We start from the raw sequence: 45,332 nt of genomic DNA, 5'->3' as shown, positions 1-45,332 counted from the left end.
CCGCGTGTCCAGCTTTCGCGAATTACGCAGCGCCCAACGCCGGAGCCGCCCCAAAAGCGTTTGACCCCGTATGAACCAGGCGTCAGGCGGAATCGCTCCGACCGGCGCAAGGACGCCCACCGGTAGTCCTAATTGGGGGGTTGCTACCCTTCCACCCGCGCGCTACATGGTTAAGGTCGACGTAGAAGCCCTGCCGGATCCAAAGCCGAGCGTTGCCCGAGCGGCCACGCTCGGCTGCGACGCCTACGAGCGATCCCGACGATTCCACGCTCGGGTCGATTTTTGGACAGGTGAAGAATGCTCGCCGCGTGTGGGCGTCGCAGGGCGCCGCCCCTATCCCATTCGCGCCTCGACCTACGCGAAGCCGTAAAGCTTGGTTGGGTTCGTGACAAAAATCATCTCTTGCCAATCGGATCGTCCGATCCAACCCGCGATGACCTCGACAAGGCTCGCGTCGTCCGGTTTTTTTGTCTTTTGCGTGGGATGGGGCCAGTCTGTTCCCCATAACATGCGTTCGGGCGCCATATTGACGAACGCCTTGGCAACCGGTGCAACATCCAGGTAGGCTGGCTCGCCCGCTTTGCTGTCCACGTAGGGACCCGACAACGTCACCCACGTATTTCCCTTCTCGACCAATCGCTGAGCCGTTCTGAATGCCTCGGACGACAAGCCGTCTGGTTGTGGCACATGAGCAATGTGGTCAATGACCAAGGGACACGGAAGCGCCGACAGAGTGCGCTCTATACCGGCAAGTCGTTCACCTTGAACAACAAGTTCGATATGCCATCCAAGGGGCGCAATGCGGGCCGCCAGGGGTTGAATCATCTCGGCGGTCGCTGCCCCGGGGTAGCTCAGGTTAAAACGAATGGCGCGGATCCCCCCAGCATGCAGCCTGTGCAGTTCATCATCGCTTACCGATGAGTCGACAACTGCGACGCCTCTTGCGTCATCTCCGAAGTGCTTCAGTGCGTCGAGCGTCACGCTGTTGTCTGTCCCATAGGTGGACGGCGTGACGATCACGTTCCTCGTAATCCCAAGCCGCTTTTGTAAGAGTCGGTACTGCTCAATCGTCGCGTTCGGCGGACGCAGCGTGGTCCCTGGCGCGGCAGGAAACCGATCATCGTAAATATGCATATGGCAGTCGACGGTGCCCTTTGGCAGCTTGAACGCAGGACGCCCGGAGCCGCTCGACCACGTTTCTTGTGCAAAGGCTGCATTCGGTAGCGCGCACGCTGTCAGAAGAGCCCCGGCGTAGTGAAGGAATTTACGTCTGGTCGTGGATCGCATTTCAGACGGTCTCCGTCTTAGCAGCGAGTTGACGCGTCTCCCCATTGCGCGTCAGCAACAGCAGGGTAGTGACGCTAATGAGCGTGAGAACGCCAAGCGGCATCAATGCCAGCGCGTAACTGCCGGTCGCGCTTGCAACCCAGGCGTAAACGTTCACCATTAGACCACCGCCAAGGAGGTTGGCAATCGCGTTAATCGTCGCGAGACCCGCGGCCGCAGCACTTCCGGACAGCATGTCACCCGCGAGTGCCCAGAAGGGGCCCTTGAAGGCGTAGGCTCCTACCAACACGGCGCAAAGCAAGCAGACTGTCGGCACAATTGCGCCGCTCAACGATGTGCCGAACAGTCCCAAGCCGATCAGCAGCATCGGTACGACAGTGTGCCAACGGCGCTCTTGCACCCGGTCCGAACGTCGGCCCCAATAGACCATCAAAACGCATGCCAAAGCATAAGGAACCGAGTTGATCAGGCCCGTCTGCATGACAGTCAGACCATACGACTTGAGTAATTGCGGCTGCCACACATTGAGCGTGCTGCCGGCAGCCGATGCGCAGGTGTCGATGAGTGCAAGGCACAGCACGTAGCGGTTGCGAAACAGCTTGGTCAGCGGCATATCCAGGACCTTTTTAGGCGTCTTGGTCTCGTTGGCGAGCGCATTGGTAAGCCATTCGCGTTCGCCCGGTTTGAGCCAGCTCGCCTCGTCCGGTTTGTTTGTCAGGAAGAACAGACAAGCGAAACCCAGCAGAACCGTTGGCAGTCCCTCGAGAATAAAGAGCCAGTGCCAACCCCGAAGTCCTCCAATGCCGTCCATCTGAAGGAGCAACGCCGAGAGGGGTGAGCCCAAGAAGCTTCCGAGCGGAATTGCCACCATGAACACCGCGACGATCCGCGCACGATACGACGCGGGGATCCAGTACGACAGGTATAGCAAGACGCCAGGAAAGAACCCGGCCTCTGCCGCGCCAAGCAGGAAACGCAGGATGTAAAAGGTCGTGGCGTTCTGAACAAGCGCGGTCGCCGCCGAGACGATGCCCCACGTGAGCATGATGCGAGCAATCCAGACGCGCGCACCGTACTTCTGCAGTGCCAGATTGCTCGGAACTTCGCACAAGAAATAGGAGACGAAGAACAGGCTGCTTCCGAAGCCAAAGACTTTCGCCGACATTGCGAGGTCATGGTTCATCTGAAGCGACGCCATTCCGACGTTGCCCCGATCGATGTACGCGAGCAGGTAACAGACCATCAAGAATGGTATGAGCCTCCACACGACCTTCCGTATGGTCCTTTCTTCAATTTCGGATTTCGCTGTCACACTTTGGGCATGCATACCTTGTCTCCCGTTCATTTCGCGCTTTCGCGCTGTTCTCTGAGCTTTTGCAGTGCAATGATGGAAATGACGCCTGCTGCGAGCACGATCGCCATTGCCGCGAATGTATGGCGCACCCCGAGCGCCTCTGACACCGTTCCAACAAGCAGATAGCCAAACGGCATCGTGCCGTTGTAGGCCATCCCGTACATACCGACGAGTCCCCCTCGCACGTGCTCGGGGCACTGACGCTGAATGGTCGCGTTGGTCGACGTCGCCGCAAACGTGAGGCTGAAACCCAAAGCGAAGAAAGCGGGAATGGTTGCGCCTGCTGAGTCGGTAGTCGCCAGCACCATCAGCGCGGCCATGGCGCACCAGGGCGCCCACGCAATGAACCTTGCCGATGCACGCGGGCCAAGCGCCGACGACAAAAGGACTGCTGAGCTCAAAGAGCCCGCACCTGCGCACGCGAAAAACACACCGGTAAACCGGGCGGCATCGTGGAACGCTTTGTCGGCCAATAGCGGCACGAGCGTCTGATAACTCGCTGCGAATAACCCGACGCAAGCGAGGATCGGCAGATAGCGTGCAGAAAAGGCATCCGACATGACGTATCCCACTGCGTCGCGCAGGCCGCTGTCCGCGCGAGACGGTCGGGTTGCAGACGTCAGTCGAATCGAGCGCACACAGAGCGCCATAATGCAAAGCGCCAGCACGTAGATCGAAAACGACGCTATGGGCCCCAGCGTCGGATAGACGAAACCGGCAATCGTGGGCCCGACCATGCGGCCGACGTTGTAGACCATCGTATTCATTGCCACGGCGTTGGACGTGAGGCTCACGTCGCGCAGGCTTGTTAGCAGCAGAACCTGTCGCGCCGGCACTTCAATCGCGCTGGAGATGCCAATCGCGAGCGCGTGGGCGAGAATCAGCTTTACGCCAAGAATGCCCAGCAGACTTAGCGAAATCAGGCTTAACGTCAGCAAAAGTGACGTCGCAAGCACGCAGAGCGTCACGCGTCTCGCGTTCTCCGAGCGGATTCGCGATCCTGCAATTGGCGCCACAATAAGCTGCGGCCCATAGAGCAGGAAGTTGAGCAGCGCGAGAATCGCTGCAGAACCGGACAGGTGGTAGACGAGCAGGTTCAGCGTGACATTCTGCGTCCAGCTCCCTAGGACCGAGGCGACCTGGCCGCCCAGATAGCGGCGCAGCGAAGCCTCAGACAGCGCTGGGAATAACCTGCTAATGAAGCGCGGTGGCTGCATGGCCGTGGTCACGACAAAGCCTTTCCGCGCGTTTCCGGTGCGAAGAGGACGACCACCGCAGCCGCGACGAAAGCGACGATCGTGGTGGACAAGCCGAGCACGAATCCACCCGAGGTTGATGCCAAGCCGCCGATAACCAGCGGTGCAATGAACCCGCCGAGTCGTCCACCGTTGTAGGCGAGACCCATCAGGAAACCCCTCGACGCGGTGTTGCCGATAATTTCCGCGAGGAATGGCCCCGCACCTGCAAATATCCCGTTCACGCTGAAGCCGGTGAAGAATATTGTCACCAGTAGCACCAGCGGACTGGAAGAATAGATGTAGCCGAAGACGGCAGCGGCCCCTACCAGGAGGTAGGCGATGAACATCGGTCGACGCCCAAGCCGGTCAACGAAGGCCGAGAACAACAGAAAACCCGCAATCGCGCCAAATTGCAGTGAAAGAACGAACTTGAGACTGTGCACGAAATCGAGATGCTTGACCGCGATGAGGAAAGTCGGCGTCCAGGTGAACACGCCCCAGTAGAGGTACTGCAGGAAGAAGATGAAGGTGAACGCCGTCAGAAGGCCGCGAACGTTGAGCTTTTCGTCGTGCGTAGTCTTCCGGGCCGTCGGTTGCGCTTTCGCGTGCTTGCGCTCGAGCCAGATGGGCGACTCGGGCGTCTTGCGTGCGACAAAGAAAAGGATGAAGAACGGCAGCGCGCCAATCAGAAAAAGCAAGCGCCATCCGTTTCCGCCAAGGCCGTCATTGACGCCACTGACGATTCCCGAGATCGTGATCGCGAGAATTGCGCCGATGGGTAGCCCCATCTGCATGAGCGCCCCGCCCTTGCCGCGCCGGCTAGCGTGCCAGGTCTCAGCAATCAGGGCCGCGCCTGCCGTCCACGTTCCGCCCATACCTAACGCGCCGAAAAAGCGGATCACCGCGAACCAGTGTTCGTTGGGTGCGAACGCAAGTAAGCCAGAGAACAGCGAGTAGATGCCGATGCAGAGCAGTGCAGTGCGCACCCGTCCCAGCCTGTCTGAAACATATCCGAACAGAATGCCGCCGATGATCTGACCGGCAGCCGTGATGCTGGTGAAGACGCCAAGCTGAGCCTTGCTCAAGCCGAACTGAAATGCCAACGTCGGAAGAAGGAGGGAGAGCAAGAAGGAGTCATAGCTCTCGAACATCCATCCCAAACCGGCGAGTGAAAGTGAACGCCATTCGACGCCGGTGACGGCCTTATAACCTTTTCCCTCCGCCTTGCTTCCTGACGGAGACTCTGAAAGGCTAGCACTTGTCTTCATGACATGTCTCCGTGAAACTGCAGGCGGTACGTCGACGCCGCGGTCCGGTAAAACAGTGCTGCCTTCTCATCCGTGGTCATCGAGCTCGCGAGTCTCTTGAAGGCGTTCCACAAAACGCTATAACTGAACATTCCCTTGTCGACTGGGAAATTGCTTTCAAACATGCATCGGTCCGGACCAAAAAGCTCAATGCAGGTTTCAAAATACGGCCGCCAGGCCGCCGCAAGCTGTTCGGATGAGGGCGGCAATTCTTGCGATGCGAATTCGTAACCGAAGACGCTCATTCCTGCGCCACCCAACTTGATTCGTGTGTTCGGGAGGCTTGCAAGATGCGAGAGTCCTTCCTTCCACGCTGTTCGCACCTGCTCACGCTCGTGTGCGTGGGGTCCAACGCCGACCGGGCCGCCGAAGTGGTCAATGACGACCGTCACGTCCGGAGTCACGCGAGCGAGCTCATACAGATCGGCTAGTTGCGTGTGATAAACCCACGCATCCAGCGATAAACCGAAGCCAGCCAGCGCTTTCGCGCCCTGTTGAAAGCTCGGGTCAAGCATCAATCCACGTGGCGGCGTGACCGGGCTCGAACTCACTTCCGGACTTTCATGCCATGCCAGGGGATTGCGGATACCGCGCAAACGCCCCCCCGAAACATGCAGCATCGCTTCAAGCACAGACCCCAGCTCGTTTCCGAGCGTCAGGTCCGCCCCACCAACGATGGCTTCACAACACCGGGTCGGTCCATACGCCCCACTCGCGAACATGGCTGCAATGCCGTTCGCGAATTCCACTTCGCCGACGGGTTTCATCGCCTCGGGACCGTCCTGTCGCAGCATTGAACGACATTGGAGATAGACCGTCGACACGATGCGATGTCCGCTCCCCACATCCTTGCCGAACTGATCGATCAGATATCGCCCGGACTGACGGTCCCACAGGTGGTGATGAGCGTCAACGATGGGCAGATCCGGTTCAAGAACGGGCTCCTCGCCCAATGCGAGCCAGTCTTCACGAACGGGCAAATGAGGTGCATGGACAATTTGCACGGCCGTTTCCTGTCAGAACTTTTGGCGCAAGCCAACCGTTACGCCGGTCTGGTTATGACCCGGTGCAACCGTGCCGTAACCGTTCACACCAAGAGCAGAGTTGTCCTTGTTGTGCGCATAAGCAACGCTCGCGTATAGGTCGGTTCGCTTAGACAGGAAATAATCGGCGTTCAGCACAGCCATCCACGGATCTGCGCCTGTCGAGTGCACGTCGTGGTAGTAACCGACGGCCGTCAACTGGAAAGCCGGCGTAATCAGGTACTGGGCACCGAGCCAGTACAGGTTGGCGGCATTCGCCTGCGAGCCGTTGGCCACGGCGATGGGGTTCGTGGGTAGGAACGTGTTGGATGCGCGAAGATAGCGGTAACCTGCAGAGGCCGTCACCGGACCGAAGTTGTAATTGGCTGCAGCCAGTACACGACGTTCGGTGCTCGTGTTGGTGGCGACCGTATTGCTGTTGCGTTGTTCATATACGGCGGTCGCCCCGATCGGGCCGTTCGCATAGGTGAGTGCGCCGCTGAAAAACCGGCCGGTGATAAGCGCGCCCGGGACTTCCGCGCCATAGCCCGTGTCATACCGCGTGCTGTACATCGCCTGGGCGGTCACCGGGCCGAACTTCCCCGTGTACTTCGCTGAATTGTCAATGCGGGCAGCCAATGCATAGTCCAGCGACAGCGCCGAATATCTCGAGGAGACACCCATCGGGTCGAACGTGACCGATTGTTCGTAGATCAACGCTTGCTGCCGGCCGAAGGTCAGTTGTTGACCCTTGTAGCTGAGGCCAACCCAGGCCTGACGACCAAACAGACGGGTCGTTGTCGTCGGATTCGTGCCGAGGCCGCGCGTCGACTGCGCACTTGTGCCGTCGTTGATATTGAAGCCGCTTTCAAGCTGAAAGATGGCCTTTATTCCGCCGCCCAGATCCTCAACACCCTTCAACCCCCAACGAGAACCGGACATGTTTCCCGAGACCTCTCGAACTTGAGAGCCGCCGGTACTGGTGTTGTTCAGATACTCGACGCCAACGTCAGCGATGCCGTACAGCGTGACGCTGCTCTGCGCGTGAGCGGCACTTGACGCGAATGCCATGCTCGCGACTGCGACGGTTCCGAGCATGAAGGTGGGGTATGGGTTGGCTTTCTTACGAGCCTTCGTCAAAGACATGTTGTCTCCAAACAGTGGTTATAAATTTGGATATGGACCGCACAATTACGGGTTACGTGCGGAGGGTGCTTCGCCAGCATCTGCGCCCGGATCGCCAAGCCATGCGATCGTTAATGCGCCCAAAAGCAGCACGACAGAAACGGCGACTAGCGGCACGGTGAAACCGCCGGACATTTGCTTAAGTGCGCCAATCATCGAGGGACCGACAAAGCCACCCAGGTTTCCGACTGAGACGATGAGTGCCAGCCCGCCTGCGGCGGCTCTTCCAGTGAGGAAGCTTGATGGGATGGCCCAATACGTTGCTTGAAAGGCGAGAATGCCGCTGACGGTAAAACACAGCGCAGCGAGCTTGAGCACCGGGACCTGGGTGAATGCGCTGCAGCCCAATGCGATGGCGGCTACCACCAACGCACCGGCGACATAGGGAATGCGCTTCTGAGCCCGACTGGCCACACGTGCCCACCAAAGCATGACGACCGCGCCGATGGCATAAGGGATGGCAGTCAACCATCCGACCACCGAATGATCGACGCCGAACTGCTTGATGATCTGCGGCATCCACAGTCCGACGCCCACGGAACCGACGATGCCGCAGAAATTGATGAATGCCAGAACGAACACTCGCCAGTTCGTCAAAGCGTCGCGCAGGTTTTTGCCGTGCTTATTGCCGATGTCGCTCTGTTCCGCTGCGAGGCGGCGAGCCAGGGAGGACTTTTCTCCTTCAGTCAGCCACTTCGCTTTCTCGGGACGGTCGGCGAGTATGAACAGGCACGCGATCCCGAGAAGGACGGCGGGCAGGCCTTCAATAAGCAAGAGCCACTGCCAGCTACGGAGCCCGTGAAGGCCCCCGAGTTCGAGCAATGCTCCTGACATTGGCGAACCGATCATGTTGGCGACAGGAATGCCGACGAGAAAAGCCGCGGTCACTTTGGCGCGCCACTTGCCCGGGAACCAGTGAGTGAAGTACAGGTAAATGCCCGGCGTGAATCCAGCCTCAGCAATTCCCAGCAAAAAGCGGGCAGCCGCAAAACTTTTCGGCCCGACAACGAATGCCGTAGCCATCGAAAGAATGCCCCAGGTAATCATGATGCGCGCGATCCAGATGCGCGCGCCCACCTTCTGCATGATCAGATTGCTCGGGATTTCGAAGATGAAGTACCCGATAAAGAACAGTCCCGCGCCGAGCCCGAATTGCTCTGCTGTCAATCCAAGGTCTTTGTTCATCGTCAACGCTGCGAAACCGACATTGGTTCGGTCGAGATAGCTGATGACGTAGCAGATAAAGATGAAAGGAAGAATGCGACGGAACGCTTTGGCCAGCGTGCGTTCGCTTGCAGCGTAGTCTTCGCTGGTGACGCTGAGTTTGCCTTGCGCGCTGGCCTTGCCTGTGCCGCCGCTGGCTTTCAAGGAGTGCGATGTGTTCATGTCTGCTCTCCATCGCACTCTCATGGCGCAATGAATCTGTGTGGAAGTTGGAGCCGCGCGAGGCGGCTTACCAGCTGATGGACCTCAGTTTTTCTTTGCTCGTCTTGGTAGAGGCCCAGCGATAGTCATCTCGGCTTTCAGGACGGTTCCGTTCGTCGACTCAGTCATGAAGACTGTCTTCATCTCCGGCCCGCCGAAGCAAAGATTGGTGAGCGAGGTGCCTTCCGGTCCCGTCAAAATCTCGACGGGCTCCGCGCGGCGGTTGAGCACCCACACACGACCGAGACCCGGGTTGGCTACGAAGAGGCGCCCTTCGTTGTCGACCGTCATGCCGTCGGGACCGCTCGGACCGTAGGAAGTAAAGAATTGCCCAACTTTGCTGACTGAACCATCGGATTGCAGCGGCACGCGCCAGACACAGTTGCCGCGGGTCATGCCGACGAACAGCAGCTTCTCGTCGGGTGACAACACCAGACCGTTCGGGCTGGGACAGTTTCCGAGCAGCATGTCGAGTCGGCCGTCCGGCGATAGCCGATACACACGGCCCGTGGGATCGTGCAGACCGGTCTGTCCTTGGTCCGTGAAATAAAGATTGCCTTTCGAGTCGAACGTAAGGTCGTTGACGCCTTTGAAGCCCTCGGAATTGCGACGTTCGAGATACGGCCTTACTTCGCCCCGTTCGATGTCGACCAACATCAAGCCATTGCGGTAATCGGTGATGAGCAAATGAGAATCATCGAAAAGCTTCATCCCATTGGGCTCACCCTCGTACTGCGCAACGAGGTCCCACTCGCCCGACGGCGCAATCCGGAAGATGCGACCGTATGGAATATCCGTGACATACAGGTAACCGCGCGGATCCCAGACAGGTCCCTCGAGAAACGAGTCGGTCACCAAGCCACCGCGGTTGGCTCGTGCCCAATCACTGTGAGCGTCGGGCTTGCGGAATTTTTCCGGCATGCGCGTGAACACTTCGGTTTCGCGCACTTCGGGCGATGTGAGATAGAACATGCTTAACTCTTTCGTTCGGATCAAGCCGCGTTGCGGGCGTTTTCCTCGATGACCGCGAGGACGTTTGCTGCCGCCCCCTGCCCCATCTTCACGTAGGCCGCATCGCTTACGCCGCCGCTATGCGGAGTAAGGATGAGATTGGGAACGTTCTGGAACGGATGAGGATGGGCCATCGGCTCGACTGCAAAGCTGTCGACGGCTGCCGAGCGAAGCTTGCCGCTCGCGAGCGCGTCAATCAGTGCCGCTTCATCGATGAGTCCGCCGCGCGCGGTGTTGACCAGGATCGCGCCAGTCTTTAGGCGCGCCAGCGTTTGCGCGTTCACCATGTTGCGGTTATCTTCGGTGAGCGGACAGTGCAGTGAAAGCACGTCAGCAGCCGCGTAGACCTCGTCGAGCGACGCGAGCTTGATGCCCTCGGGGGCTTCTTTCGCAAACGGATCATACGCGATCACGTTCATGCCGAACGCGATACCGACAGCGGCAACCCGACGGCCGATGGCGCCCAGCCCCACAAGCCCGAGCGTACGTCCGTCGAGTTCGAATGACTTGTGCGTCGCCTTATCCCAATGGCCTGCGCGCATGCGCTGGTCCAGATGGGGAATGCTCTTGGCGCATGCGAGGATCAGGGCCCACGCATGCTCGGAGACCGCAGCAGCATTTGCACCGACCGCCGCGCGCACTGCAATGCCGCGCTCCGATGCGGCTGCCTTGTCGATCGTGTCCGTGCCGCTGCCGTGCTTCGAGATAACCTTCAGCTTCTCGGCCGCATCCATCATGCGCGCCGTCACCTTGCCGTAGCGAACGATGATGGCGGTCGGCTTGTGCTTTGCGCAGAGCGCGGTCAGATCTTCTTCCGTGGGTTGCTTGCCTGCGAAGACGACCTCGAACTCCTTCAGCATGTCGAGCGCTTGTGGTGCAAGGTCGGCTGCCGTCACGAGGAGAACAGGCTTTTGCGACGAGGTAGTCATTAAAGTGCCTCGCCTTCGCCAAGCATGCCGGCATCTTGCAGCGCCTTCTCGAGCCACTTAGCACGACCGTCGCCCTTCTTGATTGCTGCGATACGCGCCGCTTCGGAATCGACCTTCTGCTGTGCCAGCGGGACGATGCGCTCGACGTCTTCCTTCGCGATGATCACCACGCCATCGGCATCGCCGACCACCAGGTCGCCCGGGCGCACCGTCGTGCCGCCCAAACTAATCGGCATGTTCACCGTGCCAGCGACGCTCTTGGTCGGGCCGCACGGATTGAGACCTGCCGAGAAGACCGGGTAGTCGCCTGCAGCCAGCTCGTGCGAATCGCGAACGGCCGCATCGATGATGATGCCGGCAATGCCGCTTGCCTGTGCTTGTGTTGCCATGATTTCGCCGATCAGAGCGCAGGACACGTCGCCCTTGCCGTCGACCACGATAACGTCACCCGGCTTGGCGACGGCCAACGCAGCGTGAATCGCCAGGTTGTCGCCTTGGCGCACTTCGACCGTGACCGCCGGACCCGCAACCTTCATCTTAGGATTCAGCGGTTTCACGCGGCCATGCACGGCGCCGCGACGGCCGTTCACGTCGGCAAGGATGGCGGCTTGAAACTTGCCTGCCGCTTGCACCAATTCGGGAGAGACGCGCTCGATGTCGCGAACGATGGAGGAACTGCCTGCTGAAGTCGTGCTCATGGATTCCACTCCGGAGATCGTTGTACGGTGTACATTGAAGCTGTACGACGTGAAATAATCATAGCCACCCTACCGTGTCGAGACCACTATCGTTAACCCTTTTATCCTGTACATGACGCGTGTACGATGTACAATCTTTGTTATTGTATGAGGAGGCGACGATGGGAAACGACGGAGTGGCGGCAGTTGAAAAAGCGCTGGCGCTGCTGGATTGTTTTAAGCCTGGCACCGAGTCGATGAGTCTTGCAGCGCTCGCGCAAGCGTCGGGGATGCACAAAACGACGGTCTACCGGCTGATGAATTCATTGGAGAGAATGGGGTACGCGGTGCGCTCCCAAGCAGGAAATTACTCGCTCGGACACCGGGTGCTCTACCTCGGCAAGCTGTTTGAGCAGACGTTCCAGTTGTCGTCCGTCGTCCATCCAACGCTGCAGGCGCTCGCGACACTTACCAAGGAAAGCGCGTCGTACTATGTGCTTGGCAACGGTGAACGGCTATGCCTGTTCAGGGTCGAGCCATCCGAGGGACTGAGAGAAACGCGACTTCCGGGAACCGCATTGCCGCTTGATGAAACGGCGATCAGTCACGTCATTCGCTATTGGGGATTGGGCGAACCTCTATACGAGACCCCACCGAAGATCCCGCTTTTTACGGCGGGTTCGCGCGATATTCACACTGCAGCGTTCGCTACGCCAATCTTCGGCGCGGGCGACAAATTTATGGCAGCCCTGACGCTATCTGGGCCTGCGTCGCGGATGTGCGCCGCGCACGAGGCCGGCGAATGGATTGCTCCGCAGTTGAACGCCGCTGCCGACCTGTCCAGGCGACTCGGCGCTAGCGTCATGTTTTGCGAGAGCTTATACGGACGTGAACGCTAGGAAGGCGAGGAGAGCGAGGTTGGCGCCTCTCAGCGAGGGCTGAGCGAGTTCATGCAACGTATTCCCGTTCGCACAGTGCCTGGCTGGCGCCGAGCTGGCGGGACAACTTCGAAGCCACGTCTAACTGCCGCGCGGCCATATCGCCCGCGGCATAAGCTTCTTCCAGTGTGGTCGCTGCGCCGGAAAGCGTCATGGAAGCCACGAATTTGTCTTCAGCGCCGAATATTGGTACGGACATCGCTGCGGTGTGCGCATCGCGCGCTCGAGACTTGAATACGGGCAGTTTGGGCGGACTATCAAAGGCGGCCTCCCCAAGCCCCCAGAAGCGCAACACGTCGCTTGTTGCGCTGTTGTCGAACGGATGCTTATCGCCCGGAAGCCGAGTAATGCGCAGCCCTTCGGCCGGCTCCGCCCGGAACAAGACCAGCGCCTCAGAATCCTCGATGACCGTGTAAGACGCACTAGCGCTTGTCGCAGCCGCCAACTCGCGCAAGGCCGGTTGTACGATTCCGGAAAATTGAGTCGCCGAATGCTCGTACAGGTTGCCCAAGAACTGGAGGCGATGGCCGAGGGAATAGTCGCCTGTTCCCGCGCGGACCACGTACCTCATACGCTCCAGCGAGTTCATGAGTCGGTAAACTGTCGTAACGTGAATGCCGGACGCTTTCGAAAGCGCTGCTAGCGATAGTGACTCCTTGCCGGGCTGGAAACAGTCGAGCAGCGACAACGCCTTTTCTACCGCCGCCACACCATCATTGCTCACTCGTTTATCTCCCAGGCAAATAGCGCTTGCGCATCAAGCTGTGGCCAATCATAACGGAGGAGCCGGACCGACAGAAGAAGCACTTCTCGCAACGAGGCCTCTCGCGCCGACGCCGCTCCGAGCGTAATAGCGTTCATATCTCTTTGTCCGCGGTGTCGTCAGACTTGCGTTCAAACATTCTGAGGGCGTGGAACACGGCGCACATGCAACACGCGCTCGAGGCGCGCTACGGGCTCTCGTAGATACAGCGCTCGGAGCGGAGCAAATCAGAAGGTCTGCGCCCGACGCATCCTCTCTTCCAAGCGTGGTTCAAGGTACGGCGGCGCCGCCCGCTGGCCAGCGCTCGAATAGATACGTTGGGAACGCGTGTATGGGTAGACAGCAAGCCTCTCAGTTTCTGATTTGCTGGGAAAATATCTCAGTGCCGGAAGGCAACGCCTTGTCGGAGCTGACTCGCGCTAACCGAGGATAGCGGGGAACGTTCATGGCATGCGGGGGAATGACCGGGAGCAGGTTGAGCGAATGATGGTACGTTCGTCCCTACCCCGAGCAAACGAAGCGTTTCCCCGATGCTATGCGCGCTTTCCGAAAAAACTATTGCAGTCGAAAGACTATGCAGGTCGTCTTGGGAGAGTTGACTCCGCGAGAGCGATCCGTCGGCTTTTGAATCGCGCTGCGCTGCCGAGCAACTAAGCTTGCCCCCTTTCAGAGAATCACGACGGCATACGCCGTTCTATGACGCTCCACACTTCGGCGATTCTAAATTTACATCATTCGACCACGGAAGTTCGAATTTTTCCGTCATTTGGCTTTCAGAGAGTCCTCCTCGGCCTTCGCTGCCGTTCGCTGTGCATCTGCCTTGCAACAGTAGCACGTCGCTGTGCCGTCATTCACGGCGCCCGGCAGTTACAGCCTACGGTCCGAAACACCTTGACGAAAGGATAGTGGACAAGGACCTCCTGAAGCGGTGAAAACTCGGTTGCACTAGAGTGGTTGTGGCAGAGGCTAACTGGCAAGAGAACAGGGGTTAGCCGGGGCTGTCATTCTTGCACCTCGGTGCAGTCAACATCTGGCTCTCAAAATCCCGCGCTCGCCGCGTTGTGTATGACTGCCATACCGCCTCGACGACCGCAGCCCAAGCCTATTCAGCTGTACAGCACAAAGCGAGTGTCGCGCCGATGAACAGCGGCGCGTCAAGTGCTGCCCGTCTCGCTTGCACTCGTTGCGATCCGTGCTCGCTGAGGACGCCTAGGTCAGGCCCGTAAAACATGCAGTGCTAACTAAGCGGACCACGACATCGTTGGGGGCGAATATGTCACGTCGACATTCTCCACGCGAGTCAATATGAAATGCCCACTTCGATGCTTAGTCGAATCGCTTCGTTGGTTTCGAGACGGACGAATGCTTCAATCTCGTGACGCTTGCCCGCCAACCAACGGAGATTTTCCGATGTCCGACACCGCTACGCTCGCTCACCAGAAGTCCACACATGAAGCCGCGCCGCTCGCCGCACAATCCGGCGAACCCTTCCAAATTCGCCCGATCGGCGGGCTCATCGGCGCAGAAGTGCGCGGCGTGACGCTCTCCGCGGAACTCGACGATGCGGCCATCGCCCGCATCAACGCGGCGCTGCTCGAACACAAGGTCCTGTTCTTCCGCGGTCAGTCACATCTCGACGATGCCGCGCAGGAGGCCTTCGCCGCGCGTTTCGGTGAGACCGTGGCGCATCCCACGGTGCCGTCGAAGGAAGGCACGAGCCGTCTGCTCGAACTCGATTCAAAGCACGGCACGCGCGCCAATTCGTGGCACACGGACGTCACCTTCGTCGATGCCTACCCCAAGATTTCCATCCTGCGCGGCGTGGTGATTCCCCCCGCCGGCGGCGATACGGTCTGGGCCAACACGGCTGCTGCCTACACGCACTTGCCGCAACCCTTGCGCGAGCTTGCCGATTCGCTATGGGCGTTGCATTCGAACACGTACGACTATGCCGCGACCCGCAACACGCCTGCCATCGATAACGATGCTGAGCGTGAGTACCGCAAGCAGTTCACCTCGACGCTCTACGAAACGGAGCATCCCGTGGTGCGCGTGCATCCCGAAACGGGTGAACGGACGCTTGTGCTCGGGCACTTCGTGCAGCGCTTCGTCGGCTTGTCACAGCGCGATTCGGACCGTCTGCAGGCGCTTTTCCACGATCACATCACGCGCCTCGAAAACACCGTGCGGTGGCGCTGGACACAGGGCGATGTGGCGATCTGGGACAACCGCGCGACGCAGCACTACGCCGTGGCCGATTACGGCGATGCGCATCGCGTCGTGCGCCGCGCGACCGTTCATGGCGATGTGCCCGTGAGTATCGACGGACGCCGCAGCCGTACGGTCAAACGGGAAACGCGTGGCTGATGAGCCGAGGGACCATGACACTTCTCAAACGTATCCTGAGCGCGGCGTTCGTCGCGCTGTTCGCGACGCCCGGGCTGGCCGCGGAGCCATCCGTCGTGCGCATCGGCGTGGCGCAACAGGGCACGGGCGATCCGCCGACCTTCGGTGGATCGCCGGCTGCCACCGCGCAATTGCAGCATCGCGTGGAAGATGCGCTGCAACCCGCGCACGTCAAGGTCGAGTGGATCTTCTTCAAGGGCGCGGGGCCAGCGGTCAACGAGGCGCTCGCCAACAAGCAGGTCGACTTCGCGTATCAGGGCGACCTGCCTTCGGTGCTCGGGCGCGCCAATGGCCTGAAGACGCACCTGCTGCTTGCATCGAACGTGCGCACTGGCGTCTATCTCGCCGTACCGGCGGATTCGGACATCAAGAGCGTAAAGGACCTGAAGGGCAAGCGCGTCGGCCTGTTTCGCGGCACCAACCTGCAACTGGTCGCCGACAACGTGCTGAAGGAGAACAACCTCGCCGAACGCGATCTGCGCATCATCAATCTCGATACCGCGGCGGCGCTCGCGGCAGTGGCATCGAAAGGCGTGGACGCGGTGTTCTCCGACTACTCGCTCTTCAAGCTGCAACAGCAAGGGCTGGCTCGAATCGTGTACGCCTCGCGTGACGACGGCGTGCAGTTCACGCGCCAGGCCCATCTGCTCGTGCTCGACGAATTCGAAAGCGCGCATCCGGCCATCGTGCAGACAGTGGTGACGTCGGTAGTCCAGGCCGCGCAATGGCAATCCGACGAAGCGAATCGCGCGGCGCTCTTCGCCTTGTGGGCGAAGAGCGGCGTACCGGTCGAATCGTGGCAGTCCGAGTTCAAGCCGGGACAATTGAAAGAGCGCAGTTCACCGCTCATCGACCCGTTCCTGCGCGCGCGCTATCAGGCCGTCGCCGACGATGCGCTGCGCCTGAACCTGATTCGTCAGCCCGTCAGCGTGGATGGCTGGTTCGAGCCGAAGTATCTCGATCAGGCCCTCAAGACGCTCAAGCTCGAAAGCTACTGGCCGCGCTTCGATGCGTCGGGCAAGCCGCTCGCATCCTGACCCGCGGGGAACCGACTCATGGCCAATGTGCTTTACCGCGTGCTGCTGCCCGCGAAGCGCGCCGCGCATCCTGTGCCGGCCGATGCGGCTGCCGCCCTCGCGTGGATCGCGCTGCCGTGGCTCTTGCCGATCGCGCTCGCCGTTTTATGGGTGCTTGGCTCGCGTCACGGCTGGATCTCGGCACAAGTGTTGCCGCCGCCCGCCCTCGTCTTCGACACGCTCGCGCAGCTGGTTTCGAGCGGCGACTTGTGGCTGCATCTCTCGTCGAGCATGACGCGCGTGGCGGTGGGCTTCGGCGGCGGCGTGCTGTTGGGCGTCCTGCTCGGAGGCGCGCTCGGACTGTCACGCACGCTCGAAGCCTATGTGCTGCCGAGCTTCAACGCGATCGTGCAGGTGCCGGTGCTCGGCTGGCTGCCGTTTCTGATGATCGTCGTGGGCATCGGCGAGCCGCTCAAGTATCTGCTGATCGGCCATGCCGCGCTGGTGCCTGTCACGTTGTCCACCCTGTAAGGCTTTCGTGACACGCCGCCTGCGTTGCGTGAAGTGGCGCTCGCCTATCGATACAGCCGCTGGCAAGTCATCACGCACGTCACGCTTCCCTCTGCGATTCCCGTCATTGGTACCGGCACCCGGCTGGCGTTCACGAAGGCGTGGCTGACGCTCGTCGTGGTCGAACTGGTGGCGTCCTCGGAAGGGCTTGGCTATCTGATCGTGTATGGACGCCAGCTCTTCCAGCTGGATCTCGTGCTCGCTTCGGTGTTGCTGGTGGGCGCCATCGGATACGGCGCGGACCACTTGCTGAGTGCGCTCGAACGCCGGCTGCAACGCGGCAGCACGCACTAGGGAGCACGCTTTCATGTCGGATGCCTCGCTCGAATTGCAGGAAGCGCCGCGTGCATCGCAGGACGCGCATGCAGCGCACCGTAAGAAGCGCTGGCGCGGCTTCGTGTTGCCGCTGCTCGCGTTTGCGCTCTGGTGGTTCGTTTCGCGCGACGCCAAAGGCAGTCACGGCCTTCTGGTGTCACCCGTCCAGGTGCTCCAGACCGCGCTTGAGCAGGTGCGCAGCGGCGCGCTCCTGCGTGCGATGACCGCATCGCTCACACGCGAGCTGACGGGCTTCTTCATCGGCTCGAGTCTCGGGCTTGCGTTGGGTGCGCTGCTCGGCGTGTCGAAAATCGCAAACCGGGCAATCGCACCGAGCTTTAACACGTTCAAGCAGGTCTCGCTGTTTGCGTGGATTCCGCTGATTTCCGTCTGGTTCGGTCTGGGCGATCTGGCGAAGGTCGTGTTCCTTTCACTCGCCGCGCTCGTGCCCGTGGTCGTCCATACGAACGATGGCATACGCGCCGCGCCACCACGCCTGCTCGAAGTCGCGCGGGCGTATCGTTACTCGAAGCTGCAACTGCTAACGGCTGTGGTACTCCCGGCCGCGTTGCCGTCCATCTTCACTGGCGTGTATCTCGCGCTGATCTATTCGTGGCTCGCGACGCTCGGCGCGGAATACCTGTTGGTCGCCGGAAGCGGCATTGGCAACACGCTCGTAGACGGCAGCGAACAGTTCCGCATGGACCTCGTGCTGTTCGGGGTGATCGTGGTCGGGCTCACGGGATGGGCGCTGAATGCGCTTGCGCGCGCCATTCAACGGCGCTGGTTCGACCGGCGCGCAAATTGATGACAGGAGTATTCGGTTCATGGCCACACTCGAAGGACTCGCATTGCACCACGTCAGCAAGCGCTACGACGGCGATGCCGCCCCGCCCGTGCTCGAGCGCATCGATCTGACGGTCGCGAGTGGCGAGTTCGTGAGCATTGTCGGTGCGAGCGGATGCGGCAAGTCGACTTTGCTGCGTCTTATCGCGGGGCTCGACGGCGGCTTCGAAGGCCATATCGAGTTCGATGGCGAGCGCGTCGTATCGACGGATCTCAAGCGCGGTATCGTGTTTCAGGATCATCGCCTGTTTCCGTGGCTCGATGTCGCGCAGAACATCGCTGTTGCCTTGCGCAACGCTCCGCTCTCGAAACATGAGAAGGCGCGCGCCGTTGCGGAGCATGTCGAACTCGTCGGCTTGCGCGGTTTCGAGCGGCATTACCCCCACCAATTGTCCGGCGGCATGGCGCAGCGCGTAGCGCTCGCCCGCGGCCTGGTGAACCGGCCGCGTCTGCTGTTGCTTGACGAACCTTTCGGCGCGCTCGATGCGCTCACGCGCAGCCGCCTGCAAGGCGAGCTGCAGCGCATCTGGACCCACGAGCGCATTACGATGGTGCTCGTCACTCATGATGTCGACGAAGCCGTGCTGCTCGCCGACCGCGTCGTGGTGATGCAGGCGCGGCCGGGACGGATTGGCGAAATCATCGAAGTGCATTTGCCTAGGCCGCGTGATCGCAGCCACGCCGATGTGGCACGGCTGCGAGACGAGATCGTGAACAAGTACTTCACGGAAGTGTGAACGTCCGCGCTTGCACTGCGTTTCGATACGTCGCGTGTGCCAGTTCGACGGCCACTCAACGGTCGCTGTCTCCGACGCTTCGTCGGGCATTGCGGACGTTGGCCGTTCAGCCGATGTGCGGTTGCTGCACGTCGCTTTGCGGTCGTTGGCGACGCAGTACGGTTGGATGTCGGCTTCGAGGAAGTGTGAACGACTCTTCACGACCCATTGCAGACCTTCGATCCCGCGCTTCGTCGACTGCGGCTTCGAAAGGTACAAAGGACGTTCGAGAAGTCCTGCTGAACGGGCGGTCGACGGCCAATAGCGGACGGTCAATTCAGTTGCGAGGTCGTGCGGCTCTGCGCCGAACAGCCTCAGTCCACGAACTAGAAGCGGCCGTTGAGGCGATAATCGCTCCAACGGCAACTCTTGCATAAGCTGCAACCGCACAGCGGGTGGACGACGAGCGTCCGCAAAGGCCGAAGCAAGCACGTCGAGCGTTCCGTACGCGTCGGCCCTTTGCAGTGGGTCGCTGACATCGCGCTTCAAACAATACCAGTTTCAAAGCTACGATCTTCGGCTGATTTGAATTTTAGCGTCCGTAGGGAGGACGAGTGACGACCTTGAGCTTCGAAAACCGAGATATGCTTTATTCGCTTTCGTGGTACATGTCTGCAAGACAGACTGCGCTGCGCGCCGCGCTCTCGTTCCGCACCCAACTCTCCGTCACTGATCAGATGGACATGAGACTTCACTATTCCGGCTATTTTTTGAATCTTGTGGCAGCGACGGAGCTGTTCCGTGAAACGACTTCCGTGCAGCCAAGCACTTTTGAAACACAGTTGTATTCGCGCTTAGTTTTTGATGGATTTCAGGACGGTGAGGCGAACTACTCTTACATTCGTGAGTTGCGCAATGCGGTCGTTCACCGCGGGCTGAACATTACGTCTGCCCTGCACATTGACGGCAACTTCCCGATGGTCCTTGCAGAGCCAAAAGTTCAAAACCAGAGTCGGAAAAAGACATTCGTCGCTTTCGACAAATACTTGCTACATATAATCGAAAAGTGCGAATCGGTGGTTGGTTTAGTGATGCTTGATTGCTTGAACGCTGCAGGCATCTTCGAAGCCGCCGTCGATGTAGAGGCTACCGCTGCCGAGTATCGCGACGCAATCAAGCAATCGCACGCCATGCCGGACTTCGCCAAGGCAATGGCATTAGCAACGGAATTTAAGCCAGAATGGGCTGAGGCCGCCCACGGCTCTGCAATGACGAAGCTGCGCGAAGCGTTGGCACCTTGCAATGCCACCAAGCCCTCATTGTCCTAGAGAAAACTTGGCTCTCGGCGGTCAGAAAGGTCTCCGACTCGCCTCTGCGGGATGTCAGCTAGCCTACCTTCGACAACGAGAATGCGTCCAGTCCGAGGTTTGCCGCCAGTTCATCCGGCGAGCGCAAGATGTGCGTTTCGGAGGGAAAGAGCGCGGCGGCTTCGTCATCGACGGACCAGCCGATGACACGCATGTTCGCCGCGATGGCGCCGCCCGCGCCCGTCGGACTATCTTCGACCGCGACGACCTCTTCCGGCGCGAGCCGCAGGAGCCACGACGCGCGTTTGTATGGCTCCGGGCTCGGCTCAAAGCCTAATTACCCTTGTCGTGCATGCGCTACCAACGCGTGTGCGTCGAGCGCGTCAAGATCGTCGTAGAACTGCTGCGCCTGCGCGTAAAGCCCCTCGAAAATGGGCATCATGCGATCGTACCTGTCGCTTGCGCGAGGGTCGGGCTGAACTTCGCTCTCGAACCGGACGAAGGCGCTGACCGCATCCGCGAGACGCGCGAACTGTCCGTGCGCGGTGGCCGCGAGGATAGCGCAGCCTGTCACGCCGCACTCCACTTCGGCAGGAACAAGAATCGGCGTGCGGTACATGCTTGCTTTGATGGCGAGCCACAACGCGGCCCTGGCGCCGCCGCTCGCCGCCACGATTCGGTCGATGCCGCCGCCTTCCGGCCGAAGCAGCGCGATCTGACGCCGCACCGCGAACGCAACGCCTTCGAGGACCGCGCGGTGTAAATGTCCCAATCCATGCTTTGCCGTGATGCCGAAGAACTGCGCGCGCGAGTTGGAGTGTTCGCCCAGGCGCTCTCCTGTGAGGTACGGCAGGAAGAACATGCCATCCGACCCGACAGGCGCGCTCGCGGCCTTCTGCGTGATGACATCGTAGGACAAGGCATTTTCGTGGAACGCACGCCGCGCCCAACGCATCGCGTCGCCACCGGAATCCAGCAGCATGAAGCGCCCCCACGAACCGTCGCATGTCACGAGATTGGAGACGTCCGGGTGCAGCAGCGGGGTATCGGCAATCACGGTGATGATCGACGACGTTCCCGTGATGTCCGACGCCAGCCCCGGCGCATAAACGCCCGAGCCGAGCACCGATACCGGGTAATCCGCCCCGCCGACGAGCACCGGCGTGCCCTCACGTAAGCCGGTTTGCGCGGCGGCATCTTGTGTGACGCCGCCGAGAATGTCGAGCGGCGCGCGGATCGGCGCGAGCTTCGCGGCATCGAGGCCGAAGGCATCCAGGAGCGCGCGGCACCATGTGCGAGTGGATGCATCCATCAGATAGCTGGTCGATGCATCGCTCCAGTCGCACGCGCGCTCGCCCGTCAGCCGGAAGTTGACGTAGTCCTTCGGCATGAACACGGTCGTCGCGCGCTCGAACGCGGCAGGATCGTTCGCCTTCAGCCATTGCAGCTTGAACGCGGGCCACGCGGGCGTCGCGGGATTGGCGGCCTGCCTTGCATGCGACGCGTAATCGGCCCGCGCGCGAAACGCGGCAACTTCGGCACTGGTGCGCTTGTCGTTCCAGAGCGGCGCGGTTTCGCGCGTGAGGTTACCGTCGTCATCGATGAGGACGGTGCCGTGCATCTGGCCGCACGCGCACACCGCAACCACACGCGCCGCTGCATCCGGGACGCTCTCCAGCACTTCGCGAATAGAACGCGCCGCGCCCGACCACCAGTCGGCCGGACGCTGCTCGGACCATCCGTAGCGCGGCACGATCTGCTCATGCTCGTGCGCGGCGATACTGCGCACGACGCCGCGCGCATCCACGAGCGCGGCGCGCACGCTGCCCGTGCCCACATCGATCGCGAGATAGAAAGCGTCCATCGGCCACGGCGTCAGGCAGCGCCTGCGCGGGGCGCGGGCTTGCCTGCATCGGCGGCGATGCGGCAGAGCGCCTCGAAGGCCGGTCCGCGCGTCGGGATATCGACATGAAACACTTCCGCCATCACGCGGGTCCAGCCGTAGACAAAGTAGGTCCAGCCGTCCTCGACCTGCAAGTGCCTGCGCTCTTGCTGGGCCCGCGCCTGGTCGAGAAACACCAGATCGCCGCGATAGTTGAGCTCCCATACGATCCCGTGCTCGGGAAACACGGCGGCGTGCGTGAGCGGCGAGCCGGGCTTGTCCTTGCCGAGCCCGGTCGCATTGATGACGAGCGCGCCGGGCGACAGCCGCGTCATCACGCGATCGTTGTCGTCGGGTCGGGAGACGAGCACGTATTCGCACGGCACGCCGAGGTTCAGCTCACGGTGAATGCGTTCGATCTCCAGCAGGCGCTCGTGCGACGGGTCCGACACGATCACCTTCGAAGGCCGGTCTGCGCCCCGGTTCGTCTGCATCAGATGCCACGTGATCGCGATGGCCGATCCGCCCGCGCCCATCACGAACACTTCGGCGTTCGAGGTCGCGAAGTGCTGCGCGGGCAGGAAGCCGTCGAGCGCGAAGCCGGCGGTGATCGGGTCTTTGGCGTGACAGACGAACTTGCCATCGCGCTTCGACAGGCAACTGGTCTCGCTCATGGCCCGCGCATACTCGTCGATCTCATCGAAGAGATCATGGCACGCGGCATACAGGTCGATCTTGTGCGTCGTGACTAGCGCGCCGAGCGAGAGCGGATCGCCGCGCAGGAAGCGCACCGCCTCGCGGTACGCCTCGGGGTCCGCATGCGCCGCGAAGTCCATGCCCTTCATTTGCACATCGCCCAAACCGAGATGTCTCGCCCACTCGGGAAACACGCGCATGATCGAACTATGCGCGGTCGTCACGCCGATGAACCAGAACGTGGGCTTGCTTGCCGCTTCGTATGCCATTATCCGCGCTCCGTTCGTGCCAGCAGACCGGCAATCTGCGCCTCATTGCGCGCGACATAAGCCGGGTTCGCCTCGCTGCGATAGCCGCCCCTGCCGTCATCGAGAATGCGCAGCTTCATGCCGTTCGCGCGCTCGATGATCGCGTAGTCCTGCCCGGCATCCGCGGGATAGCAGAACAGCATCACGAAATCGTCGCCGCCCAGATTCACCGACCGGTGAATCCATCGCGGCGGCACGTAGCACGCGGTATGGGCCTCGATTTCGACGATACGCGTCTCGCCGTCGGGCGACTCCATCAACATGAGTCCATGCCCCTTGAGCCCGAAGTACAGCTCGGGCCTGTCGATGTTCGCGTGAATGTGCCCGCGCGTCATGAAGAACTCGTCGCCCACCTTGCCGGGACTCATGCGTGTGACGCCGGTGATCAGATCGCCGGGCGCATCGCTCGGACGATGATCCGTCACGTCATACACGATCTCGTCACCGCGCGCGGCAAGCAGCGTGGCGAAGGCATCGGCATCGCTATAAAGGCCGTCCAGATCCTTCAAACGCTTCTGATAGCGCGTACCCGTGCCCTCCATCAGGCCGCTCGACAGATCGACTCTGAACGCGCGGGGCTCAGGCCACTTCGAAAGAGTTGGCTTCATCGGTCACACCACCTTGCCGGGGTTCAGAATGCCGAGCGGATCGAGCGCCGACTTGATCGCGCGCATCGCCGCGATATCGCTTTCGCGGCGGCTTCGCGGGAGATAGTCGCGCTTCTTCGTGCCGATGCCGTGCTCCGCCGAAATCGAGCCGTCGAACTCGCGCGTGACGTCGTATATCACGCTGTCGATCTGGTCGTGATCGTGCTTGCCCATGCTCGGCACATCCACGACGATATGGATGTTTCCATCGCCCAGATGGCCGTAGGTCATCACCAGCGCGTCGGGCCATTGCTCGCGCAGACGCGCTTCGCAACGCTCTGCGGCATCGCCGACCTGCGCGATCGAGAAGCTCACGTCGTAGGCGGCGTGATTCGGAATGAAGCGCTGATATTCGCCGGGCGCATCGCGGATCGCCCAGAAGTCGCGCGCGTGCGCTTCCGACGATGCAATGGCCGCATCCGTCACCACGCCCGCTTCGAGCATGGCGCCCAGAAATTCCTCGAAGGCTTCGTTGTGTCGCTCTGGATCGGTGCCGACGCTTTCCAGCAGCACGTAGAACGGATGCGCCTCGGCAAGCGGCGCGCGCAGCGCGGTGAGATTCGCGATCACCGCGTCGTGATAGCCCGCCCACATTACTTCGAACGCCGAAACGCCCGCTGCCAGTTGCGCCTGTGCGCGCGTGAGAAGCGTCGTGACCGAGGCGAAGTCGGGCAGGCCGCACCACGCGGTCGCAGTGACCGTCGGCTTCGGCCGAAGACGCAGCACGGCTCGCGTGATGACCGCGAGCGTGCCTTCGCTGCCGATCAACAAGTGGCGCAGGTCGTAGCCGCTGTTGTTCTTGATCATCTTGTTGAGGCCGCCGATGACTTCGCCGCTCGCGAGCACCGCTTCGAGCCCCAGCACCTGATCGCGCATCATGCCGTATTTGATGACGCGGTTGCCGCCCGCATTGGTCGCCAGATTGCCGCCAATGGCGCAACTGCCGCGCGCGCCGAGATCGAGCGGGAAGTAGAACCCGGCCGCGCTCGCCGCCTCCTGCACGGTCTGCAGCGCGACGCCCGCTTCGACCGTCATCGTCGCGGAGACGGCATCGATTTCTACGATGCGGTTCATGCGCTCCAGACTCAGCGCGATCTCACCGCCACGCAGGTTCGCGCCGCCGACGAGGCCCGTCAAGCCGCCCTGCGTCACGACGGGCTGACGGTAGCGGGTGCAGATGGCCAGCGCATGCGCGACTTCGTCCGTGTCGCGCGGACGGACCAGCGCGAGCGGCACGGCGCCGGGCAAGCCGCTCCAGTCCACCACGCGCTTATCGCCGAATTCTTCAGGCAAGGCCACCACATCCGCGCCGAGGGCGTCGCGCAATGCGTGGATTGCATCGAGTGCGCTCATAGGTTCATCGTCTCCGTGGTTCTCGTTAGCCTCCGTTCGTCGCTGGATCACCACACCGTGTAGCCGCCGTCCATCACGATGTCCGATCCGGTCACGAACGCGCTCGCCCTTGACGCGAGAAAGACGACGCCCGGCGCGATCTCGTCCGGCGTGGCCATGCGTCCGAGCGGCGTGTAGTCGAGCCACACTTTCCGCCATGCTTCGTTTTCGAAGCCGCGCTTGGTCAGTTCGGTGCCGACATAGCCCGGCGAGATGGAATTCACGCGGATGCCGTCCGCCGCCCATTCGGCGGCCAGCGAACGCGTCAGATGAATGACGCCCGCTTTCGATGCGTTATACGATGCTTGCGGCTGGGGCTTGTTCGCGATGCTCCCGCTCATGCTCGCGATGTTGACGATACGTCCGCTCCTCTGCCGCGACATGTGACGCGCGGCGCTTCGACAGCAATAGAACACGCCGTCGAGGTTCACGGCGAGCACGGCCCGCCACGCGGCGTCGTCGGTTTCGAGCGCGAGCGCATTTTTGACGACGCCCGCGTTATTGACCAGCACGTCGAGTCTGCCGTGCTTTGCGACGATCGCATCGAAGCCCGCATCGACCGACGATGAATCCGTCACGTCCAGCGTGACGAAGCTGCCTCCGATTGCGTCGGCGGCGCGCTGCCCGAGCGTCGCTTCGCGGTCGGCGATGACGACCGTCGCGCCGGCATTGCGCAGCGCCCTGGCTATCGCGAGACCGATGCCCTGCGCCGCGCCGGTGACGACGCAGACTTCGCCATCCAGACGAAAGACGTCGAGGGTCGCGCCACTGTCTTCCTTCGCGATCTCGCTCATTTGCGCGCTCCGTCGAATACGACGATATCCGCGGTGCCATCCGCATGACCCACGATCATCTCGCTCGCGATGCCGGTGAAGAGGCCGTGCTCGACCACGCCGGGAATGGCGTTGAAGCGCGGCGCGAGTGCGAGCGGATCAGAAATGGCTTCGAGATGGCAGTCGAGAATCCAGTTGCCGCTGTCCGTCACCACGAGCGCGCCGTTCTTCACGCGCCGCTCAATTCTTACGCCCGCATCGAATCCCGCCGATACGAACAGCTCGCGCAGCAGACGCTCCGTGCTCTGCCAGCCGAACTGGATGACTTCGATAGGCAGCGGAAAACGCCCGAGCGTATCGAAGACCTTCTTGTCGTCGACGACCGCGACCATCTTGCGCGACGCCGCCGCGACGATCTTTTCCCACAGCAGGCACGCGCCTCCTCCCTTTATCATGCTGCCCTGATGATCGATCTCGTCGGCGCCGTCGATGGTCACATCGAGCCGGTCGATCTGCCCGAGGTCGGTCAATGGCACGCCGAGCTCGATCGCCAGTTCGCGCGTCGCATTCGACGTCGGCACGCCGACGATATCGAGCCCGTCCTTCACGCGCGGCGCAAGCGCACGCACGAACCAGTGCGATGTCGTGCCCGAGCCAAGCCCTACTTTCATGCCCGGCGCGAGATAATGGTCGACCGCCTTGATGCCCGAGACGAGCTTCGCCTCGTCCTGCTTCGATTGCGGCTCCAGTCGGGCATAACCCGGTTCGATATGCGTACCCAATTGCGTCTCCGTTTTGATCGAAAGACCCTTGAAACAAGGGCTAATCCATGAACTTGTCGGTGAACCAGGGGTCGAGCGCGGCAAGGTTGTCGGGCAGTTCGCGCCCTTGCCGCAGGCCCAGCATGGCGACCAGCATGTTCACCACGAGCAGATGATTGATGCGCGCCGTGAGCGGCGTGTACAACTCGGTGTTCTCGTATGCAGGCACGGCGACGGTCAGGTCGCAGGTCTGCGCGAGCCGCGAGCCCGGCGCGCACACCGCGATCGTCACGGCGCCCTTGCCCTTCGCCATTGCGGCCGCCATCACGAGCGACTTGGTCGAACCCGAATGCGAGAAGAAGACCGCGACTTCGTCGTTGCGCAAGGTCGGCGCGAGCAGCAGTTGACGCTGGCTATCGAGCACAACGCGGCAATGCAGCCCGAGGCGAAAGAACTTGTGTTCTGCATCGAAGGCGATGGTCTCCGAGATGCCGAGACCGAACAGGAAGATGCCTTTCGCTTCGATCAGATATTGCGTCGCGCGCTCGATGGCGGCGGAATCCACGTCACGCGCGAAGCGTTGAATGGCATGCAGCGAATTGTTCACGATCTTGCTGCAGACGCTCGCGGGCGTATCGGCGTTCGTGATGGCTTCGTAATCGAACGGCGCCTGCGGTATCAGACCCTGGCCGAGCCGGACCTTGAAGTCCTGATAATCCGCGCAGTCGAAGCGGCGGAAAAAACGCACCACGGTCGGGTCGCTGGTTTGCGCCGCTTCCGACAACTCGGCCATGCTCATCTTGAGCGCGGCTTCGGGCGCGGCGAGCAATACATCGGCGATGCGCAAGGTCGCGCCCGTCAACGATGGGTGTTCAAGCGCGATACGGCGCAGCAGGTCGTTTCTCATCAGGCTCCCGGCAGGCGCGACGCATTGAGCGCGGCGCACCTCGTCACTAACTCGGCGAAGGAATCGAGCCGCCTGTCATCGGGCACGGGAACATCCGGCCCGGTGCCCCAGTTGACGATCAGACAGCGAACCTGCGCGTCGCGTGCGCACTGTGCGTCGATGCGCGTGTCGCCGATATAGAGCGTGTGCTCCGGCGCGGCGTCCATCTGTTCGAGCGTCATCAGCAAATGCCGGGGATGCGGCTTTCTTTGCGCAAGCATATCGCCTCCGACGACCGCGCTGAAATACCCGTCGATGCCGAAGTGCGCGAGCACCGCCTGCGCCAGTTGTTGCGCCTTGTTCGTGCAGACGCCGAGCTTCACGCCGGCCGCATGTAATGCCGGAATCGCCTCGAGCGCGTCCGCGTAGAGGGTCGCCTTCTCGACCGGATGCTGCTTGTAGATGGACAGATAAGTTTCGACGTCGGCGCTGACGCGCTCCTGATCGAGTGCGAGACCGAGCCCCTTGTACAACTTGTCGATCAGCCCGTGCGAGCCTTCGCCGATGAACTTCTCCACGAAGCCGACCGTCTGCGGTGCAATGCCGTGCGTCGCGAGCAGGCGGTTCACGGCGCTTGCGATATCCGGCGCGGTATCGACGAGCGTGCCGTCGAGATCGAATACGACTGCGTCGACCGTTCGTTCGGCTCCAAGGATGAATTCGTTGACGGTCATCGGCTCGGGTTCTCCATGGCGATGTGTTGATAGACCGGACGCAGCGCGTCGTACAGCGTGCGGAAGGTGTCGAAACGTGCGTCGTAGAGCGCTTTGAGCGATGCGTCCGGGCTCACGCGACCCGTCACGCGCAGGGTGCCCACCGCTTCGTCGAGCGATGTCCACCAGCCCGCGCCCACGCCCGCCGCCAGCACCGCACCGTACGCGCCGCCCTCGGATGCGCCCGTGACCGTGGTCACCTCGCGTTGCAGCACGTCCGCGAGCATCTGCAGCCACAGCGGCTCGCCGGTCGCGCCGCCCGAGACGCGCACCTCGTCGCACGTGAGGCCGGCCGTCGCGCCTAGCGATGCGATCGCCCGAATGTTCAGCAGCACCCCTTCCATGACGCTGCGGATCATGTGAGTCGCATCGTGCGTCGACGTGAGGCCGATCCATGCGGCACGCCCGTCTGCCGCGACATGGGGGCATCGTTCGCCGAGCAGATAAGGCAGGAAGAGCAGTCCGTCACAGCCGGGCGCGGCCGATTTCGCCAGTTGCGTCATGCGTTCGAACGAAAGATCGGGCGTCATGCGCCGCAGCGCGCCGCGCAACCATTCGAACGCGCCGCCCGCGGAGAGCGTCACGCCCATCACGTGCCAGCGGCCCGGCGCGTTACCGCAGGAAATCTGCAATTGCCCGGTGGCCTCGGGACACGCGCGCAAGCCGCCCGCGACGATGCCCGCCGTGCCGATCGTCACGCCGAGCGGGCCGGCATCGATCGCGCCCATCGACGTCGTCTGGATGACGGAATCGCCGCCGCCGCCGAACACGGGCACATCGCCGGGCAGGCCCCACGCCTGCGCCAGTTCGCCCCGCAACGTCCCCGCGCGTTCCGTCGATTCGACGACCTGCGGCAGGAGCGATGCCGGCAAGTCCAGCGCGGACATCAGCGCGCCGGACCACTGGCGCTGGCGCACATCGAACAGGCCGGTGCCCGACGCGTCGGACACATCGGTGATGTGCTCGCCGGTCAGACGCAGGCGAAGGTAATCCTTCGGATTCAGCATCCGCCGCATGCGGGCAAAAAGTTCTGGCTCATGCTCGCGCATCCACAGGAGCTTGCCCGCGGTGAATCCCGGCAACATGCGGTTCTGCACCCGCGCGAGCAGACCATCGAGACCGCCGGCGCGCGCGGTGATCTCGTCGCACCACGGCGCCGCCCGCTGGTCGCACCAGAGGATCGCGGGACGCAGCACGTTGTCGGCTTCGTCGAGCGCGGTCAGGCCGTGCATCTGTCCGGACAGCCCGATGCCCGCCACCGCGCGACGATCCGGCAGCGCGTCGAGCACTTGCGCGAGCGCGGTCTGCGTCGCGAGCCACCAGTGCTCCGGGTCCTGCTCGGCCCAGCCGGGCCGGGGCGAAACGAGCGGATACGCCGCGAGCGCCTTCGCCGCGACGTTGCCCGCGCCATCCACTGCAATCACCTTGCATGCGGACGTGCCGACGTCGATGCCGAGAAGATACCGTTCCATGACCGCTCCGTTTGCGTATGCGTGGTCGTCGTGCGTCTCTTACGCGCGGTGACGCAGCCGCACGTGCTTCAGGTGCAGATAGCCTTCCATGCCTTCGCGCCCATGCTCATAGCCCGTGCCGCTCTGCTTGCGGCCGCCGTACGGCGCGTTCATGATCCCGGCGTCGACGTTATTAATGGCGACGTTGCCGAAGTCCAGCTCGCGCGACAGCGCGAACGTCTCCCGCACGTGCTCCGTGTACGCGTAGGCAGCGAGGCCCGCGGGCGTGCTGTTGGCCGCCTCGATGGCGTCGTCGAGCGTCTTGTAGCGCGCCACGCCGATCACCGGGCCGAACGTTTCCTCGCGCATGACGAGCATGTCGGGCGTGCCGTCGGCAATGACCGTCGGCGCGTAGAACAGGCCCCGTTCATTCGATGCCATCCCATCCGGTCGGCCGCCGCCGCACAGAATGCGGCCGCCGCGTTCGCGTGCATCGTCGAGATGACGGCGCACCTTTTCGACACCGGCGCGCGTAGCCATCGGTCCGACATCGGCTTTTTCGTTCGCGATGCCGTCCGCGACGACGAGCTTGCGCGCGCCATCGGCCAGGCGTTCGAGGAAGGTGTCATAGACCGCTTCCTGCACGTAAGCGCGATTGATCGAAATGCAGATCTGCCCTGCATTGCGGAACGCGCGGCGCAGCGTGCCCGCGACCGCGAGATCCAGGTCCGCATGGGCGGTCACGATCAGCGGACAGCTCCCGCCCAATTCGAGCGACAACCCCGTGATGCCGCGCACCGTCTTGTAGATGTCCTCGCCCGCGCTGCCCGATCCCGTGAACGCCACCTTGTCGATGTCCGGATGTCCGACGAGCCGCTTGCCCGCATCTTTCGCGCCCATCACGAGATTGGCGACGCCCGCCGGCAATCCCGCGCGATGCACGCAGCGAAACACGGCCTCCGCGCTCGACGGCGTGAACTCCGACGGCTTCACGACGATCGTGCAGCCCGCCGCCAGCGAAGCCGCGAGCTTCCAGCCGATCAGTTCCACCGGATAGTTCCACGGCGCAATGGCCGCCACCACGCCGACCGGCTCCTTCTCCACGATACTGACGAAACCGTCCTCTTCGTTCGGAATCGTCTCGCCGTAGATCCGCACGGCCTCTTCCGCGTAGTAGTGAAACGCCTTGGCGAGCTTGCGCGCCTCGCCCTGCGCTTCGGCGAGCGGCTTGCCCATTTCCGTCGTGATCGCCATGGCGATGGCGCGTTCGTCCTCTGCGATGTGATCGGCTATCGCATGCAGCAGGCGGGAACGCTCGAACGGATTCACGCGGCGCCAGCTTCGGAAAGCGCGCGATGCGGCATCGACGGCGGAATCGATGATCGCCCGGTCGGCATCGGGCGCGCGGGCGACGACCTGCTCCGTTGCTGGATTGACGACATCGATCCATTCGCGAACGCCTTCGCTGCCGAAGCGCCCATCGATATACATCTCGCACTGACGAGGTTCTGTCATGGTCCGGATCAAGGTTATTGCGAAACGAAGTTGACGCGGATGGCATCCACCGCGACCGCGATGAAGATGAGAATACCGCCGATCATCTGCACATAGAACGAGGGGACTTCGGTGATGGCGAGGCCGACGTGGATCACCGTCAGCAGCAGCACGCCGCCGAGAATGCCGAGCGCGCCGCCGCGTCCGCCGAACACGCTCACACCGCCGATGATCGGCGCGGCGATGGCGTAGAGCAGGAAGCCTTCGCCCTGATCCGACGTGATCGCCATCTGCCATGCGGCGAGCAGATAGCCCGCGACGCCCGCGAGAAAACCCGACAGCGTGAACGCGATGATCTTGACGCGATTCACGCGAATGCCGGCCGAGTTGGCGGCGAGCGCGTTGCCGCCGGTCGCGTAGAGATAGCGGCCGAGCACCGTCTTGCGCAGCATGAAACCCATGCCGATGAGCACGACGAGAAACACGATCGGCATGACGGGCCAGTTGTTGACCGTGTACTGGCCGATCCAGATATAACCGGTAGACATGTCCGAGATGGTGTTGCCCTGCGTCACCGCGAGCAGCGAGCCTTGCAGCACGATCATGACGGCAAGTGTCTGAATGAGCGACACCATCTTGAGGCGCGTCACGCACAGGCCATTGAAGAAGCCGATCGCAGTCGCTACCGCGATACCCAGCGGCACGCCGACGGCGGGCGTGAGTCCGAGCCGTGTCGAGAGAATCGCGCCGATGGCGGCGGAGAATCCCATGTTGCTCGCAATCGACAGGTCGATCTCCGCCACCATCAGCGGCATGGATACGGCCAGCGCGAGCAGGCCGAGCACCGTCGCCTGCACCAGCACGTTCTGCAGATTCGAAAGCGTGAAGAAGAAGGGATTGAGCACGCCGAAAACGACGACGAGCGCCGCGAGCCACAGCCAGACGACGTTCTGGAAAACCCACTGCACGCCGCCCTTGCCGCGCTTGCCGCTTCCCGTGCCCGGCGCGGCGCCGCCTGGACCGGCGAGCGCCGCCGGCGCGGGCGACGAAGAAAGGTCGCTTCGTGTTTGCATGGACTGTCTCCTCATGATTGATTCACCAGCGGCTCGGCACGAACGCTGTCGTTCGACGCCGGCTCCCCATTGAAGGCAGCCTGCAGAATGGCGTCCTTCGCGATTTCCGCGCCGGTGTATTCGCGCTCGATCCGCCCGCCGACGAACACCGACACGCGATCGACCAGACGCACCATCTCGTCCAGGTCGCTCGTAATGACGATCACGCTCAATCCCTCGCGCGTCAGCGTATCGATGATGCGATGCACTTCCTCCTTCACGCCCACGTCGATGCCGCGCGTCGGTTCGTCGAGAATCAGCAGCTTCGGAGACGTGGCGAGCACGCGGCCGAGGCAGACCTTCTGCTGATTGCCTCCGGAAAGCGTGCCGAGCAGCACTTCGGCGGTCGTCGCCTTCACGCGCAAGTGCTCGAAGTAACGCGCGACGACACTGCGTTCCGCGTTCGAATCGATGACGCCGGCCTTCGATACGTGCTTGAGGCTCGACAACGTGATGTTGTGCGCGATGCTTTGCAGCCCGACAAGCCCGTCGCGATGACGGTCGTCCGACAGATACGCGATGCCCCGCTGGAACGCCTCGCCCGGATGACCGGCCGGCGCGCTCGTGTTGCCGTCATGCGTGATCCGGCCGCGCGTCGCGCGGTTCGTGCCGAAGAGCGCGAGCGCGAATTCCTTCGCCCCCGACCCGGGCAGTCCGGCGAACCCGACGATCTCGCCCGGCGCAATCGAAAACGCGTCCACGCGCACGCCCGGGGCCGCGAGACCTTCGACACGCCAGCCTTCACGGCCAGCCGCCGCCGTTTCCCGCCGCTCGCGATAGAACAACGGGACGTCACGCCCGATGACGAGTTCCGAGAGACCGTCCGAGTCGATCGTCGAGAGGTCGTCGTGCTCGCCCGCGAGCCTGCCATTGCGCAAGACGGACACGCCATCGCAGATATCGAGGATCTCTTCGTTGTAGTGCGAGATGAAGACGAAGCTCACGCCGCGCGCCTTCAGAGTGCGCATGAAGTCGAACAGGTGCTCGCGGTCCGCGAGCGTGAGCGCGGTGGTCGGTTCGTCGAGAATGAGCAGCTTGCCGCCGCTGTGCAATGCACGCAGGATGTTGAGCTTGCGTTTGGCGACCGCGGACAAGAGACGCGCGGGCATGCGCGGATCGAAATCCGTGCCCTGGAGCGCGGCTTCGACGCTTTCCATCGACGCGCGCTGGTCCACGCGACCCGTGATGCCGCGCTTCAGAGGCCAGCGCCCGAGCATCAGGTTGTCGGCGACGGACATCGAATCGACGATCATCGGTTCCTGCGTCACCAGGAACACGCCGCGCGCTTCCATCTCTTGAACGTCCGAGCCCTGCACGTCTTCGCCGTCCAGGACGATGCGCCCTTCGCTCGGCGCGGTTTGCCCGCTAATCAGCCGCACGAGCGTGGACTTGCCCGCGCCGTTTTCGCCGAGCAGACCGTGGATCGTGCCGCGCCGGATGTTGATCGAAACCCGGTCGAGCGCGAGCACGGCCTTGTAACGCTTGACGACGTCGTGGGTCCGCAGGATGTAATCGTTGCTGTGCATATCCGACATTCAGGAAGTCTCCGGTCCGCATTCGGCGCGCTGACTGCGCGCCGTCCAACTCGTTCGGACTGGCGTGAATCAGGAATAACGGATGCCCCATTCGTTGAAGGCGATGTTGCCCCACTGCCGCTTGTCCTTCACCGAATTTGCATCGACGATGAACGGCTGGATGACGAGACTCGGTCCCGTCTCGGACTTCGTCACGACCGCCTTTTCCCAGAAGTACTGATTGTTCTGGTAGTCGCCGTGCGGCACCGGCTGTCCCTTGAGCGAATACTTGTCGAGCATCTCGACCGTGATCTGCGCATAGGCGATCGGGTCCTGCGAGACCACGGCGTCCATGTAGCCGTCGCCGATCCATTGCAGCGCGGCCGGTTCGCCGTCGATATTCACGAAGATCACGTGCCCTTGTTCGCCGACCTTCTTCCACTTGCCCTTTTGCTGCAAGGCCGTGACGATGCCGCGCGCCGGCGAATCGCTCGGTGCATGCACGGCGTCGAGATCGGGATACTCGGAGAGCGTGGAAAGCGTGACCGACAACATGTTCTTGAGCAGGCCTTCTGTCGGACGGCTGATGACCTTGACGTCCGGATACTTCTTCATCGCTTCTTCGAAACCTTCCTTGCGCAGACGCCACGCGACCGACTGCAACGCGCCGTAGCAGTTCAGCACCGTGCCCTTGGCGGACCCGTTCTTCTTTTTGAGCGCGGCGACGATGGTCTCGGCGGCCATGACGCCGCCCGCCTTGTTGTCGAAATCGACGGTGATCGCGACATCACCGCCCAGCGCCGGGGTGTCGATGATGCCGACGGGGATCTTCTTGAAGTTGTACTTCTTGATGACACTGACGATGGCCTGGCTATCGATCGGATCTGCGATGATCGCCGACGGATTCTTGAGCATCAGGCTGTTCCACTGCTCGAGTTGCGACGTATTGCTGAAGTTGGCGTTGACGGCCTGAAACTGCCAGCCTTTCGCTTCGACGGCGCGCTTCACCGCTTCCTGCTGCGTGACGAAGAAGTAGTAGTCGAGACTCTTGTTGCTGAACGGCACGAACACTTTCTGCTGCGCGAAGCCGAGCTTCGATACCGACGACAGCGCAACGCCGCCGGCCGTGGCGGCAAGACCCGCCAGAAACTTTCTACGCGATGCGACTTCCTGTGCTTCTTCCATAGTTGTTGTCTCCTCAACACCGGTATGGGCAGCGGCGCGTGCCACGGATAGCTCGACTGGATGCTAGTGATGTTCCCTTGCTGCGTAGTATTACAATCAAAATATACTGACTACGACGGCGCACCGGCAAGCTAGGGTTTACACGTTCAGATGGCGAATCGGCTTGTATACGGACGTTTTTCCGCCAGACCATAGGCTGCACGAGGCGGGGTGTCGTCGACTTTGGAACGTAGTCTTACTACCTTTATGAGGCATTGCTCGCTTGCCGACTAAGCTGTTCACCGGATTGATGAGCTCCTGGCAATCCGGAAACAAAAGACGGCAAAGTACGTCGAGAACCGATCCCCCTGCCCGATGCCACGGAGGTGCATGACCGAATCATCGGAGAGTGACGCCCGGCTCATTCGCACGGGCATTAGATGACTGTGCTGCTTCACGTCCTTATGTACGTTTGCGCAACGCGTCGATCCGCCGCGGCGCACGACGTAGACTGCTGCCTCTTTGCCGCTCATCGATCGGCCGATGACTTCGTCGATAAGTCCTTCTTCGAGAAGTGGTGCAAGTGGCTTCGGTATTTTCATAACCATCGTCGGCCGTGAATAGCCCGCCGAGGTATGCGCGGCCAGCAGACCGATGAATTGCGCGGCCGGTGGTCGCGGCCGTGAGCGTGCTGCGTGGGAGATGAATGCCGCACCAGCGGCCAGCGTTCGCTTACGCGTCGGGTTGCAGCAAAGGAGTTGATCGATGCGCTTCAGACCTTGATACATCGCCCACCGAATCCTCACGACTGTCTTTCTAGAACAACCCCTGCCGAGTGCAATTGCGTTTGCGCTGACTGACAGCGTGACCGGGCCCGCGCGTCGTTCGAGCATCGATGGCGTGCCTTATGAGCTGCGGTAGGGAGCGCGGATTCACGAACCCGGGTCGGCGCTCACCAGCATGTTCAGGAACGCCCGCACTTTCGCGCTCAGGAGGCGTCGGGAACTGTAAAGCGCCCATATCTCGACGCCGGGGCCCGCTTCGCAGCCGATCATCGTCAGCCGCTTCGCAGCGATATCCGATTCCACGAGCAGGTGAGGCAGCAAGCCGGCGGCCGCGCCGTCGAGCACCGCTTCGCGCACCATCAGAAGCGACGACAGGCGCAGCATCGGCTGCGGCGTAACAGTGCGCTCGCTGCCGTCGCTCAATCGAACCGTCCATGCGGGATGGCTGGCACGCGCGAGCACCACAGCAGGCAGCAAAGGAGCCGCATTGCTCAACGTGTTCGCGAGCGATTCCGCGAGCGCGGGCGTGGCGACGAGCACGCGGCGATCGGTGGCGATCGCGCGCCCGATGAGCGACTCGTCGGGCGAAGGATTGACGCGTATCACCAGATCGTAATCGTCCTGCAACGGGTCGACGATACGATCTTCCGCGACAACCTCCAGCTCGACCTGCGGATACGCCAGCGCGAATCTCGCGGCGGCGCGTGCGAGCACGACATGCGCATAGACCATCGGTGCGCTTACGCGCAGGCGCCCGCGCGGTGTGGGCGCACGCGATGCGATGTCGTCGCCCGCTTCGTCGATCTCCGCGAGCAGACCGCTCGTGCGCTCGAACAGCGCGCGTCCTTCTTCGGTGAGGCGCGTCGTGCGCGCGCCGCGTTCGATCAGCCGCACGCCGAGCTGTTGTTCCAGTTCCGCGACGCGCCGCGAAAGCGTCGCCTTCGGTCGGCCCGTCGCGCGCGCGGCCGGACCGAAACCGCCACGTTGTGCGACGGCGATGAAATCCGCGAGCGCGTTCAGATCCATGACCCTTTCCTTTATCGTTCCGCTGACGAGACAGCGTGTCTTGATTTCGGCGCTTTCGCAGGATTTTCGGAACGCCTATCGTAGCAGTCACCGGCTCGCACCGAGCCTTCACCTTCCAGGAGCTGACATGAGCATTCTCGTTACGGGCAGTACGGGCATCATCGGCACACAGGTTCTCGACCATCTCAAGGACAGCGGTGCCGAGTTGCGCGCGCTGACGCGTTCGCCCGAGCGCGCAGATCTTCCGGCAGCCGTGACGCGGGTGCAGGGTGAACTTGCAGATGTCGATGGACTGCGCCGCGCAATGCAAGGCGTGACGACGCTGTTCCTGCTTGCGCCCGTCGCCGCCGATGAGCTCACGCAATCGCTGCAGGCGTTAAGCATCGCCCGCGAGGAAGGCGTACGCGGGATCGTCTATTTGTCGGTGTTCAAGGGCGAGGAATACGTCGATGTTCCGCACTTCAGTTGCAAGCGCACCGCCGAACGCATGATCGAGGCGTTCGACATGCCCGCGACGATTCTTCGTCCCGCGTATTTCATGCAGAACGACGTGCGTCAGAAGGAGCCGATGCTCCGGCAGGGCGTCTTCGGCATGCCCATTGGAAGCAAGGGAATTTCGATGGTCGATGTCCGCGATATCGGCGATGCAGCCGCGCGCGAGCTTCTGCGCCGCGAGCGCTCGGACGTGCCACTGCCCTCGGAGACTTACGCGCTCGTCGGCCCGGACGCGATCACGTCGGCAGATGTCGCGGCGATCTGGTCGGAAGCGCTCGGCCGCGAAGTGCAGTACGGCGGCGATGATCTGGATCGGTTCGAGTCGTATATGAAGACGATGACGCCGCCATGGCTCGCATATGACATGCGGCTGATGCTGCAGCGTTATCAGCAGGATGGGGCAGTGGCATCCGCTGGCGAGATCGAAAGGTTTAGTCAACTGCTCGGGCGTGCGCCGCGCAACTACCGTGACTTCGCACTCACCACGGCAAGCGAGTGGAGAGGCAAATAAAGCGCCGAACGCCATGCTTTGCGGCGACGCCGCTTCAAACAGCGCCTTGTTCGTACCTCGGTTTCCTCACGAGTCCGCCGCAGCGACCACTCTTGCCCACTCCTAATCGTCGATTCGACGCTAAGCGGCAAGAGTGGCCGCGCGTCCGGAAGGTCGATTCGCGAAGCCTCGTTCAGGCCGTAAGGCTTTTTAGGCGCTTGCCGCCTGGATATGCCGCATCGCTCGCGAAACGTACTCATCTTTCTCGCCTACGGGTGCAACGTAATGCATCGCGCTGGCGGCTTCTTCCGTACTCACGAGACGACTGATGATCCAGGTCGCAAGATATTGGGAGGCGAAGCATCCGCCTGCCGTCGCGATGTTGCCGTTCGCAAAGAACGGCTGATTCAACACGTCGACGCCTGCTTCGACAACCCAAGGCTTGGTAGTCAGATCCGTGCAGGCCGACACGCCATCCAACAGTCCCAGCTTTGCGAGTACGAGCGTCCCTGAGCACTGTGCACCGATCAACTGCCTCGACGGGTCAAGCCGCAGTTGAGCCATCACCCCTGCGTCTGCGACGACCTCGCGCGTTTTGCTTCCGCTACCCACGATCACCGCGTCGGCCTTGGCAGCCTCCGTCAGCGGGACGTGGGCCTCAAGCACGACCCCATTCATCGAGCAGATACGCGACGAGGGGCTCGCGATGGACACGCGCCAGTCGCTCCGCTTAACTCGGTTGAGGATGCCCAGCGCGATTAACGAGTCGAGTTCGTTGAAACCGTCGAAGGTAAGGATGGCGATATGCATAAGGTCGTCCGTGATTGAATCGCCGCGCGCAGCGTCCGGTCGCGGCTGGATGTGCTGTCGGAGGAGCGTCGCCGATGTCCGTAGATGCGAGCGTTTGCCTAGCACGCATCGTATGCGAGAGAATTAAGACAATCAAATAATTGTCATGCATACGCTTTCCGATGGTCCAACCACGCTACAAGGTGATAGTCGACGCCTTCGCCGCAGACATTAGATCGGGCCGGCTGTCGCCGGGCGCTCGCCTGCCGACCCACCGCCAGCTAGCAAGACGGGAGGGAGTCGCGCTCGTTACCGCCTCGCGCGTCTATGCGGAGCTCGAGGCAATTGGACTGGTCGTTGGCGAGACCGGGCGCGGTACTTTCGTCAGGGAGACTGCCCTCCCGGCGGGGCTTGGCATCGAACAACAAGCCGCCCTTTCGGGTCTGACTGATCTGAATTTCAATTCGCCATCGCTACCGGGCCAAGGCGAAATGCTCCGGAGTGCCCTGCGCGAACTAGCGTCGTCGGGAGATCTGGAGGCGCTTCTCCGCTATCAGCCACACGCCGGAAGGCAACATGAGCGAGCCATTTTTGCCCGTCACCTCCTGGCGCGAGGAATCGAAGCAGCAGCGGAACAGATATTGATCGTTAATGGGGCGACACATGGATTGGCCGCCGTCGTGCTGGGATTGTTTCGCCCGGGCGATGTAGTAGCGGTCGACGCGTTGACCTATCCCGGTTTCAAGCTTCTCGCGGAAACGATGCGACTCGACCTCGCACCGGTTCCCATCCGCAGCGATGGCCTGGACCTCACCGCGTTAGCGCGCATTTGCAAAGACCGCCACGTTCGGGCGGTCTATACGATGCCGACGCTGCACAATCCTCTAGGCTGTGTGATGACACCTGAGCGACGGCAAGAGCTAGTTGCGATTGCCCGAAAGCACGAATTGCTCATCATCGAGGATGCGGCATATGCTTTTCTGGTCGATCATGCGCCGGCGCCTGTTGCAGCAATAGCGCCAGAGCTGACCATCTATGTGTCGGGCTTGTCGAAGAGCGTCGCGACCGGTCTGCGCGTCGGGTTCGTTGCAGCACCAGCGCATTATGTGCCGATGATTGAACGCGCCATTCGCGCCACGGCTTGGAACACCGCCGGCGTGATGACGGCGATTGCCTGTAACTGGATTGTCGACGGCACAGTCAGCCAGCTAGAGGCCCAGAAACGCGATGATGCAAGGGTCCGGCAACAGATCGCTGCCGAAGTGCTGACGGGAATCACACGCATCGCGCACCCAGCCTCATATTTCATATGGCTGCCCTTCACAGAGGACGTGCGAGCAGATCTCGTTGCCATGGCGCTGATACGCGAGAACATTGCCGTCTCGACAGCAGAACCATTTGCGACGACGGAGCAGGTACCGCACGCAATTCGTCTTGCGCTTGGATCGGTTGATCTGACATCGCTGCGCGAGTCGTTAGGAACGGTGCGAGACGCGATCAATGCCTACACGTATTGATCAAGCCGATCAAGTTTGTGGCAGCCACTGGGCGGTGCGAATGTCACCGACTGTCCGGTTACCGGCCATCGTGGCTCCGGCCACGAAGTTATTTGTCGACCGTACCGGCCGTTCCAATCTGAGCAACCGGAACGGCCGCTTCCAAAGTACTTGGGACGCGGCCACCCATCATGAGTAGGGCGTCTCAGCCGTCCTCGTCAGTACATGCAGGTCGTTTTCAGCCACGCATCAGACAACAAACACCGCCGTCGACGCGCGCAACCCGCCGGCCTGGGCTTCTAGCGCATTCGTGGCAGCCGCGGCCTCTTCAACGAGCGCCGCATTCTGTTGCGTGACCTGGTCCATCTGCGATACCGCCTGATTGACCTGGCCGATGCCCTTGCTTTGCTCTTCAGAGGCAGCGGCGATCTCGCTCATCAGTCCAGTGACTCGCCTGATGGCTTCTGTAATCTGCGTCATGGTTGCACCCGCATCCTCGACGTGAGTGGTTCCAGCGCGCACTCGGTCAACCGACCTGTCGATCAGATCGCGCACTTCTTTCGATGCCGCCGACGACCGCTGCGCAAGGGATCGCACCTCCGAGGCGACCACCGCAAAGCCTCGCCCGTGCTCGCCCGCTCGCGCGGCTTCGACGGCAGCATTCAGTGCCAGGATGTTCGTCTGAAACGCTATCCCCTCGATGATTCCGGCAATCTCCGCGATCTGCTTGGAGTCGCTGTTGATCGCTTCCATCGTCGCTACAACATCGGAGACCACACTTGCGCCACGGTTGGCGACGTCTGCCGCTGCAGAAGCCAGACGATTGCCTTCATGCGCGTTACTTGTATTGTTAGTGACCGTTGACGTCAATTCTTCCATGCTTGCGGCAGTCTGCTGAAGCGATGCCGCCTGTTCTTCCGTACGCTGGGAAAGATCGAGGTTGCCGGCTGCAATCTGCTTGGACGCAGTTGCGATCGAATCCGCAGACGTCTTAATGGCCGTGACGGTTTGCTTCAGTTGCCGCTGCATACGGCTGATCGAATACAGAAGGCTCGTCCGATCATCCGCTTCGGTCACGACCGACACCGATAAGTCGTTGCCCGCAATCCCGTCTGCGATTCGAGCCGCATATTCGGGCTCTCCGCCAAGCGTGCGTCGCAGGGAACGGTTAAGCAACACTGTAGTCAGCGCAAGCAGCGTGGCCATGCCAGCGAGCACCAGAAGCGCGCGATATACCGACCGCATAAAGTCCGCCTCAAGATCATCGAGGTAGACACCCGTCAGAATGGTCCATTGCCACGGCTTGTATGAGGCGACATGGCTGAGCTTCGGCACGCTTTCGCTTGCGCCCGGCTTCGGCCAGCTATACCCAAGGAAGCCCTGGCCGTCGCGCTGTGCAAGCGCTACCGCATCGGACCACATGTGAATGCCGTCCTTGTCCTGAATGTCCTTGGCGCTCTTGCCTTCCATCTCTGGCTTCGTTGAGTGCATCACCAGCGTGACATTGGGATCGATGATGGCGAAATAGCCATCGTCGCCGTAACGCATCACCCGCACGCGCTCGGCCGCCTGTTTGCGCGCTTCGGCGTCCGTGAGCTGCCCCGTCTGCACTTTTGCCGCGTAGTCTTTGATTGTATTGAGGGCAGCGTCCGTGACCGCGCCGAGCGTGGCGCGACGTTCCTCGAATCGGATCTCGCGCATTTCGAACGCATCGAAGATCGAAAGTGCGGTGAGGCAGACCAGGCTGATCGCCAAGGGGATCCACATGCGGACCCGGAAGGGAATACTTTTCATAACTAGTCGGTCAGTAGAAACCCTTATTTACGGCAAGATTACCGATCGCTTGAGCGGCTGGGCGCGGTTCGTGCAAAAAAAGCCACTCTTCTGAAACCCGAGCGTGGCGTTTATCGCAAGAGACCGTGTCTACGCCGTGTCTCGACTAGCTTCGGCCGCAAAGGACGCAGGGATCCGGCGACGCACCAGAGGCCACGAAACGTGCGAAGGAGCAGCCTCGGGCCTGAACCAATGTTGCTGCGCCGACTCTGGAAGGTCGTCATGCCGGCGCCGCCCGAGCTTCGGCTGGATTTTCTGACATCGAACTCGGGCGCGCTCGAGAATCGCATGCCCATTGACCTGCTCAAGAACGACCGTGAGTATCGAACGCTTCGAGCATTTGCGAAGGCGCAGGCAAGCGGTTTCAGCCGCACCTTCGTCAACGCTTTTACTGCCGACGTTTCAGAGGGCTTGGCGGGTCGGGAGCCTCTTTCCACATGTGCAACTGAAATTGACCCGCGGCACCCGCCGTGGAAGCGCGCACTCGAAGCCGTGCGCGCGCCGGGGCTACCGGTTCCCGCACGGCAAGGGACGGAACTGTGATTAGGGTTTGCATTGGGCGCAACGACTTCTATCCAGCGCTTACCTCCCCCCAAACCGACCGGCGACTAGGCTTGCGCGAATCAGTCGAGCAACTTATGAGCCGTTATGGGATCGCCGCACCCAACATCGGGACGAAACCCCGCAATTTGCCATCGACCCTCGTTACATTACTCACAAATCTCTTGTGCACCGGCCCCGGGCGTGACGCGTTAAGCGCTCGTTACCAAGGAGCCGACATGGCCAGCATGACCAGCGCGAGCAAGACGTCTTGCGCAGAAAAACCTTCCGCCAGGATCTTGATCGCTCTCGCCACCGGATTGTCGTTGGCCTCGATCAACGCCTCAGCACACGTCAGCGTGGGTATTGGCTTGGGATATGCGGCGCCCGTGTACGCCGCACCGCCTGTTTATTACGCCCCGCCCCCGCCGCCACCTGTCTATTATTCTCCCCCGCCTCCGCCGGTTGTGGTCTATCAAACGGCGCCAGCACCGGTCGTTTATGGCGAAGACTGGCGACAACGCGAGTGGCGTGAACATGAATGGCGGGAGCGCCGTGAATGGCGGGAGCGCCAAGAGTACGAGCGGCGACGGGCCTACTACGGCTATTGATGCCCTGCTGAAGGGCTATCCGAAGTTTGGACAGATGCCGGGCTTCGCGAGTAAGGCCGTTCCCAAGTAAAGGTCGATGGCTCGGGGTATGCGGTACCCGTCTCCCCGGCACCGCCTGTCTATTGCGCCTCTCCCGCCCGCCGCCTTCAATTACAGCCCGCCGCCAGCGGTGACCTAGGCAGGCAGTCGCTGGCTGCGTGACGCCGTTCATCATCGGTTATTCGGCTCGCGATGACCGATGCTCACCCGCGTCGCGCCAAGTCGCCTTGCAAGCGCTTCGCCGCCTTTCTGCATGACGTAATCGTGATTCCATTCAAAGAGGGGGCGCGCCACGGGCGCGAGCAGATTCATCCAGCCACGGCCGGTGCGCACGCGCCAGTCGTATCGCACGGCGGTGATCTCATCGCTCGGTGAGAACGTCCATCGCCCGATGCCTTCCACATCGCCGCTCGCCACGCCTTCGAGCAACGCGAGCGGCTCGACGCGCGTGACACGCATGTCGAAGCGCACTCGATACGGCAGGCGCCCTTTCCACACATAACTATGCAATGCGCCAACGCCATCTGCCGCACCGCTTTCCACTTCGCTCACATGCTCGACGCATGTCCACCATTGCGGCCACGCAGCCGGATCGTGAATGGCGTCCCATACCGCCTGAAGTGGCGCCCCGATTTTCCAGACGGTAACGAACCGATATTCGCACGCGCGCACGATTGCCTCTAAAGTGCTTACTTTTCCTCGGATTCTGCGCTATGGCCTCGTCGATATTGCCAGCCGCTGCCGAGCGCGCGAAACCCGGCCACCTGGTCGATCGCGACTTGCCCCCTTTCCGGCGGCGAAACTTTCCAGTCGTTTCTGGCGAGGACTTGCGCCAACGCGAGTGGCGTGAGCATGAATGGCGCGGTGCCGGGAACGGCGGAGCGCCGAGAGTACAAGCGCCGACGCGCGTACTACTGCTATTGAGTCTTCGAGACACCGATTGCGACGCAAACGAAAGCCCGCATCACGGGAGGTTAGCGAGCTGACCCTCGGATGCGATCTACCACAGTGCGCCCAGAGCCAAGAGAGCGCAGCGCAGTAATAGCCTAGATGCGATTCCGCAACGTTCAAGAAAAAGCCCGCACTCGGGCCTGAGTGCGGGCGAATTCTCGTCCACCGAGAGAAGGTTAGACGAGGAGGAGACACCCTATGTCAACAATCCTCATACCTGATGCTTCGATTAACGCGGTGCAAAGCTATGTTTTGCATCCTTAGGGCGGGGACAACCGATGCGCGGCGCTGGGCTTGACCACACTTGTGGCTGACGCGCGGCGCTTGCTTTAGCGAGAGCGGCGAAGTCAGAACTGGGAAGAAGAAGCTGGTTGAAACGGGCCGTTACGGCTCGAAGAGTAAAGCATGAAAAGTGCATCAGGCATGCAGACATGCCGCCCGCCTACCCCTTCGTGCCTCGCTACGACGATCGCGGCGTCCGGCATCGTGTTCACGGGGCTACCAGATTTTCTATCGCGTCACGGGGCAGCTGGACCGCATCGACGTTATTCACGTCCCGCATTGCGCCCGCGACATCGCCGCTATCCTTTGCCCCTCGACTCACGAACGAAAAAAGCCCAGGACGAGTTGAGTGCTGGGCAAGCCATCGGCGATGCCGGTGGCGGAGGTTCGAATGAGCAAACTGGCCGTCTGCGATATTCCGGCAGCGGCCAGTTCTTTAGTATCTACCGCGAGCGTCTTGGCTCTGTCGGTCGATCAGTGACCGAAATAGACAGGGGCGATGCTATTGCCGGTGTGAGCGGGGCCGCCCGATGCCGACGAAGTGTCTGCCACACCGCCATAGCTCGATTGCCCGTGTTGAGCCGCAACCTTTGCTTCCGCTGCCTGGATCTGTGCCGGATAGGTCGTGCGGTCCATGCTCGGGTTGTAGCCGGCGCGTTCGAGCTCAACCAGCTCAGCCTTTACCTGCGCACGGGTCAGCGGTTGGCTTTGAGCGAACGAAGAAACTGCCGGGATAGCGAGTGCAGCGGCGACGATCATAGTTGCGAGTTTCATGATGCTTACCTCCAAAGTCTTTGTTTTCGCAAACAGCCCTGTTTGCGTTTCAGTGA

General features: G+C 61.7%; 41 protein-coding genes and 2 pseudogenes. 11 read left to right on the top strand and 32 right to left on the bottom strand.

The features are described 5' to 3' along the window. Nucleotides 1–354: 354 nt before the first annotated feature. The 10 genes from BG57_RS26460 to BG57_RS26415 form a co-directional block, all read right to left on the bottom strand. Entirely contained in the window at nt 355–1,287 is a 933-nt protein-coding gene (locus BG57_RS26460) for an amidohydrolase family protein (RefSeq protein WP_035969795.1), read from the bottom strand. Between the two features lies 1 nt (nt 1,288). After that, nucleotides 1,289–2,614 (bottom strand): MFS transporter, encoded by a 1,326-nt coding sequence (locus BG57_RS26455; RefSeq protein WP_035969813.1) that lies wholly within the window; start codon nt 2,612–2,614, stop codon nt 1,289–1,291. A 14-nt stretch (nt 2,615–2,628) separates the two neighbouring features. Then, nucleotides 2,629–3,858 (bottom strand): MFS transporter, encoded by a 1,230-nt coding sequence (locus BG57_RS26450; RefSeq protein WP_035969811.1) that lies wholly within the window; start codon nt 3,856–3,858, stop codon nt 2,629–2,631. 8 nt (nt 3,859–3,866) lie between these two features. Beyond that, on the bottom strand, nt 3,867–5,147 hold the full coding sequence (locus BG57_RS26445) for an MFS transporter (RefSeq protein ID WP_035969793.1): 1,281 nt from the start codon (nt 5,145–5,147) through the stop codon (nt 3,867–3,869). Next, a complete protein-coding gene (locus BG57_RS26440; protein WP_035969791.1) occupies nt 5,144–6,190 on the bottom strand; it encodes an amidohydrolase family protein in 1,047 nt (348 codons plus the stop codon). The genes BG57_RS26445 and BG57_RS26440 overlap by 4 nt, the downstream gene beginning before the upstream one ends. 12 nt (nt 6,191–6,202) lie before the next feature. Next, entirely contained in the window at nt 6,203–7,354 is a 1,152-nt protein-coding gene (locus tag BG57_RS26435) for a porin (RefSeq protein WP_035969789.1), read from the bottom strand. 45 nt (nt 7,355–7,399) lie between these two features. After that, on the bottom strand, nt 7,400–8,779 hold the full coding sequence (locus tag BG57_RS26430) for an MFS transporter (protein ID WP_035969787.1): 1,380 nt from the start codon (nt 8,777–8,779) through the stop codon (nt 7,400–7,402). An 84-nt stretch (nt 8,780–8,863) separates the two neighbouring features. Beyond that, nucleotides 8,864–9,790: an SMP-30/gluconolactonase/LRE family protein gene (locus BG57_RS26425; protein ID WP_035969785.1), complete on the bottom strand. Its 927-nt coding sequence runs from the start codon at nt 9,788–9,790 to the stop codon at nt 8,864–8,866. Nucleotides 9,791–9,810: 20 nt separating this feature from the next. Then, on the bottom strand, nt 9,811–10,758 hold the full coding sequence (locus tag BG57_RS26420; RefSeq protein ID WP_035969783.1) for a hydroxyacid dehydrogenase: 948 nt from the start codon (nt 10,756–10,758) through the stop codon (nt 9,811–9,813). Continuing rightward, nucleotides 10,758–11,456, bottom strand: a complete 699-nt coding sequence (locus BG57_RS26415; RefSeq protein WP_035969780.1) for an RraA family protein — start codon at nt 11,454–11,456, stop codon at nt 10,758–10,760. The genes BG57_RS26420 and BG57_RS26415 overlap by 1 nt, the downstream gene beginning before the upstream one ends. A 161-nt stretch (nt 11,457–11,617) precedes the next feature. Here BG57_RS26415 and BG57_RS26410 point away from each other — a divergent pair, with 161 nt between their 5' ends. Further along, on the top strand, nt 11,618–12,334 hold the full coding sequence (locus tag BG57_RS26410) for an IclR family transcriptional regulator (RefSeq protein WP_035969809.1): 717 nt from the start codon (nt 11,618–11,620) through the stop codon (nt 12,332–12,334). Nucleotides 12,335–12,383: 49 nt separating this feature from the next. On the opposite strand, the gene BG57_RS26405 is transcribed toward BG57_RS26410, so the two are convergent. Then, complete coding sequence (locus BG57_RS26405) at nt 12,384–13,097, bottom strand: IclR family transcriptional regulator (RefSeq protein ID WP_035969778.1); 714 nt, start codon at nt 13,095–13,097, stop codon at nt 12,384–12,386. Nucleotides 13,098–14,546: 1,449 nt separating this feature from the next. On the opposite strand from BG57_RS26405, the gene BG57_RS26400 reads away from it, so the two are divergent. The 6 genes and pseudogenes from BG57_RS26400 to BG57_RS26375 all read left to right on the top strand — a co-directional run bounded on the left by BG57_RS26400 (nt 14,547) and on the right by BG57_RS26375 (nt 20,333). Further along, the gene (locus BG57_RS26400; RefSeq protein WP_035969776.1) at nt 14,547–15,503 is read left to right on the top strand and encodes a TauD/TfdA dioxygenase family protein; all 957 of its coding nucleotides are present in this window, start codon (nt 14,547–14,549) and stop codon (nt 15,501–15,503) included. Nucleotides 15,504–15,517: 14 nt separating this feature from the next. Further along, nucleotides 15,518–16,579, top strand: coding sequence for an ABC transporter substrate-binding protein (locus BG57_RS26395; RefSeq protein ID WP_035969774.1), 1,062 nt, complete (start codon nt 15,518–15,520; stop codon nt 16,577–16,579). An 18-nt stretch (nt 16,580–16,597) separates the two neighbouring features. Further along, nucleotides 16,598–17,422 (top strand): annotated as a pseudogene (locus BG57_RS26390) (ABC transporter permease). A 13-nt stretch (nt 17,423–17,435) separates the two neighbouring features. Then, nucleotides 17,436–18,251 carry an ABC transporter permease gene (locus tag BG57_RS26385; protein ID WP_035969771.1) on the top strand — a complete coding sequence of 272 codons (816 nt, stop codon included), beginning with the start codon at nt 17,436–17,438 and terminating at the stop codon, nt 18,249–18,251. A 19-nt stretch (nt 18,252–18,270) separates the two neighbouring features. Next, on the top strand, nt 18,271–19,026 hold the full coding sequence (locus tag BG57_RS26380) for an ABC transporter ATP-binding protein (protein WP_035969768.1): 756 nt from the start codon (nt 18,271–18,273) through the stop codon (nt 19,024–19,026). A 593-nt stretch (nt 19,027–19,619) separates the two neighbouring features. Next, nucleotides 19,620–20,333: a hypothetical protein gene (locus tag BG57_RS26375; RefSeq protein WP_035969766.1), complete on the top strand. Its 714-nt coding sequence runs from the start codon at nt 19,620–19,622 to the stop codon at nt 20,331–20,333. A gap of 58 nt (nt 20,334–20,391) precedes the next feature. Here the strand turns inward: BG57_RS26375 and BG57_RS34445 are convergent, their stop codons facing one another. The 16 genes and pseudogenes from BG57_RS34445 to BG57_RS26300 form a co-directional block, all read right to left on the bottom strand. Then, the gene (locus BG57_RS34445) at nt 20,392–20,526 is read right to left on the bottom strand and encodes a hypothetical protein (protein WP_479389483.1); all 135 of its coding nucleotides are present in this window, start codon (nt 20,524–20,526) and stop codon (nt 20,392–20,394) included. A 123-nt stretch (nt 20,527–20,649) separates the two neighbouring features. Continuing rightward, the gene (locus tag BG57_RS26370) at nt 20,650–22,176 is read right to left on the bottom strand and encodes a xylulokinase (RefSeq protein ID WP_035969764.1); all 1,527 of its coding nucleotides are present in this window, start codon (nt 22,174–22,176) and stop codon (nt 20,650–20,652) included. An 11-nt stretch (nt 22,177–22,187) separates the two neighbouring features. Beyond that, a complete protein-coding gene (locus BG57_RS26365) occupies nt 22,188–23,159 on the bottom strand; it encodes a shikimate dehydrogenase family protein (RefSeq protein WP_035969762.1) in 972 nt (323 codons plus the stop codon). Further along, the gene (locus BG57_RS26360) at nt 23,159–23,806 is read right to left on the bottom strand and encodes a glucose-6-phosphate isomerase (protein WP_035969760.1); all 648 of its coding nucleotides are present in this window, start codon (nt 23,804–23,806) and stop codon (nt 23,159–23,161) included. The genes BG57_RS26365 and BG57_RS26360 overlap by 1 nt, the downstream gene beginning before the upstream one ends. Before the next feature lie 3 nt (nt 23,807–23,809). Then, entirely contained in the window at nt 23,810–25,198 is a 1,389-nt protein-coding gene (locus BG57_RS26355; RefSeq protein ID WP_035969758.1) for an FAD-binding oxidoreductase, read from the bottom strand. Nucleotides 25,199–25,245: 47 nt separating this feature from the next. Next, complete coding sequence (locus BG57_RS26350) at nt 25,246–26,031, bottom strand: SDR family NAD(P)-dependent oxidoreductase (RefSeq protein ID WP_052006013.1); 786 nt, start codon at nt 26,029–26,031, stop codon at nt 25,246–25,248. Next, nucleotides 26,028–26,792, bottom strand: a complete 765-nt coding sequence (gene rpiA, locus BG57_RS26345; protein ID WP_229754022.1) for a ribose-5-phosphate isomerase RpiA — start codon at nt 26,790–26,792, stop codon at nt 26,028–26,030. The genes BG57_RS26350 and rpiA overlap by 4 nt, the downstream gene beginning before the upstream one ends. 40 nt (nt 26,793–26,832) lie before the next feature. Then, the gene (locus BG57_RS26340; RefSeq protein ID WP_035969756.1) at nt 26,833–27,678 is read right to left on the bottom strand and encodes a MurR/RpiR family transcriptional regulator; all 846 of its coding nucleotides are present in this window, start codon (nt 27,676–27,678) and stop codon (nt 26,833–26,835) included. Further along, nucleotides 27,678–28,391, bottom strand: a complete 714-nt coding sequence (locus BG57_RS26335) for an HAD-IA family hydrolase (protein ID WP_052006012.1) — start codon at nt 28,389–28,391, stop codon at nt 27,678–27,680. Before BG57_RS26335 ends, BG57_RS26340 begins: the two co-directional genes overlap by 1 nt. Beyond that, nucleotides 28,388–29,902 (bottom strand): xylulokinase, encoded by a 1,515-nt coding sequence (gene xylB, locus BG57_RS26330; protein ID WP_035969754.1) that lies wholly within the window; start codon nt 29,900–29,902, stop codon nt 28,388–28,390. The genes BG57_RS26335 and xylB overlap by 4 nt, the downstream gene beginning before the upstream one ends. A gap of 39 nt (nt 29,903–29,941) precedes the next feature. Beyond that, a complete protein-coding gene (locus BG57_RS26325; protein WP_035969751.1) occupies nt 29,942–31,396 on the bottom strand; it encodes an aldehyde dehydrogenase family protein in 1,455 nt (484 codons plus the stop codon). A 14-nt stretch (nt 31,397–31,410) separates the two neighbouring features. Then, complete coding sequence (locus BG57_RS26320; RefSeq protein ID WP_035969748.1) at nt 31,411–32,448, bottom strand: ABC transporter permease; 1,038 nt, start codon at nt 32,446–32,448, stop codon at nt 31,411–31,413. An 11-nt stretch (nt 32,449–32,459) separates the two neighbouring features. Further along, nucleotides 32,460–34,022, bottom strand: coding sequence for a sugar ABC transporter ATP-binding protein (locus BG57_RS26315; RefSeq protein WP_075583204.1), 1,563 nt, complete (start codon nt 34,020–34,022; stop codon nt 32,460–32,462). Nucleotides 34,023–34,091: 69 nt separating this feature from the next. Then, the gene (locus BG57_RS26310; protein WP_081850993.1) at nt 34,092–35,186 is read right to left on the bottom strand and encodes a sugar ABC transporter substrate-binding protein; all 1,095 of its coding nucleotides are present in this window, start codon (nt 35,184–35,186) and stop codon (nt 34,092–34,094) included. 422 nt (nt 35,187–35,608) lie between these two features. After that, nucleotides 35,609–35,767, bottom strand: a pseudogene (locus BG57_RS31845) (PA4780 family RIO1-like protein kinase); the annotation flags it as partial. Between the two features lie 330 nt (nt 35,768–36,097). Continuing rightward, on the bottom strand, nt 36,098–36,976 hold the full coding sequence (locus BG57_RS26300) for a LysR family transcriptional regulator (RefSeq protein WP_035969745.1): 879 nt from the start codon (nt 36,974–36,976) through the stop codon (nt 36,098–36,100). A 127-nt stretch (nt 36,977–37,103) separates the two neighbouring features. On the opposite strand from BG57_RS26300, the gene BG57_RS26295 reads away from it, so the two are divergent. After that, a complete protein-coding gene (locus BG57_RS26295) occupies nt 37,104–37,982 on the top strand; it encodes an SDR family oxidoreductase (protein ID WP_035969743.1) in 879 nt (292 codons plus the stop codon). A gap of 189 nt (nt 37,983–38,171) precedes the next feature. Here BG57_RS26295 and BG57_RS26290 read toward each other — a convergent pair whose 3' ends face one another. Then, nucleotides 38,172–38,771 (bottom strand): DJ-1/PfpI family protein, encoded by a 600-nt coding sequence (locus BG57_RS26290; protein ID WP_035969741.1) that lies wholly within the window; start codon nt 38,769–38,771, stop codon nt 38,172–38,174. Nucleotides 38,772–38,932: 161 nt separating this feature from the next. On the opposite strand from BG57_RS26290, the gene BG57_RS26285 reads away from it, so the two are divergent. Next, a complete protein-coding gene (locus BG57_RS26285; protein WP_035969739.1) occupies nt 38,933–40,267 on the top strand; it encodes an aminotransferase-like domain-containing protein in 1,335 nt (444 codons plus the stop codon). A gap of 228 nt (nt 40,268–40,495) precedes the next feature. Here the strand turns inward: BG57_RS26285 and BG57_RS34175 are convergent, their stop codons facing one another. Next, complete coding sequence (locus BG57_RS34175; RefSeq protein WP_035969737.1) at nt 40,496–42,040, bottom strand: methyl-accepting chemotaxis protein; 1,545 nt, start codon at nt 42,038–42,040, stop codon at nt 40,496–40,498. 261 nt (nt 42,041–42,301) lie between these two features. Here BG57_RS34175 and BG57_RS26275 point away from each other — a divergent pair, with 261 nt between their 5' ends. Together BG57_RS26275 and BG57_RS31840 are read left to right on the top strand one after the other, a co-directional pair. Next, the gene (locus BG57_RS26275) at nt 42,302–42,622 is read left to right on the top strand and encodes a hypothetical protein (protein ID WP_152562709.1); all 321 of its coding nucleotides are present in this window, start codon (nt 42,302–42,304) and stop codon (nt 42,620–42,622) included. A 245-nt stretch (nt 42,623–42,867) separates the two neighbouring features. Beyond that, nucleotides 42,868–43,230 carry a hypothetical protein gene (locus BG57_RS31840; RefSeq protein WP_371875869.1) on the top strand — a complete coding sequence of 121 codons (363 nt, stop codon included), beginning with the start codon at nt 42,868–42,870 and terminating at the stop codon, nt 43,228–43,230. A gap of 210 nt (nt 43,231–43,440) precedes the next feature. Here BG57_RS31840 and BG57_RS26265 read toward each other — a convergent pair whose 3' ends face one another. The 3 genes from BG57_RS26265 to BG57_RS26260 form a co-directional block, all read right to left on the bottom strand. Next, a complete protein-coding gene (locus tag BG57_RS26265; protein WP_035969732.1) occupies nt 43,441–43,941 on the bottom strand; it encodes an SRPBCC family protein in 501 nt (166 codons plus the stop codon). Between the two features lie 17 nt (nt 43,942–43,958). Next, complete coding sequence (locus BG57_RS33135) at nt 43,959–44,123, bottom strand: hypothetical protein (RefSeq protein ID WP_160174752.1); 165 nt, start codon at nt 44,121–44,123, stop codon at nt 43,959–43,961. 853 nt (nt 44,124–44,976) lie between these two features. Further along, a partial coding sequence (locus BG57_RS26260; protein WP_420912090.1) for a DUF4148 domain-containing protein occupies nt 44,977–45,332 on the bottom strand: 356 nt, incomplete at its 5' end.

The organism is Caballeronia grimmiae (assembly GCF_000698555.1).
GTDB lineage: Bacteria > Pseudomonadota > Gammaproteobacteria > Burkholderiales > Burkholderiaceae > Caballeronia > Caballeronia grimmiae.
This window is presented reverse-complemented; position numbering and strand designations above follow the sequence as displayed.

Bases quoted from the DNA above. Each gene is read 5' to 3' on its own strand.
- BG57_RS26460 (WP_035969795.1), bottom strand. From the start codon at position 1,287: ATGCGATCCACGACCAGACGTAAATTCCTTCACTACGCCGGGGCTCTT.
- BG57_RS26455 (WP_035969813.1), bottom strand. From the start codon at position 2,614: ATGCATGCCCAAAGTGTGACAGCGAAATCCGAAATTGAAGAAAGGACC.
- BG57_RS26450 (WP_035969811.1), bottom strand. From the start codon at position 3,858: ATGCAGCCACCGCGCTTCATTAGCAGGTTATTCCCAGCGCTGTCTGAG.
- BG57_RS26445 (WP_035969793.1), bottom strand. From the start codon at position 5,147: ATGAAGACAAGTGCTAGCCTTTCAGAGTCTCCGTCAGGAAGCAAGGCG.
- BG57_RS26435 (WP_035969789.1), bottom strand. From the start codon at position 7,354: ATGTCTTTGACGAAGGCTCGTAAGAAAGCCAACCCATACCCCACCTTC.
- BG57_RS26430 (WP_035969787.1), bottom strand. From the start codon at position 8,779: ATGAACACATCGCACTCCTTGAAAGCCAGCGGCGGCACAGGCAAGGCC.
- BG57_RS26425 (WP_035969785.1), bottom strand. From the start codon at position 9,790: ATGTTCTATCTCACATCGCCCGAAGTGCGCGAAACCGAAGTGTTCACG.
- BG57_RS26420 (WP_035969783.1), bottom strand. From the start codon at position 10,758: ATGACTACCTCGTCGCAAAAGCCTGTTCTCCTCGTGACGGCAGCCGAC.
- BG57_RS26415 (WP_035969780.1), bottom strand. From the start codon at position 11,456: ATGAGCACGACTTCAGCAGGCAGTTCCTCCATCGTTCGCGACATCGAG.
- BG57_RS26410 (WP_035969809.1), top strand. From the start codon at position 11,618: ATGGGAAACGACGGAGTGGCGGCAGTTGAAAAAGCGCTGGCGCTGCTG.
- BG57_RS26400 (WP_035969776.1), top strand. From the start codon at position 14,547: ATGTCCGACACCGCTACGCTCGCTCACCAGAAGTCCACACATGAAGCC.
- BG57_RS26395 (WP_035969774.1), top strand. From the start codon at position 15,518: ATGACACTTCTCAAACGTATCCTGAGCGCGGCGTTCGTCGCGCTGTTC.
- BG57_RS26385 (WP_035969771.1), top strand. From the start codon at position 17,436: ATGTCGGATGCCTCGCTCGAATTGCAGGAAGCGCCGCGTGCATCGCAG.
- BG57_RS26380 (WP_035969768.1), top strand. From the start codon at position 18,271: ATGGCCACACTCGAAGGACTCGCATTGCACCACGTCAGCAAGCGCTAC.
- BG57_RS34445 (WP_479389483.1), bottom strand. From the start codon at position 20,526: ATGCGTGTCATCGGCTGGTCCGTCGATGACGAAGCCGCCGCGCTCTTT.
- BG57_RS26370 (WP_035969764.1), bottom strand. From the start codon at position 22,176: ATGGACGCTTTCTATCTCGCGATCGATGTGGGCACGGGCAGCGTGCGC.
- BG57_RS26365 (WP_035969762.1), bottom strand. From the start codon at position 23,159: ATGGCATACGAAGCGGCAAGCAAGCCCACGTTCTGGTTCATCGGCGTG.
- BG57_RS26360 (WP_035969760.1), bottom strand. From the start codon at position 23,806: ATGAAGCCAACTCTTTCGAAGTGGCCTGAGCCCCGCGCGTTCAGAGTC.
- BG57_RS26355 (WP_035969758.1), bottom strand. From the start codon at position 25,198: ATGAGCGCACTCGATGCAATCCACGCATTGCGCGACGCCCTCGGCGCG.
- BG57_RS26350 (WP_052006013.1), bottom strand. From the start codon at position 26,031: ATGAGCGAGATCGCGAAGGAAGACAGTGGCGCGACCCTCGACGTCTTT.
- BG57_RS26340 (WP_035969756.1), bottom strand. From the start codon at position 27,678: ATGAGAAACGACCTGCTGCGCCGTATCGCGCTTGAACACCCATCGTTG.
- BG57_RS26335 (WP_052006012.1), bottom strand. From the start codon at position 28,391: ATGACCGTCAACGAATTCATCCTTGGAGCCGAACGAACGGTCGACGCA.
- xylB (WP_035969754.1), bottom strand. From the start codon at position 29,902: ATGGAACGGTATCTTCTCGGCATCGACGTCGGCACGTCCGCATGCAAG.
- BG57_RS26325 (WP_035969751.1), bottom strand. From the start codon at position 31,396: ATGACAGAACCTCGTCAGTGCGAGATGTATATCGATGGGCGCTTCGGC.
- BG57_RS26320 (WP_035969748.1), bottom strand. From the start codon at position 32,448: ATGCAAACACGAAGCGACCTTTCTTCGTCGCCCGCGCCGGCGGCGCTC.
- BG57_RS26315 (WP_075583204.1), bottom strand. From the start codon at position 34,022: ATGTCGGATATGCACAGCAACGATTACATCCTGCGGACCCACGACGTC.
- BG57_RS26310 (WP_081850993.1), bottom strand. From the start codon at position 35,186: ATGGAAGAAGCACAGGAAGTCGCATCGCGTAGAAAGTTTCTGGCGGGT.
- BG57_RS26300 (WP_035969745.1), bottom strand. From the start codon at position 36,976: ATGGATCTGAACGCGCTCGCGGATTTCATCGCCGTCGCACAACGTGGC.
- BG57_RS26295 (WP_035969743.1), top strand. From the start codon at position 37,104: ATGAGCATTCTCGTTACGGGCAGTACGGGCATCATCGGCACACAGGTT.
- BG57_RS26290 (WP_035969741.1), bottom strand. From the start codon at position 38,771: ATGCATATCGCCATCCTTACCTTCGACGGTTTCAACGAACTCGACTCG.
- BG57_RS26285 (WP_035969739.1), top strand. From the start codon at position 38,933: ATGGTCCAACCACGCTACAAGGTGATAGTCGACGCCTTCGCCGCAGAC.
- BG57_RS34175 (WP_035969737.1), bottom strand. From the start codon at position 42,040: ATGAAAAGTATTCCCTTCCGGGTCCGCATGTGGATCCCCTTGGCGATC.
- BG57_RS26275 (WP_152562709.1), top strand. From the start codon at position 42,302: ATGCCGGCGCCGCCCGAGCTTCGGCTGGATTTTCTGACATCGAACTCG.
- BG57_RS31840 (WP_371875869.1), top strand. From the start codon at position 42,868: ATGACCAGCGCGAGCAAGACGTCTTGCGCAGAAAAACCTTCCGCCAGG.
- BG57_RS33135 (WP_160174752.1), bottom strand. From the start codon at position 44,123: ATGCTCACGCCACTCGCGTTGGCGCAAGTCCTCGCCAGAAACGACTGG.